Origin of the sequence: Jeotgalibacillus sp. S-D1 (assembly GCF_004358665.1) — a bacterium.
Lineage (GTDB): Bacteria > Bacillota > Bacilli > Bacillales > Jeotgalibacillaceae > Jeotgalibacillus.
In genome coordinates, this window is record NZ_SMZR01000002.1 from 461,372 (window position 1) to 519,042 (window position 57,671).

A 57,671-nucleotide genomic window follows, 5' to 3' on the forward strand; every position below is an offset into this window, starting at 1 on the left:
TTCGTCAGTTGAACATCGTGACATCCAGGCGTTTTTAAATGGACTGCCTCTGCACTCGGAATGGCAATACACCCTTGCGATGGCGTTCTACCTGTTTCAATTTAAACGTCAGCCGTCCTTTACCGCAAAATCGATTCGTAAACAATTCCGTGATGCCCGCCACACCGTTCCAAACAATATTCATCTGAGCATCCATACCTGCGTGAAAAAAGGGTACCTGAAAGAATCCGGTTTAGCTGAGCTTCAAAAGATCTACGAAATCACAGAATCGGGCGTCCACTACATTAAAAACGTCAACACAGAAGAAAAAAGCACCACCGAAACTTCCATTAACACCATCGGCATGAAAGCACGTTCGGATCGAAAAGAAGAGCTCCTGGCATTTACGCTTGAAGAGCTGCAGCTGGAGAATAACCCGAATCCGACTTTGTTAGAACGCCTGGAGGATCAAGCGCTCAGCATTCTTTATTTATACAAGAAGGAGCTCGATTTCTCCCATTTATCAGCACAAGATGTCTACATTATCCTGCACGAACAATTCTCATTCACCTACTCACCAAAAGCCGTCCAAATCGCCCTAAGTCGCTCCCGTCCAAAGGTAGAGAAGCTCAAATACGACGGCCAAATGCACTACCAGCTCACCAAGCTGGGTATGGACTACATGGAGAATTTGAAACGTAAGCAGTTGAACAATAAAGAATAAAGCATTCGAAGCCCGAAGCGATAATCGCTTCGGGCTTTTTTGTAGAGTGGACCTGCCAGCACAAGGACGGCACCGTGAGCCGCGCTTCTACACCTAATCAGGGAATTTCTACACTTCAACTAGAACTTTCTACATCTAAATCCGCAACTTCTACACTCCCAGCCCGACCTTCTACATTTCCCAAACATCTTTCTACATTTCCCGATTTATAAACCCAAAAAAACACACCGAGCAAGCTATTCATTTGCTTGCTCGGTGTGTTCTTTTCATATCTAATTAGCTTTTAGTAAGTTTTTGTTTTCTTAAATAAACTGAACCAATCAAAATTAAAACGATAATGACAACATTTAGCGTGACTGTAATCGCTTCGTTTTCCAATAAAGAGTTTATAAAAAAACTAGAAGCTACCAACACTAAACATAAAAACACAAAAAGACGCATATCCATCACCTCGGATGTTAAGAATTTGAAGATATGAACTTCTCCAGTAGAAACCTTTATTTCTACCTTCCGCACCAGAAGTTCTAAACTTCCTACCCTTCCCCCGCTCCACCAATCCGATGAAACGGACTAAGATAAACTCGATTATAAGTTTTTCCTGTATGTTTAAGGTTCATTGCTTTCAACAAACCATGGGTTGTCCTATTACAATCCAGACCTAAAAACGCCCTGGCATCTCTATTAGTTAGGGAGGGACTCATCAGCAGGAAATAATCATCCAGCGCTTTTTGATGCGCGTGGCGATCCCATCTGTTGCAGCGGGTGCACGCCCAGGAACGGTTGCCTCTTACCATACTGAAGGTTTTGCATTCCACACACCAAACTCCCTTCTGAATACTCCACTCCTCCAGTCCGTAACGTGAGACAACAGAGCGCCATTCGTCCTGTACGTTTAACGAAAGCAGCTTTGAACAAAGACTGGTAAGCTGCCTTTTCGTCAGCACTGTTTCTTTGTTTTGTAACAGCATCCGTCTAATCCTTGAAGTAATCTGGTCCGATTTACAGACCGTATCCCGTACCTCTTCATATTCATCCGTTACCGTAAAGTAGACATTTGAGCTGGTAAAGACCACCTGAGTATAGATAGGAAGTGTAATTCCCCACCCATCAAAAAGCAGCTGCAAGCCTTCTTTCTGACGTTCAACCTGTAGGGTGGGGTTGGTGAAATACTGTACTTCATCATCTTTCATCCTGCGCATTTGCTTGAACTTCTGTTCAAATTCAATTTCTCCAGTAATGTTTTTAGCTTCAATGATTAAAGCAAAATGAGGGGTTAAATGCAGCTGATCAATTTGAATCGTCTCTGTCCCATGAAAAACAGATAGTTTGAGGTCGCGAAAGGTGTGAAAATGGGGGGATAAAAAGGGAGATGTGATGGCGTCGAGGTATTGTTCACCATGGTAGCCTGCCTGCTGATTGGACAGATCCTTCGTTATTTTGCTCAAATCCGGCCATCTAGGATCAATCCTCTCCGCGAGTGCCATAAGCTGGCGCAATCTGATGGGTAAGGCGCGTTCTTTTTTGATCATCTATCAAACTCCTTTCCTGTTCGTGCTATTTATTTCGCTCCGGGTTTGTCTTTTTCCTTCTCCTCGGCAAACTTCTACACTTGAACTAATAAATTCTACAGTCCGAGCGTGACCTTCTACACTACAAACCAACCCTTCTACACTCCGCCCTCCACCTTCTACATTTCCCGTCTACACTTCTACATTTCCCACCCACGCCGCCACTCTGTTACTACCACTACCCTTTATTAAGACGCATTCCAATTTATTTGGTATTAGTTTGTCCTTTTCTAACCACTACTCCGCACAAGTTCTACACTTCAATTCAGAACTTCTACAGTCCAAGCACAACCTTCTACACCTCAAACCATCCCTTCTACATTTCCCGTCTAAGCTTCTACATTTCCCGCTCCCACCCCCGCTAGCCACGCTCTCAAGCAGAAAAACCCCGCCCGCAAGCCTAAGCTCACAGACAGGGTTTATAGATATGTCCATATAAAGACATAATAATTTTTTCACACCAAACGTGAAGGTGAGTTAATTACAGGTGATTAGTGATTGCCCCACATACATGCGCCAATGATGATCAATAGAATGAAAAGCACAACAATTAAAGCAAATCCGCCACCACAACCGCCGCCGTAGCCACCGTAGCCGCCATATCCGCCGTAACCCATACATAACACCTCCAATAAATAGTTTGAGTAGTTTTTACACTCTATATAGACTATGTAGGTCCAATTTGTTTGTATGGGTGAAGGTCCTGAATAGGTTAATTTTTTGGTGAGACCCGCTTTAATGAACAGAAAAAACCTGGTCTCCGATCACTCAAAAACCAGGTTTTATATGATTTAAGGCAGCAACTCGAGCACTGTGCCGTCGACCTGCTCCATATCGGCCGACGTTTCATGATACTCCCCCTCCACCCAGTCATCGATCTGGTCATGGTACCAGTCGGACTTGACGTGGCCGGATTGGCCGGGGCCAACGATATGATAGGCTTTTGCCAGGTCACTCAGGTCAGCAACAAAACGCCAGGCGGCTCCGTGGTCCGCGATTCCGTCCCTGCCATACGCAGCTGCCTGCACCGTAATTTGGCTGCCGCCGATCGGTACAGGATCTTCCCGGTTGAAGAGCCAACTTAACACCGGCGAGGCACCTGCCAGCGGATGCTCAAAGTACACCTGATGGTAATCGCCCCATTGCCACTCTTCACTCTTTTCGCCAAAGTCCTCCTCCAGCCGCTTGTGAACCCGCGCGAGTGAATCGGTTAACCATTTACCGGTTCCACCGTATTCCCTTACCCACGCTCCTTCCTCTCCTTTAAATGAAGCTCGGAGTATCTGATCTGTAATATGGTTTTGACCGCCAAATAATTCACGCACATCAGCAGGGATCTGCTTGTTAAATAATACCGCTGGCAGCTCCTTCATCCACAAATGAAACAAAAGCGGTGCTGGTTCATTCTTGTCATCGATCTGGTTCCATTCCTTCAGAATGGTTAGTTCATCGGCAAATTCTTCCCCGCCATCTCCTGCCTCCACCGCTGCGATCATGTCTGCTAAAAACTCCTGCGCATACAAATTCTTCTGATCCATTTGCAGCGCCATCATATCCTCCGGCGTGACTGCATCGTTTTGTGCGAGCACCTCTTCTATTCGCATATAACGGTACGGCTGGGCCCAGAAGTTGGTGATATGGTAAGGATAGTCACCCCCCGCAACTTCGTTATTCGCCGTTGCGATAAAACCGCTTTCAGGATTCACAACAGACGGCAATTCATCGTAAGGAATATACCCTGTCCAAGCATACTCCTCTGAATCACCCGGGACAGGGAGCTCTCCGTTTCCTGTCTCACGGATTGGAATTCGGCCGTTCGCCTTATAAGCAATGGTGCCATCCTTGGCAGCAAACACAAAGTTTTGGGCCGGCGCGTGAAAGTCCTCCAACGCTGTTTCAAATTCGTCCCAATTCACTGCCTTGTTCATATTCAGCACAGCCTGCAGCTCAAGTGTCGGTTCAAGCGCCGTCCATTGCATGGAAAATAACGTGTTTGAATCATCCTCCATCAAATCTGAAATGATCGGTCCGTGACGGGTAGTGGTGACCTGAAAATCAACCGTCTCTCCGTCTTTTACCTCAATCGGTTCATCACGAATGTCCCCCTGCAGCCATTGATCTTCGTATAAAAACTGGGTTTGATCATCCGGATTTTGCTGTTCAATATATAAATCCTGCACATCAGGCCCAACATTCGTAACGCCCCACGCAACATCATCGTTGTGACCCAGAATAATTCCCGGAACACCGGCAAATATGACACCGCTTACATTTTGTTCTGGTGATGTCAAATGCATTTGATACCAGATAGAAGGAGTGCTCAACCCGAGATGCGGATCATCCGCAAGCAGCGGCTCACCGCTTTCCGTCCGCTCCCCCGACACCACCCAGTTATTGCTGCCGTTAAACGGCGGCGGAATCAGCGCGTCTTCAAATGCGCCTGCCACCTGGACGCTGTGTTTTCGGTTCGCTTCTATAATCGCCGGCGCATCCTCCGGATAGTGAATAAACAGCTCGCGTGATTTTTCCTCAGGAAACTCCTGTACTGCCCAATGCCTGAACGCAAGCGTCGACCAATTCCCGCCCAGGTCATACGCCATATATTTACCAATGGTAAGCGAATCGATTTCACTCCACTGATCCGGTTGATAGCCAAGTACGGCAAATTCAAAAGGCAGCGTCCCGTCTTCCTTCGCTGCATCCATATACGCATTTACGCCTTCTGCATACCAGGCAAGTACCTGTTTGGCTTCCTCACCGTAACCATCGTATGACTCTTCCGCTGCATGACGCAGACTGAAGGTACGAAAAAATTTATCAGTTGATACAGCCCCTTCTCCAACCACAGCAGAAAGCGTACCGCTTGCCTGCCGTCTGGCCAGATCCATTTGAAAAAGCCTGTCCTGCGCTTGCACAAACCCCTGGGCACGATAAAGATCCGCGTCATTTTCTGCCTCAATATGCGGTACACCATTTTCATCCCTTATAACAGTAACACCCGCTTCAAGCACATTCACCGTAAGCTGTCCTTCAATTATGGGGAGCGACTTCCCAATGTACCAATTCAAAAAAAGCAACCCACCGGAAATAAGAACCACAAGCGCCCCAAACGCACCCAACAGCCACTTCTTCCACCAGCCGCGCTTCCGCTTTGGCCTCGCTTGCCGCTCTGGACGAATCTCTCTCACTCTGCATTCCCCCTTACCCTAAAAAATTCTCTAAACTTGTATAAAACCCTTTTTACAAGAAAAGAAATGAGAGAGTTGCGGGTGAAAAGAGGATGAAATATCCATGAGGAAGGTGGCTTGTGAGCCGGGAAATGTAGAAGGGTGGTTGGGAAATGTAGAAAGTGGGATGCGTAGTGTAGAAGGGCTGGTTTATGGTGTAGAATTTCTCGTTCGAGCTGTAGAATGTCCAAATTGAAATGTAGAACTCATTCGATGGGTTGAGTGAAATAGACAACCAATTACTACATCAAATGGATTCGGCTGTGTTGGTTTACTATCCATTAATATGTTAAGGTTTCATATATTGGAAAAAACAGTTTAGCAGAAGAAGATGAACAACAATTTTGACTAAAATCTATTGAAATGAAGTGATTCGTACAGTGAATAAGAAAACTCATTTTAAATTATCTATTCTTTGTTTTCTCCTGGGAATGCTTCTCTGGGTTCCAAATATAGTATTTGAGATATCCAGTCCCTGGTGGATGTTAACCTTCATTATAGGCCCTATAGGCGTAACGTTTGGAGTTTTAGTCAAAAACATTTGGCTTATTCTTCTTAACGCATTCGTAATGGCCAGTTTTTTCATTTTTATGGCGTTAGGTTATTATTTAGCTGACCCTGCTAACAAATTATTAGGATCATAAAAAGAATGAGCCGAAATCTACTATTGTGTAGACTTTTAGCTCACTCTTTTTCATATTTATATTTTAAACTGATTTTCATTTACATATAAATCTGGTGTCACCGATCATTTCATCTACAATCTCTGACGTCTGTTTGAAAGTCGTATCAAATAGATAAGGTTGATTTAAAGGCTCTGTTCCCAATTTATTTAATAGAAACAAAGAACGGTCGAGCGACTCAATATCCCCTCTCGTCTGTATCCGCTCCAATATTTTTTCTTTTTCCGCTGTTAATACTATATATCTTAACGTTATTTCTAAATCAGATAACTCGTTGCGAAACCACTCCAGTTCATCTTCCACAACGAAGTCAATGACAACATTGTAGTCATGCTGAATATAATTTCTTGTGATAAGAAGGATATTTTCCCACGATAGACGCACCCGGTCCTCCCATGAAGCTTCTGAGCCGTAATTGAATGTATGAAGGATGAAATCTCCTTCTATAAGAATACATTTTTCCACACGTCGAGCGAGTTCTTTTGACGTGGTGGACTTCCCTACCCCAACTGGACCTGATACAAGATATAGTAAATTTTTCTTGTTTTCTCCCGTCAATTTAGCATCCTCCCTTACCCCTGATTGTTTAGATAATTCTATCATATGCGTCATAAGCCCCTTATAGTCAATACTCTCTGAATCTAGTGATGGAACAGGTGGGAAATGTAGAAGTGTGGACGGGAAATGTAGAAGATGCAGCGCGAAGTGTAGAAGGGATGGTTTGTGGTGTAGAAGTTCACGCCCGGGCTGTAGAAGTTCTGGTTTGAAGTGTAGAACCTGTGCGGAGCAATGAGTAGAAAAAGACAAACCAGTAGTGGACATAATAAGTGCAACTGAAACTTATTTAAGGGAAGATACTTGCGTGTTCGATCCGGGAAATGTAGAAGTGTGGATGGGAAATGTAGAAGCTGCTCCGCGAAGTGTAGAAGGGATGGTTTGTGGTGTAGAAGGTCGCGCACGGGCTGTAGAAGTTCACGAATTAAATGTAGAACCTCAACTCCCCCCAGCCCCAAACGAGCGCACAAAAAAAACCTGCAACGAATAGTGGCAGGTTCTTTAAAAACTATTTAATTAATTCCTGTGCCAGCCAGTCTACCATTTCTGCCATCGTCAGCTCTTCTTCTGAACCTTTTTTGTGGGCTTGTTCCAAAAGGGCGGCCAAGTGATCGTTTTTGAATTCATGTGTTTCCACGTTCATCGCTCCGTTTGCATTTTATTGATAGTACTATACCTTTCTATCAAAACTTCAAACCGAGCCATAGGAACTGTTTTTCAGACGACAGAATACTGGTCCTTTATGGACAGACCACAAAGGATGTCCTGGAAGCAATGATGGATAATCGTTTTAAGGCGATCTGCTTTTATTTCTGGTGGTTGCGGTATATGAATCGATAAGCTGTTTTCTTTTAAATCTATAATTGTGTAGATACTGAAGGTTTTATTTTTGTGAAGGACAAGCTCGTAGGAATAAATGTGGGATTGTTCAATGAAAGGCTGTGCGTTGCAGCTGACCAGACTGGCACAGTGCTCCCTGAATAAGACAGTATGAAGATTTTTGAGGATCGAACGCTCATGCAGCAGCTGGATATTGCAAAGATGTTTGTATTCCAGATAATCATGTTCTAATTTTGGTAAATAAGTGGTGGCTATACCCTCTAAACGCACTGTGTACTCTATCATAAAAACCTCCAAAAACGACAATTTTAACTACTTTCTTATCATACTACAACACACTAGGAATTTTCTATCATTTTTTATAAAATTCTGTGTATTTTGTCATGTTTTTGTTGGTTTTTATGATCGTTTGTTTTTATATGTATTAGGGACGACCCCGGCCCCTATAATTAGCTGCTGAGTCGTTCCAAAGAAAAATCTTCATCGGGCATTTTGTTTGCCAGCCAATTTAGAAAATCAATTTCTTTTTGATCCAGACTTCGCTCCAGGTTTTCTTCAAATTCATGTTGTAGCTCTTGGAATTTCTCTACTGATGTACTCATCAAAATTCCTCCCTGTTGTTTGAAAATTATGAAAATTAGTGATTAGTCTTCATAATAAAGCATTTCTATGGTTTTGTCATATAGTTTTTCTGTCAAATCTTGTTGTTTTCCCAATATTACGGGCTTTAAAAGCATAAATTTTTTCTTACAGGTGTCTTTACAGTACTGCCCGAACTGAATTTTTTCATCCAAATTTAATTATCTGTAACTTCATCTTAACTGATTTGTCATCTGGCGTGTAGTTTTAATATTTAATTTTCGCAATAATTTCTCCTTTCTGTGTCTTTCTTAATAACTATGTGCGATTCGTCTATTTATGACAATTCACTTGAAAATGTTTCTAGCAGTGACAACTTTCTCTTTTTTCTTTACAATGGAAGAAGCAAGTGAATATGGGAGGTCCGTTTATGAAGTTTCAGTTGTTCCGGGGGTTAAAAGATCCTTATGTTTTTCTAGAGAATTGGAAAACCAATGAGTCTTTCCTACATATTAGGCAACATATTATGACAATTTTTATACTTAGTGCATTTATTTTCGGTGTATCTGGCTGGATTGGCTTAGAGACGCAGGATTGGTCCGGTCAATTCATTACTTCTTTTGGACTAACCTATGACTTACAGCGGTTTTATTTTTTCTTAGGCAGAATTGCTTTAGGGGTTTTATATGTCGCAATTCTTCTATATATACCTGCACTGCTTTTCTGGTTTTTAGCCCGCGATTATTCGTACCGTCGAATCGTCACCCTGCAGATCTTTCCCCTCTTTATTCTGCTGCTGGAACAGGTGTCTTTTATTGCCCTTATGGTTCTCCAGGGAATTGACTGGGTGTCTTCTCCTTTTTCATGGGGTGTAATCGCTCAAATGTACGTGAATCATGAATGGACGGTTTATTTTCTTGCCTCTTTTTCCATATTCAAGATATGGGTGATGTATTGGCAGTTTCTGTCTCTTCGTTACGTGACAGCATTAAAATGGTGGGCAGTTATTTTGATTGTGTTCATTATGAATCTATCATTTTGGGCAATCACAGCTGCGTTTGCCACACTACATTTCCACCAATTATTGTTTAGTTAAAGGAGGCAGACTACGTGAACAAACAACTTAAATGGATTATCGGTTTTATGCTTGTTTTCCTTTTTGTCAGCATGAACCTTTATCTGATTAAACACGATTTTACATCCATTGCCCGAACCTCACTCGTCCATGACCAGACAAAAGCAAAAACAGAAAATCTGCAGCAAACCTTAATAAAAAATGGCGTCGTTCACACGGCAACTGAACAGCATCTGTATTTTTCAGATCAGCTGGGCATGTTTTCAAAATTTTTAGTAGAAGAAGGCCAGGTGATTACAGCCGGCACTCCTTTATATGAATATACGGTAGTAGATTTAGAGGAACAAAGATTGCTGTTTGAGTCGGAAGCTGAGCAATTGGCAAGTGAAATCAGCGCAGTTGAATCCTATCTGACGGAACTTGAATCACTTGAGAGCCAGCTGACAACAGCTACCTCCAACGGAACAACCACTGATTCCCGTCCAACGAGCACCTTAGATGACGAGGAGCTGGCGGTTACGATTGAGCTTGAGGTTGGAATTGATGTTTCTGATTCGACGATTGACCAGACGCGGTCGATGCTGAACCAGAAAATTGGTGAACAGGAAACTGAAGTGGCACGCCTTGAAGCGCAGGAAGCCAAGTATGAAAGACTGATTGCCGGATTGGAAGAAAGCCCCACTGTTACAGTGGAAAGTGATGTTGACGGCAAAATTGCTCATTTGTCCCCAGGCACCGAAAATCCTTTGATCACGGTTTATGCGAATAATCTTACGTCCCGCTCCCTGCTGACGGATGAAGAGGCGCGTATTGTGCTGGGCGGTCTAAAAGCAAAGGTTACATCTCCGGTCGCTAACAGTACGGTTGATGGTGCAGTAGTGGCAAATCCGCAGCTTCCCGAAAAAGAGCCGAAACTTGGCGAAAAAAGTCAGTATCCAATCGACATTGACCTGGAGGATGCTGGCGAAGAATGGTTCATCGGGCAGCAGGTTGTAAATGAAATTGTGACTGATGAAGTCCTTGATGCCACCACCGTGCCAATTCTCAGCGTTGAGGATAAAAAAAGGGTTTATGCCATGTCCCCTGCCGGCTTTATTGAGCAGCGGCAGACCAATCTTGGCATGCGCTCAGAAGACCGTCAGGAAGTATACGAAAATCTTGAAGCGGACGAATGGATCGTAATGGATCCCAATCAGGTGGAGCGCTACTACTCTCCTTATATCACACCGATGACGATGGACCGCATCCACTTTGACAACTGGGACTACCTGGACAAACGCACGAACTGGAAGCATGTGCTGCTTGGCGCGATCCCGAAATAATGAAAAGCCTTCGCCCTTACGAACGTATTTTAGTTCGTAAGGGCTTTTTTGTGCAGAATCATTTTAATAAAACCACTTAGGTTAATTGGACCAGAAGGCGGGACTCCTGCGGGATGAAGCGTGACAGGTGAGACCCCGGAGAGCGTTAGCTCGAGGAGGGCTCACCGCACGCCCCGCGGAAAGCCTCGCCTGCAGCGGAAATTAACCGGTCCCCTTTTAGAGAGTTCCTTAATGCCCTGTGAACAAACACCAATCACCCAGCCTGGGCATACCATGTGAAAATAAGGCGCATCACCCAGGTGAAAGGCAGGTTATGTTGATGACAAACGTTGATTACTCCTCTCCGTCTGCTCAATTTGCATTTGATGTAAACAGCAGCCCCCTATTTATAAAGGACAGCAATAACATAATTAATGTTTTAGGAGTTAAACAGTTAAATACATTAGGAAATTCATCCCTGCTTGATATTTTTCTTAGTGCCTCCAATGTGGTCGAACCCCATTATCATCAAAATGCATCAGAGCTGGTATATTGCATTTCCGGCGCTGCGACTGTCTCGATGCTGAACCCTTTCACAAAACAATTCTTGAATTTCGCCATTACACCGGGCCAGGTGGCAAATGTACCGCAGGGCTGGTGGCATTATGAAATCGCTGCAGTCGATAACACGCATCTGCTGGCAATCTTTGATGCCCCTACTCCGGAAGTTGTTTTAGGATCTGACATATTAAAATTCACCCCTGCCAATGTAATGGCGCATACCTATTGTATGGATGAAAATCAATGGAAGCAGGTTGTTGCCCCAGTAGAGCCGTCAACGTATATCGGACCAACGAACACCTGCAGCAGAGAGGATCAGCCCGAGCAGCAAGCAAGTGAGCCCTACCAGCAATACCCATATGCACAGCCCTATCAGCAGAGGTATTGGGGGTATTAATGATAGATAAATCCCGGAGAGTGCTAGGCTCTTCCGGGATTTTTACGTTCTATTGTAATAGCCCAAACAAATCTGACGGCTGGCCTCCTGAGACGACCTTCTCCGTTCGACCTCTCCCCCCCATGCTTGTGCATTTTACATCTTCCATCTATTCGCTTTGTGTTCACATCATAAATCAGCACTGCAATTATTGTGGCTGGAGCACGTTGCTTCTTGTCGACCATTATCGATATAATTTTGTTAACAAATGAAAAGGAGGTGTGGTGATCTTGGAAGCCATAAGTAAGCGCTTTTTCTTGTACCTCTCCAACAACAAGTCTTTGGATCGAATGGCCAAACGGTGGGGATCAAAATTTGGGGCTGACAGGATTATAGGGGGAGAAGCCTTTTCACATGCGATTCCTTTGATTACTCAATTGAACCAGGAAGGATTCCAGGTTACAGTCGATCACCTTGGTGAATATGTCAATTCCGTCGATGTGGCACGGGAACATGTTCAAGAGTGTCTTCAAAGCATCAGTGCGATAGCTGGTCATCAGCTGGACTCTGAAATTTCAGTGAAGCTGACCTCCTTGGGATTGGATATCAGTCAGGACCTTGTTTTGGAACATATGGAATTGATTTTATCCAAGGCAAAGGAAAGCGGTATCACGGTAACGATTGATATGGAAGATTCCTCGAGATGCCATGCCATCCTTGAAATTTACAAAATACTTCGACAAAAGTACGAAAATATTGGGACAGTGATTCAATCCTATCTTTATCGGTCAGACAAGGATCTAGACGATCTCGACCAATTCGCTCCTTATCTCAGGCTTGTGAAGGGTGCATATAAAGAATCGGGTAAAGTCGCTTTCCCGGAAAAACATCTGGTGGATGAAAATCTGAAACATCTCATTAAAAAGCATCTCCTGAACGGCCATTATACAGCTGTAGCAAGCCATGATGAGGCGATGATCGATTACACCATCGATTTAGTGAAAGAACATAACATCCCGAATGACCGCTTTGAGTTTCAAATGCTTTATGGAATGAGAAATCAATTGCAGTCCGATCTTCTGAAAAAAGGCTATAAAGTCCGTATTTATCTGCCTTACGGGGAGGATTGGTACGGGTATTTCATGAGACGTCTCGCAGAAAGGCCTGCAAATGTCTCGTTTGCATTAAAAGGATTATTCAGCAAGTAAAGCAAGAAAAATACATCTTTGTTAAACAGGAAGGAATGAAGTAAAATGAGTAACGGAATTTTCAAGATCCCAACACCTAAAAATGAGCCTGGTAATACGTATGCTCCGGGTACAAAAGAAAAGGAATCATTAAAGGCAGAATTAAACCGCCAATCGAACACTGAAGTCGAGATCCCTGTCATTATTAATGGCAAAAATATAAAGACAGATAACGTGAAACAAGTGGTTATGCCGCACAATCATCAGCATGTTTTGGCAACCTCTTCTCAAGCCGGAGAAAAAGAGCTGCGTGATGCTGTAGAAGCGGCAATGGCTGCAAAGGAATCATGGGCAAATACGCCATGGGTACACCGTGCATCCATTTTCTTAAAAGCTGCTGATTTAATTTCCGGACCATACCGTGACGTAATCAATGCTGCTACGATGCTTGGTCAATCTAAAACAGCGATTCAAACTGAAATTGATGCTGCACAGGAATTAGCCGATTTCTTACGTTTTGGCGTGGATTATGCGAATCAAATCTACCAAATCCAACCGGATAGTGTGAAAAACATTTGGAATCGTTTAGAGTACCGTCCACTGGATGGTTTTGTCCTGGCGATCTCTCCATTTAACTTCACAGCAATTGGCGGCAACCTGCCATCTGCTCCTGCCATGATGGGGAACGTAGTCGTCTGGAAGCCGGCAACAACTGCCATCCTGTCAAACTACTACTTTATGCGTATTTTAGAAGAGGCAGGGTTGCCAAAAGGCGTTATCAACTTCGTACCTTCCCGTGGGTCACAGGTATCGGAAGTCGTCTTAACAGACCCTCGTATGTCCGGATTCCATTTTACCGGCTCAACAGATACGTTCCAAACCATTTGGAAAACGGTAGGAGAAAACATTACACGCTATAAATCATACCCTCGTCTGGTTGGGGAAACTGGGGGAAAAGACTTTGTATTTGCGCACGAAACTGCACAAGCAGACAAAGTAGTAGCCGGACTTGTTCGTGGTGCGTTTGAATACCAGGGTCAAAAATGTTCAGCAGCCTCCCGCGCATACATCCCTGCAAGCATGTGGGAAGAAGTGAAGGCTGGTGTAATCGAAGAAACGGCTAAGCTGAAAGTAGGCGACATTCAGGACTTCACAAACTTCATGGGTGCTGTGATTGATAAACCAGCTTTTGATTCAATCACAGAATACATCGAATATGCAAAAGCATCTGATGAAGCAGAAATCATTGCAGGCGGTACGTATGATGACTCAGTTGGCTACTTCATTCAGCCGACAATCATTGTGACAACGAATCCAAACTTTAAAACAATGGTAGAAGAAATTTTCGGACCGGTCTTAACGATTTATGTATATGAAAATGACCAATTAGAAGAAACATTGACTGCAGTAGATACAGCGTCTATGTATGCATTGACAGGCGCAATCTTTGCACAGGATCGCCAGGCCATTATGCACCTTGAACGCCGCTTATCTGGTGCAGCTGGAAACTTCTATATCAATGATAAACCAACAGGTGCGGTAATCAACCAGCAGCCATTTGGCGGTTCCCGCGGTTCTGGTACAAACGACAAAGCAGGTTCTATCTTTAACATGATTCGCTGGACAAGTCCTCGTATTATCAAAGAAAACTTTAATCCAACGACAGAGATTGCCTATCCATTTATGGACGAAGAATAAAATGCTTCTTATAAAAGCTCTCCCTATATGGGGGAGCTTTTAGTTTTTCATTCATGATTTAAACGCTATAATAGGGATCATAACTCTTTCGGAAAGGTAAGATTCCTATGGAAGCAAAAGATCTGATTCTCCAAGCGGACGATATCCATAAAGCAACGGAATTGATTAGTTCAAAATTAGGCAATCCAGTAATCATTGAAAACAAAAATTTTGAATTGATATCTTACAGTTCCTCTTTCGATAAATTCGATCAAACGCAGCAAAAGACGATCCTGACAAAAAAATGTCCGATCTTTATCATTAACCGACTGAAAAAAGAAGGCCTTGTGCACCGGCTCGAAAAACAATCGGATCCGATCCGGGTTCAAGCGATGGAAGAATTAGGGTTTCATCAACGTGTCGTCATTGCCGCAAAGTATCTTGGCTATACAATGGGCTATATCTGGGTCCAGGAATCCAGTCATCTTCTCCAACAGGAAGATTTAGCTTTCCTAGAAGAGATTTCTCCTCACCTCGGGAACCTGATCAATGATATCTACGCTAAAGCCAATGTCAAAAAAGGCAAAAAAGAGGAGGTATTGTGGCATCTCCTGCAGCACGAATATGGAAGCGAAAGCCAGCTGCGCCACGGTGCATCCCTGGTCAATCTGACATTGCCGGAACGGTTTACTGTAGCCGTATTTTCGATCATATCACCACAGTATAAACCTATGCTCGACCATCTGGAGAGACTGGTCCACGAATCCAGCTTCCAGGCAAATATTTATACGCTGACAACGGAATATCAGGTGATCTTCGTTCTTTACGGCAATGCAGATAAGCCCCTTTCTTCGCTGGAATTAGCCAGAAATTTAGTCGAAAAGGTGAAAGAACAAACAGGTGAAGATCAATTTTATAACTTCCTGATCGGTGTGGGTAAGGAATACACCTCGTTAAATCAAATGAGAAAGAGCTTTTTGGAAGCGTCAGAGGTCATTGAGACCGCAAACTTCATCAGTCCGCGCCCTGAATCGATGCCGCGGGAATTTGCTCAATTGGGGATTTACCGATACTTGCCTACCCTTTATGAAAAAAACACCTCAAAGGATTATTATAGTGATGACCTGTTGTCTTTGATCAAAAATGATGTCAAGAAACAGACCGATTTGCTCCGTACACTTGAAGTGTTTCTGGCGAATGACGGAAAGGGTAAACAAACCGCTAATGAATTGTTCATCCATCCGAACACCTTGAATTATCGAATCAAAAGAATACAAGAGCTTACTGCGATTGATTTCAACAACTTTAATATGAAAGTATACTTATATACTGAATTATTGCTGCTGAACAATGTTGAAGCCTATTATCAGCGTTATATAGATGCTTTAAAAGGAGTATTTTCTCAATAAGTGTTAGAAATAATTAGCAAAGAGGCTGGGATAAACTTGTCCCGGCCTCTTGCAGTTGGTTCACTGCGCTTCAGTCGGACGCTTTCCGCAGGGACTTCGCTTGAGCCTCCTTTGGCTTCGCCATAAGGAGTCTCAGAGCTTGCCGTCATATCCTGCTGGAGTCGCCGCCTTCCGCTCCGTTCACCTTATCGTTGCAATTAAAAGAGAGTTTTAATGCTGATAAATTTTCGTTTTAATAATATAACATTTTCACCTTTTTACACTTTGTACATTTTTCGTAAAATCGATCTCCTTTAAAGTGATGATCACAATTTCGCTGGAGCTCTTCTAAACTTTTTTCCAGTAAGGAAAGGTGCGTTTTCGTTCGCGTAATTTCCGATTCGATTTTTTGGACGTTCATTCGCATCGCCTCCCATTAAAATCATTGATATATGTTCCCCCCGGTTCTTTTAAACTCCTCTGCCTTTTCTCTCAACCCTTTTTCAATCGCTTCTTCCGTATCGAGATTATTTTCTTTTGCATAGTTACGGATATCCTGCGAGATTCTCATGCTGCAAAAATTCGGTCCGCACATGGAACAAAAATGGGCTGTTTTTGCACCTTCTGCAGGTAACGTTTCATCATGATATTCGATTGCCCGTTCAGGGTCTAAAGATAAATTAAACTGATCTCTCCAACGAAATTCAAAACGTGCTTTTGAAAGGGCATCATCCCTTTTTTGAGCTCCTGGATGACCTTTTGCCAAATCTGCAGCGTGGGCGGCAATCTTATATGTAATAACCCCTTCACGAACATCATCTTTATTCGGCAAACCTAAATGTTCTTTTGGTGTTACATAACAAAGCATAGCCGTGCCATACCAGCCAATCATTGCAGCTCCAATTGCAGATGTAATGTGATCATAACCTGGCGCTATATCTGTTGTAAGAGGTCCAAGTGTGTAGAATGGTGCTTCCTGACACACTTCCAGTTGTTTATCCATATTTTCTTTTATCAGGTGCATGGGAACATGCCCAGGTCCCTCGACCATCACTTGCACATCATGCTCCCAGGCGATCTTTGTCAGTTCACCAAGTGTTTCTAATTCTGCAAACTGTGCTTCATCATTCGCATCTGCAATAGATCCTGGACGTAAACCGTCTCCTAAAGAAAATGAAACATCATATGATTTCATTATTTCGCAGATCTCTTCAAAATGCGTATATAAAAAGCTTTCTTTATGGTGGTGTAAACACCATTGAGCCATGATCGATCCTCCACGGGAAACAATTCCTGTTAACCGTTTTGCTGTTAACGGAACATAACGCAAAAGAACACCTGCATGAATTGTGAAATAATCAACACCCTGCTCTGCCTGTTCAATCAACGTATCACGATAAATCTCCCATGTAAGGTCTTCAGCAACGCCATTTACTTTTTCAAGTGCTTGATAAATAGGGACTGTGCCAACTGGAACCGGCGCATTTCGAATAATCCATTCGCGTGTTTTATGAATGTTTTTACCGGTAGATAAATCCATAATATTATCAGCACCCCATCGTGTTGCCCATGTCATCTTTTCAACCTCTTCCTCAATGGAAGATGAAACAGCCGAGTTGCCAATATTTGCGTTAATTTTCACATGAAAATTACGTCCTATGATCATAGGCTCTGATTCGGGATGGTTTATGTTATTAGGAATAATCGCCCGGCCATTTGCGACTTCATCACGCACAAATTCAGGCTTCATATTTTCCCTTAAAGCGATAAATTCCATTTCAGGCGTAATGATTCCCTTCCGCGCATAATGAAGTTGCGTAACATTTTTCCCTTTTTTTGCACGCAGCGGTTTGCGTTTTAGAGCTGGAAAAACATTATGATGGGCACGAGGGTCATTTTTATCTTTGTATCCATTGTCCTCAGGTTTGATTTCTCTGGCTTTATACTCCTCAACATCTGCCCGTTCATGAACCCATGTACTTCGAATAGCAGGAAGACCGTTTGTAATATCAACTGAATGATTCAAATCCGTGTAAGGACCGCTTGTATCATATACCCTTACCGGAGGATTTTTCTCTTCTCCGAAACTGCCGGTTGTCGCACTTAATTCAATTTCCCTCATTGGTACGTTAATGTCAGGTCTCGAACCTTTCACATATACTTTTTTACTACCCGGGAAACTGGACATAATGGAAATGGTTTGTTCGTGTAATGAATTTTTTGACATCATTAATCTCTCCTTTTTTTAAAAAAATTATGGACGAGATTCAGAACACAACCAGTGGAAAAGCTTGCAAAACGATACAAAAAAGCCGGCCCACAAGTGGTGGACCGGCAGATTTTATATGCAGAAGTAGTGTTGTATTGAAGACTGTGCTAACTTCCCCACGCTGGTATGATCCAGATCAGGTCCCAAGAGTCAAGAAACTTCAACGCGTTTCATTCTCAGCCCAGCTTATTGGACTCCCCTAGTTATCGCTATTCAATTTCACTTAGAGTATATATGAGTGCAGGTGAAAATGATAGACCTATTCTGGAATTTCTTTTGAAAGTATTGGAAATGCAACTGCTAAAAGTCTCTCTTAACAGGTCCCCTTTCTTATTTTCTGACCCCTAACTATCAACGAATTTTAAAATGAAAACTTCAGAATATCCCCCCTCGACCTATCCCATTATCTATTGTATGTACCAATAATCCTCAACTAACTAGTAAAAGAGAGTAAAAGGTCAATATTCTCGAAATGCGAAAAAAAACTTTAATATTCTTTTAATTGTGTTATTATGATGGAGAAAGTTCTCGAATCGCGTACTTATCTTAATTAAATAAAGATAATTGGAGGAGATTTCATTGATTAAACCAAGATTACCGTCTCTATTGGAAGTTTGTTGTGTGTTAATGGCATTTTTAGCTGTCGTTTTCTCTTTTACAGCTGTTTTTGATCTGCCTATTCAACTCGCATTATTTGTAGGCTGGTTTATCGTCATTATACTCGGTTTGAAGATAGGTTTTACATATGATTCATTGCAAGAATCGATCATTAAGGGTATTTCAAACGGATTAGAAGCTGTCATTATTTTGATGGCTGTAGGTGCTCTGATTGGTACATGGATTGCTGGCGGCGTTGTTCCGACCATTATCTATTACGGTTTGGACTTCATTCATCCATCCATCTTTTTGCTGGCTACTTTAATTATTTGTGCGTTAACTTCCCTTTCTACAGGAACTTCTTGGGGAACGGTTGGAACAGCTGGGATTGCAATGATGGGAATTGGAGAAGGCCTTGGGTTTCCACTTCCATTAGTAGCAGGTGCAGTTTTGTCCGGTGCTTATTTCGGCGATAAATTGTCACCGCTTTCAGACAGTACGGTACTCGCCGCATCCATGTCGAAAGTCGATGTTATATCCCACGTAAAATCGATGCTGTATTTGGATATCCCGGCATTTTTAATTACTGCGGTTCTTTTTACCATTGCGGGATTCAATTATGGCAGCGGCAGCGTTGACTTAGGCAGGATCGATTCTATTATGGGTGAATTGGATGCTGCGTTTCACATTAGTCCTCTCATGCTGATGCCAATGCTGATTGTTATAGGCTTGTTAGTTTTAAAAAAACCCTCCATCCCCACTATTTCATTTGGAGCATTGGTGGGAGTCGTGTGGGCGGTTCTTTTCCAAGATACTAATTTCGTACCTGCACTTGAAACTGCTTACAGCGGATTTCGTTTGGAGTCGGGTTCCGAATTCATTACCAACCTGCTTAACCGTGGCGGAATCAGCGGAATGCTTGCTTCAATCGCAGTAATCATTCTTGGTTTAGGTATTGGAGGGATGTTAGAAAAAGTTGGTGTATTAACGGTAATCATGAATGCTTTTGTGGATAAAATCCAAAACGCAGGAAGCTTATCCGTATCAACGATTTTTGCCGGCTTATTCACTAACATTTTCGGGTGTGCCATGTACGTCTCTTTAATCCTCACTCCAAAGCTTATGGAGAGCAGCTATGACAAGCTCAACATCGATCGAAGAGTTTTATCGAGAAATACCGAGGTTGGCGGCACGATGACATCAGGTATGGTTCCGTGGTCTGATAACGGGATTTTTATGGCAGGCATACTGGGTGTTTCTACTTTATCCTATCTTCCATTTATGTGGATGAGCTTTGTATCGATCGCACTTGTTATTATTTACGGATACACCGGAAAATTCATTTGGTACACGACCCCTGATGGGAAAGCAACGGATTCAGAAGAAGAACTTAAACAAATGGCTAAATAGCAACAGAAATACATCATGCAGGGAAAGGATGGTTTATAGATGAAAAAAATTCTTCTTATCGGTACGGGCGGCACGATTGCCTCGATTGAGAGCGAGCGAGGTTTGAAACCTGGACTGAGTCCTGAAGACATGATTGGGACTTTGGAGAGCCGCTTCAACTGTCATGTGGATTGTACGGTATCGCTGGATTTAGACAGTACAAACATTTATCCAAACCATTGGATTGAACTGGCGACGATTATTTACAACCGTTACGAGGAATATGATGGCTTTGTTATTACTCATGGTACCGATACGATGGCCTATACTGCGGGAGCTTTGGATTCGATGTTATTACATTTGAACAAGCCTGTTGTGTTGACGGGTTCTCAAATTCCGCTTTCACTGGTGAATTCAGATGGAGAAAGAAACTTAATGGATGCTGTGCATTACGCCTCTGAAGGATTAGCCGGGGTCTATATTGTATTTGACAAGCGTGTAATTAAAGGAACAAGAGCTGTGAAATTAAGAACAAAAAGCAAACATGCTTTTGAAAGCGTTAACTATCCATATGTCGCTTATGTAGATAATTCTTATATCACTTATCATACGAAGCCTGAAGAAATAAGGAAAGACCGCGGGATCGAACTAGAAACCCGGTTATGTCCAGATGTTTTTGTTCTTAAACTTTATCCAGGGATAAATAAGGAGATTTTTCGATTTGTCTCCAGTAATTATAAAGGCATCATTATTGAGTGTTTTGGAAGCGGAGGTATTCCTTTTTACGAAGTGGATTTAACTCAGGAAATTAAAGCGCTGATCCAGTCAGGAGTAGTGGTGGTTCTGACAACTCAATGTTTAGAAGAAGGAATTGACATAGATTTATATGAGGTAGGACGCAAAATTGATCGAAATAATATAGTCATTTCAAATGATATGAATACAGAAGCACTGTTATCGAAGTTAATGATTTATCTTGGGAAATACAACTCAATGGAAGAGGTCGTTCACTATTTCAATCTGGATATCGAAAAAGAGAGCAGCGAATATCTATGTAATTTTGATGTCATGTTTTAAGGATCAACTACTATATTTCAGGAGGTTACATTATGTATAAAGTGAAAACCAGTCGAGTTGAGAAAGATTTCATCGGTGCTAAAGAGATTCCTATGGATGTATATTATGGCATTCAAACCTTACGTGCCTCTGAAAACTTCCCGATTACAGGCTATCGCATCCATGAATCTTTAATCACCTCCGTTTCCATGGTGAAAAAAGCAGCAGCAGAAGCGAATATTTCAACTGGCCGTCTTTCATCCCAGCTGGGAAATGCTATTATAAAAGCATCTACTGAGATCATTAATGGCAAGCACCATGATCAATTCATCGTGGATCCGATACAAGGAGGTGCAGGAACTTCCATAAACATGAATGCGAATGAAGTAATATGTAATCGGGCTTTAGAAATATTGGGACGGGAAAAAGGGGATTACTCCTATCTTAGTCCTAATACCCATGTGAACATGTCCCAATCTACCAATGATGCGTTTCCGACGACTATTCATCTTGCCATCCTTTCACAATTGGACGAGCTGCTGGCCACGATGCGTAAAATGAAAGATGCTTTCATGGAGAAAGCAGTAGAATTCGATTCTGTGATTAAAGTAGGCCGAACCCATCTTCAAGATGCAGTACCTATAAGATTAGGACAAGAATTCGGAAGTTATGAAAGAATGATTGGCAGAGACATTGAACGGATCAACAGCTCCTTTGCAAAGTTATATGAAATCAACTTAGGTGCAACGGCAGTCGGTACAGGGGTGAATGCGGATCCTAATTATGTCAGCGGAGTCGTGCGTAATATTAGTAAAATAAGTGGATATCCTTTAGTGTCTGCAGAAAATTTAGTTGATGCAACAGCTAATACAGATTTATATACTGAAATTTCGGGGCATCTGAAAACCTGCATGCTGAATATGTCCAAGGTGGCGAATGACCTTCGCCTCATGGCTTCCGGGCCTCGGGCAGGGATGAATGAAATCGATCTTCCGCCTCGCCAGCAGGGTTCATCAATCATGCCTGGTAAAGTAAATCCGGTGATGGCAGAAGTCATCAATCAAATTGCTTTTCAAGTGATTGGAAATGATCAAACCATCAGTCTTTCTTCTGAAGCAGGACAGTTACAATTAAATGTAATGGAACCAGTCCTCATCTTTAATTTACTTGAATCCATTAAAATTATGAAAAATGGTTTTGGAGTATTTACAGATCATTGCGTTAAAGGGATTAAGGCAAATGAATCCGTGATGATGAACAATGTAGAGAATAGCATTGGTGTAGTAACCGCCTTAAACCCTTATATTGGGTATGAAAGAGCCTCTGAAATCGCCAGAACAGCGCTTTATACAGGGCAGACGATCAGGAATGTGTGTTTAAAAGAAGGGATACTGACAGATGCAGAATTAAATCGAATCCTGGATCCATATAAAATGACTAGTCCTGGAGTATTAAGTGTGCTTTGATTGGCTTTTTTCTACCAGCCTTTTCGCTCGAACAAAAGCAATGAAATCATTCAGTTCGTCTTTAGTCAAACACTCATCATCCAAATGAATTTCCCATTTTTCATTTTGGTCGAATTGATCTAAATGAATCGTTTTAACATTCATAGGAGACTCGCTGTCCTCAATACGATTTAATAGGTAATCGATTGATGTATCCATGATATCGGCCAATTTAATAAGCGAGTCTAAAGAAGGTTGCCTGTAGCCCGATTCATAACCTGCATATGTACTTTTGGCAATCCCTAATTGATCTGCTGTTTCTTGAAGCGTCCACTTTCTCTCTTTTCGAAGCTGAGTGAGTCTAATTAATTTCATTTGGTAATCCTCCCATTAACTAGTATAGCTTAATTTTGGTTCACACCAAAATTTTTGCTGCTTGTTATGGTAAACTGGACAAAATTCACGTAATGCTTTTGACTCTTATTACTACAAAGGGGTAAAGATCATGAAAAAAATTCTTCTATTATCAACGGGCGGAACGATAGGATGTATACAAACTGATGAAGGGCTTATTCCAGGAATCCCTATAGAGGAATTGATCAGTTACTTGCCGTTAAATGAAGGCGATGTGGAACTAAGTACGGATACAATATTGAATATAGACAGTACAAATATGCAGCCGGAGCACTGGGGAGAAATAGCGAGAGCGGTTTATGATCATTACCATCATTATGACGGCTTTGTCATAACACATGGTACCGATACCTTATCTTATACTTCAGCTGCATTATCTTATTTTTTACCCAATTTACAAAAACCTGTTGTTTTAACCGGATCGATTCAGCCGATCGATGCTCAAAAAACGGACGGTGTCAGAAACTTATCAGATGCAGTTACGTATGCAGCTCAGGGAGCAGCTGGAGTATTTGTGGTGTTTGGCGGCAGAGTGATCCAAGGCACAAGAGCAGTCAAGATGAGAACAGAAAGTTATGACGCCTTCGAAAGCATCAATTACCCATATATTGCTTATATTGAAGGAAATCAAATACAGCAAAATATGGAGCTCCCTGACAAGGTGGCGGGAGAACTAAGATTGGAAACGGAATTATGTACGGATGTTCATTTATTTAAATTGTACCCCGGGGTCAAACCGGAAATTCTGGATTCCATCAAAGATCAATTTAAAGGCGTCATTATCGAAACCTTCGGAAGCGGAGGCCTTCCTTTTTTGGGGCGGGACATCTCCAAAACCGTCCAGAATTTAATCCAGGAAGGCAAAATCATCGTTATCACTACGCAGTGCCTGGAGGAAGGTGCTGACTTATCTCTTTATAAGGTAGGACGGCTGATCGATCAAAGCAAAGTCATTCTATCTAATGATATGAACACAGAAGCTTTGTTAACGAAGCTCATGTGGGCCATGGGAAAAACTTTGAATCTTTCTGAAGTAAAGAAACTCGTAGAAACGCCTATGTAACGTCTATCTTTGTCTGGGGCAGCGTCAGGATTGTACTGACGCTGCCACTTATTAATCGTGCATGATTTCTACCGCTGCTATAACCGGATAGTGATCGGAAGGATACCCTTCCTCCGCCCTGCTGCGGTCAATTTTTGTATCCTTCACCACAATATCCAGTGTGGTAAAAATATAATCAATTGGCGCTCCATCTAAACCGCCCTGAAATCCATGAAACGTTCTGCCAGGAGCTTCCTCCAGTTTTTCAAAGGCATCTTTTAATTTTATGGTTGAACCGTTTAGCGGTATTTGACCTCTGAGAAAACGGACTACCTCATTTTCCAGCTCACTGTTCAAGTCACCCATTAATATAATCGGCAGATTCGTCTTTTCCTGATGCTCTTTTATCTTTTCCCCTATTAAATGAATCCCATTTTCTCTGGCCTTCTGACTAATATGGTCCAAATGAGTGTTGTATACGATGAACTTTTTATCCCGATTTTCGTTCAGTTGAAATACCGCCCATGTGCAAATACGCGGATAGTCACTTTCCCAGCTGATGCTGCCCGGCACTTCCGGTGTCTCAGATAACCAGAACTGTCCATGATCCACTGCCTCGACCCGCTCTCTCTGATAAAAAAGCGCACAAAACTCGTCCTCATTCCCGCCGCGCCTGTCCCCGCCAAGCCAGCCATAGTCACCCAAATCCCGTTCCAGATCTTTAAGCATGTGACGCTTGCCCTCCTGGGTGCCGAAAACGGCCGGTTTATGGCTTTTTATTACTTCAGCCGCTTTTTGAGATCGAAAACGCCAGGCGTTCTCCCCATCCTGAGGAAGATCAACCCGCAGATTAAATGTAAGTATGTTCATTTCTCAGAACCATCCTTTACTTATGTCATCGTTTTCTGTCGCTTAAATTTTATCATAGGAAAACGTATTTATGATAATATGTTGAAAACGAATACATAAACATATATTAATCTGTTATCATCCCATGTCAAAGGAGATTATGATCCTACTATGCAGCGAAATGACTCTCTGGACTTTTTAAAATTCTTTGCCATCTTTTGTGTGGTCAGTATACATACCAGACCGTTTAGCAGCGATTCATCCTATGCTATTAATGGCGAATATATCGATTTATTGATCAATACGTTTTCACGGTTTGCCGTGCCCTTGTTTTTTCTTATCGCCGGCTATTTGATCGGGCAGAAAAAAACCTCCGACAAGCTAACGTTTGCTTACCAAAAGAAATATCTTGTAAAGCTCACGAAAATCCTGCTCGTCTGGACGGCTTTTTATTTTGTCTACGACATTTTTTTGACCATTTTCAAGTCTTATAGAGACAACAAGGATGCGGTGGAAGAGCTTTTTAATCAGCTAAGCAACATCTCTCCTTCCGCCGTTTTTTATGGGCTGGATATCGCAACAGGTTATCAGCTGTGGTATTTAGCCGCGCTGATCTGGGCTGCCCTGTTCCTGTTTCTTGCGATCAGGTTTAATAAAGTCGGGCTTCTGTTCCTTGCAGCTCTTGTCCTGCACACGATCGGCCTGTTCGGACAGTCGTACTCGGTTTTTCTGGAATCCCCTCTGCTGCTTGAAACAAGGGATCCCTTCTTTTTCAGCTTGTTATACGTCACACTCGGCTACTGGATCTCCCAGCAGCATGCCGGCAAGGAAGTAAGGGTCTCCATGCCTGTCATCATCACTTCCATTCTATTTTTCTCCTTCTTGCAAATCGGGGAAAATGTGATGCTCATCGAAACGTACGGGGCAGAGATCGGCGGCAATTACTTTATCTTTACCCTCCCTGCATCTGTCGCCATTTTGTTTCTCGCGTTAAAGCAGCCGGATCTAAACGTCCCACTTCTAAATAAAATCGGCGCAAACTCAGTAGGGATCTATGTCATTCACCCATTTTTTATCAGTCTCATCGACCAGATCATTTCTTTTCTTCATATGGAGGAGGTTCAAGAAACCCTGGCTTGGAACCTGTTGTATACGCCCTTTATATTTGTGATTTCTTATGCTGGGTATAGTTTATTGCAGAGGATGAAACCTAAATAAATTTTCTTTAATACGTAAAAACTCCGGATAGGGAAGTCTATCCGGAGTTTTAATAATTGAGTAAGCTAAGCACTCGTTAACTTGAGCCATTGTTCACGATTTTTTCTAACTCATCAATTCTTTTTTCAAGCTCTTTTACATTATTCCTATTATTCGACACAGTCGTAAAAGCAATTATACCGAAATTGAATCCCATAATCCCAAAAATAAACCCCATTATTGCGAAAACATCCATATAATCCCCCCTAGTTTATATCCATTACCGCTAAATATAGTGTTTACCCAGTATCCAATTTCACATTTAGGAATATTTCAGTCAATCCCCTCATGGCTTGTTGTCCCAATAAAGTCATTGTTATCTTTATCAAAACTAAGAAAACGAAAACTTTCTCTCTTTAATAAATTTTATATGACTCTATTCTTATGCACAATCTTACTCTAGTAAACTTGCATACTATATTAATATCTTTTGAGAACATCTCAAGGGAAAACCAAACGAAGGTAAGGAGATTGTATATGTGTCAGTTTGAAGAGAATCATTTTGGACAAATGAAAGCTTGTGAATGTAATTGCAAAAGAAAAGAAGAGAAACCGTGTCCATGCAGACGAGAGAGTAGTCAATGTCAGTGTGGTGGTAAGGATGCAGGCTATCATGATCTTTGGGGCTGTAAAGACATTAGTTCATGCTGCAAAAAATCCTGTAATCCATGCGCGGGCGGTTGCAGTTCTTGCAGTGCATGCTGCCAAGCTCCATGTGAAGCAGTACGTGTTAATATCAGGGTCTTCAATGAGAGCACATTATTTTACACCATAACACAGGGGGACAAATTCCTAGAGAAGGCCGTTTCTTTTAGTGCGTTTGGAATTGATTTTCTAAGCACCTTTCCTTTTACTTCCGCGAGAACGATTTCCGGGGTAATCAGAGCGGATGGAACGATTTATTCCGGAGAAGGTTTCAGAGTATCTCACCAGAAAGGAACTGCTTCCTACACCATTACCTTTGATCGGCCATTTGGAGTAGTGGACCAAAATAAAGCTCCTGTTATTATTATAATTGATGAACCAGTCAACGTTGGGTTCGGTCTTCCTGGAAGTTCCTTTGGTGAAACTGTAGTTGAATTTATTTCAGGAAGGATCGACAGAGCAGGAAATATCCAGTCTGGAACCAGATTACCAAACGGTCAATATGCTTTCAACGTAATATCTGACCCAAATAATCCAGGATTATTTCGAGTTCAGCTTAAGCCTGAATTAAAACCCAAAAATGTCAGTACCGGCCCCTATAGCGGCAGCAGCATCACAGTACTAGAGCTTCCTCAATCCGGGTGCTGCTATTGTCAGCCAGGTTTCGGAGAACTAGTGACTGGAAAGGGCGCAGCCTTTGTTTCAGATGATAATGAGGGCTTCGATTACGTAACCTATGAAGAAACTACGCTAAGAAGAAGATATACGCCTTTGCCGGTTAGTTTCAAGGTCCTGATCAGTAGAGAAGAATAATCTGCAAAATTGCTGCTGATAATATGTCCATTACTTTTATAATATAGAAGAAGATGAACGTCTTCTTTTTTCTGTATTATATCAAAATTCTTACCAAAAACCGTGTCGTGAAGGTCACAATGGGCTCTGTTAAAGTTTAATATAAACATTATAAAAAAGAACTTCCGATTTTTAGGAAGTTCTTTTTTTGATTTATTATCTTACTCAACAAATGCATCCGTTAGTTATACACAATGACTTACATTTTAATTTGGAAAAAATGATGTGCCTATAAGTCAAGGTTTCTTACCTTTTCGTTCTAAAAGTATAGGTGCTATGTTTAGGAGGATAGAAAAAATTGTCAAAAGCCATAATGCCCTTTCCATAATGGGTACTACATCCAATAAAGCTCCCCAATCTTCCACTTCTACCCAATCCGACACTAGACTGTATTCTGCACAAAGTGTTAAGGCTGTAAATGATAAACCCAGCGCCATGGCAAGCTTATAATCCTTTCCTGCCATATACATATAAAGATTTATACTAGTTGCTACTATTGCAATAACCCCAAACATTACCCACATAACTTTACCTCCAACTACTTTTAATTAGTACCAATACTCATGCGTTTTATTTTAACATTAATTTCCTTTTATGTAACAGAGAAAAAAGCATCCCTTCATAAAGGAATGCTTCCCGTTAATTAAACATTTATTACCTTGTTCATTCTAAAAATAAATTTAAAACGAAAGGGTATATGTATTGATAAGTGAGAATAAAAAAAGCAATTAAACCTACTACGGATATTAAAAACACCCTACCTTTTTTAATCCTTAACTGTACAAAAGCAGATACCAACACAAGAATTATAAAAATTCCAATCATTGAACCCCAAACCAAATTATAAATTTGGTCTTGTCCGGGGTCTGGTGCAGCAATGCTAAGCATTGGACTTATACCGACTAGAGCTACCAATATGAATATCAATCCGTGTACCAAATATACTGCTACCTTAAACAATAAAACTACCTACTCTCTCCAGTCTCGAAAGTTAGTAAAACAATCCTTATTCCCTTAAGTGGACCGTTTGTTGAACAAAAACTAAACAATTTTCTGCTTGTATTTTACCTTAAGAATACTTTATCCTTTTTGCACTAACCTGTCGAATAGCACAAGAAGCGACTGCTCTTATTGAACATTCTCTCCCGTTAGTTAAAAAGGTTAGAGTTAAAAAAATTTTCTGCTAGCATATTCATCTTGCCTGGCTTCTCGACAACAGTCCAATGACCGCAATTTTTAATTTCAGTTAATTTTGCATGAGGTATGTATTTTATTATTAATTCATTAATTTTTGCTGGTGTTAAAATATCATGACTTCCCTGTGCGACTAATATTGGTATTGTTGATAATTTATGGACTTTGTTTTCTAAGTTATAGTTCTTTTTTATATCATCTGCTATTAATTTATTCACAATGCTATTTATGCTTGACTTCTCTTTCCTATTTAAACTATCGCTTGAAAATACATAGTATGGGTCCAGAATATTTAAAATATCTTCATAAGTTCCAGAACCTTTTTTCACTTTTTTATCTAACTTAAAGAGTTTTATTTTATCCTTTAGGGAGATTTTTTTAAAAAGTTCTTTCTCAAAAATTTTATATCCTTTTTCCGTAACTCCTATGGCAGCAGTTAGAAGGATTTTATTAACTCTTTCCGGGTATGTTGTTGCATAAAGTAAAGCTAGCATTGAACCCCATGACTCGCCGAATAAGTTCATTTTTTCCAACTTCAATTCTTTGCGTAATAATTCTAATGTCTTTACTTCATCTTTCATTGAATATTTATTATTTTTAGCGTGTTCTGATTTACCGCATCCCCTTTGATCATATAAAACCAATTTGAATTTTTGGGCTAATGGTAAAACGTGAGGAAGAAAAAATTGATGCTCACTTCCAGGACCCCCATGAAGGAAGACAATAGCTTCTCCGTCACCAATAATATTTATATGCAGTTTTAGACCATCTATATTAACAGAAATTAGTGACTTTAATTCATTGTCCATGTTTACCTCCAAATACTAACCTGCTTCGTTTGTTCAATAAGGACTTCAACAAAAAAGGGGGTTAATCCTTCCTGAATCAACGCACCCGTTAGTAAAATAATTATTCTTTAGATTTGAAGTATATAATCTCTGGGTCGCCCTCATCTAAGTTTTCAACTCTCCCACTTTGAATGAAACCATTTGAATCAAATACTCTCTGCATACTAATGTTAGAACGATTAGTGGAAGAAAAGACTTTGGTAGTAGGAGACTTACTCATCATATAATCCAATAGTAAACTTGCAAATCCCTTTCGTCTGTTAGATGGTGAAATTATAACGAGTGATATAAAAGCGCAATCAAAGAAATTTGTTTCGTAGATTAAGAAACCTACTATATCCTTATCATTTTTGGCAATTATACAATTTCCAAGCTCAATAGATGTCTTAAAATAGTTTAATCTGCTCGTATTGCCAGTGATTTCACTATCTATGCCCACTATTTTGTCTAAATCATCAAGTTTAGCATTACGAACAGTCTTCATCATTCTTTCCCCTTTTTATTTCATTCTGGAACTAGTCCTGCTAATTATTTTGCTTGAGTTGCTGAACTTAGGAAGCTCTTATTGAACAATCGCTCCCGTTAGTTTGAGTGATAATCTTCACAATTTTTTCACCTTAACACAATCTAATCCCTTTATATGTAGGGGCAAATCAAAAAGACGCCTTCTTACTAAAGAAAAGCGACTTTTTCTTAAATAAAAAAAGCTGATATTAACTGGTATTATTCAATTAAGAATCCTCAAATGTTAGTAAGCAAGGAGTATAATCCTTCTTGTCCATTATAGTAGTGTATCCCGCTTCATGCCGGTGGGCTACGACTTTTTGGCGATCATTGGATGAGAAACTTGATTCATTAGTTATTCCTCGTCGGCAGAGGGGCCGTAGATGCCCGGCACCGGAATATCGAGAAGCCGCAAATAAACCCCGAGTTGCGCTCGGTGATGAACCATGTGGCTTAATCCGAAGGTGCGGAACGCGGTCGCCCGCGGCTCTCGGAGGATGATACGGTCGCCGTGGCGCAGAATCCATTCCTCGCCGAGCGCTTTCTCTTCGCATTCGGTGAGCAGCTTTTCCAACTTGCTGACGTTTATATCGAACTCCTCCAGCACGTCAGCGCGTTTTTCCAAAGGCTCCCGCCTCAGCGGCACGGTTGAAAGATCGAACTCCGGGTACTGCAAAATCGCGACTTGCCAGTTTAGCAGGTTGACCAGGTGCGTGGCCAGCCCGCCAAGTGTCATCGATTTCTCATGCGGTTTCCACAACATTTGGTCTTCGGGCAATCGTTCCAGAATGCGGCGAGTAGTAGACAGTTCATGCGATGCGTCGCCGACGATCAGTTTTTTGACCATAAATTCCATTCCTCCCTTAATGGTAATAGCAATTAACTTATTCTTTTTTAATATTCTTTATCAGGATGAACTTTTCCTTTAAATATAATTATTCATCTTTTAATTTGAATTTGTTACATCTGCTCAACTTCGTATCGAAAGCCACCTTCCATAAGTTCCGCATCTCCAAAGCCATTCTAACGGTCCATATTTAAAATATTTAAGCCAATACGAAGAAGCTATCACTTGCAATATCACTACAAGGAGACATGTAATCGTTGCAGTCGTGTATGGAATTACCTTATTAACTGGAATAAACATTGCAATGATAATCAGGATAATGGTTTGACCAATATAATTTGTAAACGCCATTCGTCCGAATGCATTTAATGGTGATAACATTCTCCCGAAAAGGGGTTCGAGCAAAACAAGAAAACTGACGTAACAAACAGAGAAAACCGGAGCAAATGCTAAGGACAATTCTGTAAATTCATAAAAGGCAACATTCGAATCGATTTGTGCTTCCGATAACTCATATCCTTCCATACGTTTTACCGATCCATTGTCAGGTGCTTGTTGCCAAAGAAAAACGGCTAGTATACTAGTTGCAACAAATGAAATAACAGCAACCATAGTCCACGTTTTTCTATTTTTTATACAATATTCAAATACACGATATTGCCCAAACGCCAGACCCAATAGTATAAAGGGGAAAATAGCCAAGAATTTATTCCCTATAAAACTCGCTATAATTATCCCTGCTATACCTACCATTAGGTTAATTTGTTTTGGAGCCTTATCAAGAAAAAAAACAGGAAGCCCCATAATTGCATAGATTAGCAAGGTTTCTTCAGGATATATTAGATGATGTAATACTCCTACTACAAATAAAACCAACATACGACGAATAAAAAGGGCAGATGAATGGTCACTTTTTTCTTTCGCCCGGGATAAGAAAATCCAAAATCCTAATCCGAGCAAAAAGGAAAATATAGCGTAAAAGCGTCCTTCAACAAACAAATACAAGAAACGCTGAACCAAAATATCTTGTTGCGTTCCTGATAAATTAACGTTTGTTCTCCAAAGAGCAAGCACATTAACAAAAGGAAGCCCAATCAAGGCAAACCCTCTAATTAAATCAATCACATTCATTCGTTCCTTATTTATTGTTGGGTTCATTATTAATCTTCCCTTTCTTAATCCACATAGGGTTCCAATATCATTATTCAAAAAAGTTTCTTACCTCGCTCGCCGTTCGCGCATCCAAACAAGCGCGACCATGGCGACGTTGACGGCGACGAGGATGAGCAGGGACGCATCTCCCGTTTCAGTGGAACGGTCCAGGGCGTATACCTTGCCACCCGCCATGAGCGTGTTGACGGTGCCCATCATGACGTTGTTGGCGACGTGGAACGCGATTGACGCCTCGATGCCGCGGCTGATGATCGTCATTAGCCCTGTCGAGACACCGATCACGAATAAGTATCCAAATAACCAAGGGTCGAACGCACCGTGCATCACCGCGAAGTGAAGGCTGGAGACCCCGATCCCGAGGAATAAGGCCGGGCGGACTGAACGCACCCACGACGCAGCGGCCGGCATTACGGCGCTTCGATACATCAGTTCTTCACCAGCGGACTGTAAAGGAGTGGTCAAGAAGGTGATCACCAGCATGGCAATCGTTGTGCCAGTGAAACCAAAGGTCGACCATCCCGGGGCCTCAGGTGCGACCAACGCTATCACAACGATCCCGACGCCCACCAGCACTGCCGCCACGATCAGGTACTGTACTAAGCGTCGTGTGTCGAATGTTCGTGGTGAGCTGATCAGGCTGCGCCACGGCACTTTGGCGATCCAGACGAGGAGCAAGATCGACAGTACACCTGTAGCGGCTATGCTCACGTTGGCGGCGAGAAACTTCAACGGTGTTAAGGTGGGTGACATAGGATCTGCGCTGCCCTCAATGAGACCAACGACCTGGTAGAGCAAGACCTGCAGGACCACCATCAAAAGCGACGGCACAACGATGACTGCGAGTGGCTTCCACCAGCTCATACGGAGGTGCGCACCAAACGGTTTGGTGCTGTCGACGTTCTTAAATGATCCACCTTCAGCTGCAGCATTTTCCATTTTAAATCTTTTTTCTTTTGACATAGTATCCATCCTCCGATTTATTAATTTCCAGCGTTTAATTTATTTTCCCAGTGCTGCCAATTGGAAGTTTAAGTTCTATTTCTCAGTATAGTCCGCCTCTATTTCTCTTAAAGAAACAGAAGTTTACTTTCTGATAAACTTTCTGAAAAGTTGTTAATATCCTGGTAAGGTTTATGTGCTACGATATTTACCGAGGTGGATAAAAATGGAGAATTCAGAAATTTTAATAGTGGATGATGAAAAATCAATCGTAAAATTAATCGAAACCGTTCTTAGAAAAGAAGGATTTACTCATATACATGCAGCTTATACTGCAGAAGAAGCGCTTGAGTGCGTTTCCCGTAACCCCATTGAGATCATAGTGCTTGATGTCATGCTTCCTGGACAGAGCGGTTTCACTATTTGCCCGAAAATCAGAGAAATCTCCAATGCTTATATTCTCTTTTTGACAGCACGCGTCTCCGACCTTGATGTACTGACAGGGTTTGCGATCGGCGGGGACGATTATATTACCAAGCCCTTCAACCCGCTTGAAATCGCGGCGAGGATTAAGGCAAGGCTCAGGCGTCAGGCTCCTTCTCCTTCCTTAAAAGAGACTGGCAGAAAGCATGATTTCGGGCATTTTATCCTGGATGAAGAAGCAGGGGAATTGATCGTCGAGGGCAAAGCCGTGCAGACGCCTGCCCAGGTATTTCTCCTGCTGCAGTATCTGTGCGAGCATCCGAATACCGTCATTTCTAAGACGAAGATGCTTGATGCTGTATGGGGCTTTGACAGCTTTGTGGATGACAATACCGTTACTGTACACATTCGAAGAATTCGGGAAAGAATCGAGAAAGATCCGAGCCAGCCTGAACTGCTTGTGACCGTGCGTGGGCTGGGCTACAAGCTGATCAAGGAGAAAAAGGGTTGAAGTCACTCCGTCGGAGGCTGGCTCTTCACTTCTCACTTCAGTTCATTTCCATCATTGTGTTAGTCGGGATTATTTCTTTGGTGCTAATATTTGTGCTTCTGACGCATTTAAACAGAGAAGCAATGAAGCAAAACTTCCCAGCCGGCGCCCTTGAAAACATTGCAATTGATACGAAGATCGAGGAAAATAAGGCAACCATCAGCGATGCGTGGAAACAACAGCTCAAAGAACGGAATCTCTGGGTGCAGGTTGTTGATATGGAAGGAGACGTCATCGGGTCAGAAAATACACCTGAACTCCTGCCTGACTCATACTCAGTCAGCGAGATTCTCCAGATTGAAAAAACGAACCATTATGAAGGTTTCTATGTCTACTCCCAAGTCGACACCACCTTTAAAGAGCCATATTTTTATATGCTCGGATATGACAACAATGAGCGGGAAAGCCTCCAGCACTGGTTTTCATTGTATTCAAGCAACGGCAGGATCTCCGGTGAAAATCTTATGAAGCTGGAAAGGGAATTGGAGAAAGTGGAAGGCACCATCCATGTAGTAAACCAGGAAGGGAAAGTTATTCAGTCGACTGGGTCTGAAATGATGAAAGAATACTACAAACCGTTGGATGTACTTGTCAGAACAAAGTCACCAGGAAAATTCGAAACCAGCACAACGATATACATTGATCCGAAATCTGGTCTTACTTGGATTCTGCATACACCCAAGCAAGGTGAAGAGCCAGTGGCCTTCTCCATTCTTTCCGAAATGATAAGGCTCATCATAATCCTCGCAGTTGTCCTGCTCACATTAACGTTAGGCATTTCCTTCTGGCAGGGCTTAAGGTACAGCCAGCCCCTCCTTCTCTTCACGAGCTGGCTTGAAAGGATGGGCTACGAAAAGTACGGGGAAGTACTGACAGAAAAAGAGCGCAAAAAAGTCTTTAAGAAAAATGGGAAGGTGCGCCTGAGGTACAAGCTTTACAAAGAAGTAATCGGTGCTTTTTACGATATGGCCGAAAAGCTTTCTGCTGCTGACAAGGAAAGAGATCAGCTGGAAAGTACGCGTGAAGAGTGGATGACCGGCATTTCCCATGATCTAAGGACACCCCTTTCCACTATCCAGGGCTATGCCTATTTGCTTGAAAGCGGACAGTACCGCTGGACAGAAGAAGAGCTTCAGGACATGGGGAGGTTTATCACGGAAAAAGGAGATTATATGACGGCCCTCATTGAGGACTTCTCCCTTGCCTTCCAGCTCAAAAACCAGTCGCTCCCCCATCAGCTGAAGCCTGCGGATCTGAATAAACTTGTGCGTGGCATTATGCTTAAATTTATCAATGACCTCACTCTTGAGGATGTTTCCTTCAACTATGAAGGCACAGATTCAGCTGTTTTCATACAAGCAGATATACGCTGGTTTGAGCGAATGCTCGATAACCTTATCTATAACTGCATCAAGCATAACCCAAAGGGCACATGCGTCACCGCTTCAGTCAGCAGACAGGGGGAATCAGCCATTGTCAATATCTCTGACAACGGTGCGGGAATGGACCAAGAAACGGTCCAGCATCTTTTTGAACGCTACTACCGCGGCACAAACACAGACGAGCAGACAGAAGGCGCAGGTCTGGGCATGAGCATCGCCCGCGCCATCGCCGAGCTCCATGGCGGCAGCATTCATGTGTCTTCTGTTAAAAACCGGGGTACTATCTTCCGGCTTGAATTTCCTTTGGAAAAGGATTTGGAGAACGAAGGCCAGTTGGAAGGGTAGACCTAGGCAACTGAAAAACACGGTTGGATTTTACATCCGACCGTGTTTTTTGTTATTGACCTGGTAGAACTTGATCGTGTCCATTAAACCTGTTCGTCCCCTACTGCCCCTTTAGTTTAACAAGGGATACAGATTCCATATATGTATAAAACATTTAAAATTTTACCAATTTTTTTATGTTATAGTTATTGAAGAAATGATCTACTGTGAACCCTGTACATTAATTGTCGTTTTACCATCCAAACAAAAATGGAGTGTGAGATGAAATGAATTGGTACAAGAAATCGAACTGGATTTTCAATTATTCTAAATGGAGAATCGCATTTAGAAGTTTATGCGTAACTATTGGTGGGTTAATTGGGGTGACGATTTTAAATCCCGGCTATATGCCCCCAGTCTATGGAGTGTTGACTGTATTCGTGTTTTTTCTGGTCTTAAACGTTGTTCTTGTGATGTTTAACCTGATCCATGATAAAGACGAAAGCATTCCAAAAAAAAGCATTTTCTAAAAGGATTAATAACTTTACACAGAAATATCTCTCATGTTCAAACCTTTCACAATCATTTATTTTAAATTAATTCTGAATTACTAAATCTGCTTGTTCCATTGGTGAAACTATTTTCATATAATGATCTTCTGCCTTCCAGTATCTCTTTTCAAACTTTCCAATGTTGTTCCGTGTACCAATACTTTCACGATTAAATCTTTTTTCTCTTGAACACTCCAAATAGATCATAAAATCGTAGAAATGTCTCCACTCTTTTCTTTGTAAAAATACTCCCTCAATTATTATTAGACAAGTATCAGGTACTATGACTTTCTGTGATTTTTGTGTATCAGAACTATAATCATAAGTTAGAAGGTCGAGTTCATTAATTTTTTTTAGTCTTTTGAATAAATTCTCTTTTAGCCATTCAACATCCCATTGCAAACTATAATACTCATACCACTCTTCATTACCAGTGTTATAACGCCTTTTTCTCTCTACAATGTAATCGTCTATGTGCAAAATACAAATCAAAATACTTTTGTCATGAATATATTGTTTAATGTTTCTTACAAATGTTGTTTTACCAGAACGGCTTAATCCATCTATTCCAAGTACAACCTTTTGACCTCTTTCAACTTTCGTGATTTTTTTCAAAAAATTTAGTATGTTAGCTTCCAAGCCATTCCCTCCCTTTTCTCCTATTTCTGTTTCAATTAAAAACCCCCTTTTTTCAATATTTCACCTAAATACAGGCATTACCAATAACTCAACCGCTTTTATAAAATTGATTGTTCTTTTCACAGTCAGCGTCATAGTCCAAGTTGAGTAACTGCTTCACCAAATGTTACTTATTAAGCGAATTATCAATCTTGGTATAAACATTAAGATGTTCCAAACGACCTCACCAATTAGTTCAATTAGGGTATCTTTAAAACCGTCTCTATTTCTTTTTTTATTTTTCATCTTCTAGCTCCCTATTAATTAATCTTTCTGAATTATTCTGATTTGGAATAATTAATTTAAATTCTTTAGGAACTACCTGTTTCTTCTTATGCTATCCTGCCCCGTGAGAGGTAATCCTTTAATCGATTTGATAATCATAGTTGTCGGAAATCTCCTTGCCTTGTATAAAGAGTAATATCGATCTGAAACCTCTTCACTTACTGCATCTAAATTGGCTGAAACATCACTTTCAATGACGGACTCAATTGTAAATCCTGCTCTTATTAACTCGTTTATATAAGTTGCCATCTTTCTTTTTGGAATTACAACTGGAGCCTCTTCTCCCTTAAAGTTCGGGTATTTTGTTACCCCTTCATTCTGATATGCACCTTCAAGATAGATTTGCCCATTTTGGCTTTTCAAATGAGCATATAAAGGATGATCCCAACTAAATATGAAGGAACCACCTGGCTTCAAATATGAATGGATAAGTTCAAACGTAGCTGAAAGTTTTGTAGTCCAGCCAATAGCGTAAATCGAGTAAACTACGTCAAAATATTGCTGAGGTATTCCAATATCATCCTCCATTGGCGAGCAGAATAAATTGGCTTCTAGACCCTTGAGCGTTTCTTTTGCTGTTTTTAATTGAGCCTCTGATAAATCAATACCCCATAGTTCGCTGGCACCCTTACCCGCCATGTATTTTAATGAATGACCGCTTCCACAACCAATATCAAGAACTTTTTTATTTATAATTCCATCAAATAGTCGTAACTCATCTTCAGTTTGTGCAAAAGGACCATAACTAGGTAATGCATCCTTCCCGTTAAAATGATGCGCTACTTTATCCCAGCTTTTTTTGTTTTGGTTAAGAATATCAGTGGACATTCTAATTCCCCCATCTATAAGGTCATGACCGTTTTTCAATAAGTAAAAGAGAGTTTAAAATCCTTTATTGATAGTCAATACTTGCACCCGTTTGTTTAAGTACATTTATTCAAGAATATCCATGTTCTAACTTTCCGAAAACCAACGGAGTGCTTTTTGTTCCATCTCACTTACGAAATTCTTTTTTGCCGGACTGTATTCCCTTGTAGTTTCGTACCGTTGAGCTAAGTCTTCTTTGAAACGACTGTACTTATCTACTTCTTTAGGATGAGTCCTCAGATAGTCTCGAAAAATTAAATGCCGTTCAATCTCAGGGTTATCAAATTGATAAAAATGAATATGATGAGTTCTACTATCCCCGCCTTTTCTAAATAACCTTCTACCTGTAATCCCCCATTCCCCAGCTACGTCATATCCGAAAAATCTCATTCGATTATTGAAGATATCAACCTTCTCTAAGTCTTTAACAATACACATCATATCGATTACAGTTTTGCCTTCATTCCAGGAACTGAAGTACTCCCAAAATGCTCACACTTTATTATGTTCTCGCAAAATATTGTTTTAAGAAACTCCGCCTCAGTCTGAAACATTCGAACCCAACCATTATTATAATCTGTAAGTCGAATTTTCATTTTGTTGTATTTCACCTCTATAATTCCTGTTTATACTAAAGTACATAAGAATTCTTATTGCACTATCATGCTCCTTTAGTTTAACATTAATTTCCTTTTTACTGACAAAGAAAAAAGCATCCCTTATTGAAGAAATGCTACCGATTATTTAATAAGCTATCTGTATTTTCAGCAATTCTTTTTAATTCTTCAGCACGAGAGATTATAAATTTTTCCATATATTTTTCCAAAAATAACTTGTCAGCTATCATGCCAAAAATGCTAAAGGGGGATCCATATTCAAAAGTGTCTATCATTAGAGTTTCTCCAGTCTCTTCAACAAATTGATGTGTATGAGTGAAGGAACTGAACGCTCCTTTTTGCATTATATCTATAAACTCGTTGGGTTCTCGTTAGCTCAACATACACATTTTTAGATTTTTCTTTTTTCAAAAATACTTTTAACAAACTCTTCCTTGAAATCAGTGTATTCATTTACTCCTTTTGATGAGTTTTTTAGATATTCCATCTTTATATCTAAATACTTTTTTCTGGCGGTTTCATTTGAATTTAGATAATCTCTAAAGAAAACCAGATTTACCCATAGTTCTTTCTGATATTCAACCAAGTGAATAAAATGTGTCTTTTCTTCGTATGTATCATCAGTAAACTTTGCCAATACAATTTCTCCAGGTCTCTCTACTTTCAATCTCAAGAAACCTATTTTACTGAAATCTTTAAGGAAGGATTCATCAACCTTACTCAAGTCATCAACACCTACTAATATATCTATTACTGGTTTTGCTGACATACCCTTAATTGCTGTACTGCCAATATGCTGAATGCGATTTTCTTCGAAGTTTGTGTATTCCGCTATTTCTTTTTTCACTCTAATAAATTCTTCGCGCCATTCAGGTGTGTAATCCACTAATCTTACTTCATCCCTTTTAAGTCCTAATTTCAAAATTATCCCTCCAGAAGAATAACGATAGTTTACTTAACCCCTATTAAACAAACCTGCCCTGCCCCGTTAGGCGAAAGAAGCAGCTACTCTAATTGAGCTATAATTGTTACGGTTATCTCTTCTTTATAGTAAAAACCACTATAAGGTTTACTAAGGTACCAACGACCAGTGAAACAGAAAAGTAAATACTTATAATTGCTATACCGAAACCTCCACTAATCACATCCAAAGATGCAAGTATTAAAGGAACTATAAAGACTAAAATTGCTAATAAAATAAGTATAACAATTGGTAGAAATCTTTTTGAATAAGGAACTTTCATTGTCCAATAAACAGAAGCTATTATTAGTAACAGTGGCAATAAAAATTCAACGACCATCCATACTCCTCTTTTCAACCATATTTTCCCGTATATTGCTGAATTCCTTAGACTCTACTGCTCCTTTATTTTCAAGTTGTACACAAGTGTTACACATTACTCTTCAACTAAGCTTTCCCGTTAACTGAACCATGGTAGCTATCGCACCAGTTAGTTTAATATGGGCGTAAATCACGCCTCACGCTGTTCTGTTGTTGTATTTTTTAATTATGGTTACTAAAATGGCAATAAAAAAAGCAATAATACTATTTATTAATAAAAAGTATGCTACTTGTAACCCGTAAAAGATTGCGAAAGGATCATGAATAACCAAAAGTGCTGCTGCACCACCAATCCCCCCAAATGAAGCTGCTAATAATAAGATTGTAAAAGCAGCAAAGTAAAGATTTCTCTTTTTTTTGTAGGAAATAACTGCAATAATATTTGCAGCCGCAATAAAAAAAACCATAAGAAATATTAAAAAACCACTCATTTAACTACCCCCTAAGAACGTTTTTCCATCAAATTAAAACCCATCTATCTCTTATGTAATGCATAATTTTTCAATGCCCCTTTATTTTAACATTAATTCCCTTTTCGTTGACAAAGAAAAAAGCATCCCTTTTTGAAGGAATGCGCCCATTTGCTAAAGATTAAATCTCTATTTTTTTATTATTGTTGATAGTAATAATGACAAGTGAAAGTAAATATTAGAAGCAACAAAGCCGTATGCTGAAATTATAATGACATCTAATTGATAGGTATTTTGAATGAAAATAATAAGAAAAATAACGCCAACAAGGACACCAACTAATGAATAAAAACCTAATCCAACAAAGTATTTTGCCCATTTTGACTTTCTTGTAACACCAGCAATTAACCTATCAATAAAGATTGAAAGAGGTAAACCAACCAGAAAATAAATTGGACCAGCATAAATAACGACAAAAATAAACGTCTCTATAAAACCAAAATAATAAACATTAGGTTCCCTTTGAGAACTCGGCACATAAGAAATCCAAGAGTAACTGGTCGCAAATATAATCACTGATATTGCTATTGCTAAAAGCCTTTTCATCGTTCCACATCCCTTTAAAAATAAAACATGATTCATTATGCTGTTAAACGATACTGCTTGTTTAGCTTAACATTAATTCCCTTTTCGTTGACAAAGAAAAATGCATTCCTTATTGAAGGAATGCATCTGTTAGTGCCACAATGTACTGCAGTTATATATTAAGAATGGAATGATTGAGTTCAATCCTCATTCTAAAATGGTTCATTATTCTTATTTGTTCTTCAGTTAGCTGTTCTTTATCCCAATACATGTGCATTAAACTGTATTCAAATATTTCTTTTAATTTAATAAATAGAGGAAGTTTATCTGCCATATCTGAGGAGAGTTCATTCTCCTCTTGATAACCTTCAATGATTGCTTTCGTAATACTTCGTCCATATTCTCCGATGTTACCTCCACCTACAAACGAATATTCCAACGCACTGTATATGGGAACTGCTAAGTCAAATATATAAAAATGCTTCTCACAATCTTGAAAATCAATCATGGTCAAATTCAAGCCTTTATCAACGAGAATATTTTCTAAACATAAATCACCGTGTAACAACCCATAATTTGATTTATGTTTAGGGATTGTTTTTATAGTGGATAAAACCTCTTCAGCAATATCTCTAATAACAGATTCCTCTTCCGGTATATATTTAAGAAAGGCATATTCCTCGTTATCATGCCAATCATTGATCGATCTACTTTCATGTACTTCTTCAAACTTTTTGGACAAACGATGCAATTTACCAATTTTCCGACCTACTTCTTTTAATACCTCTGCATCCCACTGATTCCTTGATAGGTGTTCACCAGGTGCCGATTTATAAAGAACAGCTAAGATTTCATTTTGTTCCAGCGTTATCTTTTCTACAACATTACCATTTATAGAAGCAATTGTCGGCGAGACACCAAATCCTTCTTTAAATAAGAAATCCGTATAATGAACTTCTTCTAATTGCTCATCAAAGCTTTTGTAGTTTGTAATCCTTGCAAAGTAAACACCTTCTTCAGCAGTGCATCGAAACATCTCATCTGTTACAGATTCAACTTTAATTAACTCCACTGGATATATTCTGTTAAGCAGTTCACGTATCTTATGTATGTTCATATATGTTAGATATTTCTTGTATATAAATAATAGCGGTAAAATGTATAGAACAACGAGCCCTATTGCAATTGCCAGTAACATTATAATAAACATATCCATTAGATCACCTCGTTTTTAAAAATCCCATCTGACGCTCACTCTGGACTATGCGTTGTATAAATTCGCCTCTTTATTTTAACATTAAATTCCTTTTCATTCGTAAAGAAATAAGCATACATTATTCGTTAGATCTTGAAAGAGGTAATAGCGGTGAACCAAAAGGCGTTTTTGTTTGGAACAATTATTAATGTAAAAGTTTGCAACCACTGTCCATTTCAAACGTAAGTAATGTATGGACTTAGGAATAGGGAGGTGTAAGGATGAAGCAGCTTTATATTAAGCAGAAAGTATTCAGTCTTAATGGGAGCTTTACTGTAAAGGATCAGGAGGAGAAGGATGTCTATTATGTGGAGGGTAGTTTTATGCAACTTCCAAAGACTTTCTCCATTATGAATACGGCTAGAAATGAAGTAGCACTCATTACGAAAAAGACGTTCAGCTTTTTACCAAAGTTTTTTGTTGAAGTAGATGGTCGAGAGGTATTAACCATACAGAAGGAATTTTCTTTTTTAAAAGCACAATATTCTATTGATGCGGCAGGCATTACAGTAAACGGCAATTGGTGGGATATGGATTTTCAAGTTTTACAGCATGGTAAAATCGCAGGCCAGGTGAGCAAAGAATGGTTAAGCTGGGGGGATAGCTATAAGATTCAAATAGCAGATGAAGAGATGGAAACCCTCATGATTGCACTCGTTGTGGCAATCGATTGTGTGAAAGCTGATCAGGCAGCAGCTTCCTCAGCCCCATAGACGAAAGTTATTGTGTGCAAAGAGAATGTCCCTATTCTAAGGACATTCTTTTTGGTGTGCAGAATCCTTTTTACTAAAGAAACAAAAGTTGGGTGCACAAATAATTGGTCAAAGAAAGGTGGATAGTTTTACCTTTGGTTACATGAGGACAGTTAAGATTACCCCCATTGGCAACTATAAATTTACTATTGCCTCAGTGCAACATTGTTCCGGATATATAGGTTGTTTTCTTCGCCGAAACAAAGGTTGCAGCTTACAAAAAGGTTTCTATAGACCCACACAGGGTTCACTTGGTAGGATAAATAGCGTTACTCTTTTTGGATTATAGATTGATAATGGTGGTGTACAAAATGGATACTCGTTTTAAACAGGCCAGATTCGCAACCTGGATTGGCATTATTTTAAATATACTTTTAACCATACTGAAGGGTGTTGTCGGGTGGATTTCCGGCAGTCGGGCACTAATCGCAGATGCCGCACACTCAGCTTCTGATGTGGCAGGATCCTTTGCTGTTTTGATGGGGCTTCGGACGGCGCAAAAGCCGCCGGATGAAGAGCATCCGTATGGCCATGGAAAAGCAGAAAATATCGCAAGCTTTATTGTTGCGATTCTATTAATTGTTGTAGGGATTGAAATTGCCATTTCTTCCTCCCAGGTGTTTTTCGGTGAACCCCCTGTCTCCCCTGGCAATATTGCGTTAGTAGCGATCGCTATTTCCCTTGTTGCAAAGGAATTAATGTTTCAATATAAGTTCAGGCTGGCAAAAAGAATTGACTCCTCCGCTCTATTAGCAGAAGCCTGGCATCACCGTTCAGATGCTCTTTCCTCTGTCGCTGCCTTCATCGGTGTAGCAGGAGCGATTATCGGTGACAGCTTCAATTATCCGATCCTGGTCTATTTAGACCCTATCGCTGGTATTGCCGTTTCCCTGCTGGTCATTAAAGTAGGCTATTCCCTGGCGAAGGAGTCCAGCTTAATTATGATGGAGCAGGTGCTTGAAACAGATAAAACAAGCCCTTTTATAAAAACCGCTTCAGCCATTACAGGGGTGGAAAGAGTCGACGAGCTGCTGGCACGGACACACGGCCATTATATTGTCATTGATATTAAAGTAGGCGTTGATCCTCAATTAACAGTGGAAGAGGGCCATTTGATTTCAAAAGAGGTCAAAAAAACGCTGCTCGAGAAGCATCGGGAGATCAAGAAAGTGTTTGTGCATGTTAATCCGTATAATGCCGATGAGTGATGGACCAAGTAACTAAATCCATTTTGGTAGTCAATTGGAAAAAAGGGTACTTCAGGGCAAAATGAGCCGTTGGAGTATCCTTTTCGTATTTCCTCCTAAGCTTCTTCATCCCCCAATCCAGACATGAGGTTAAAGAAACCTTACTTTGGAGCCAGATATATACACCGTTGATTTTTTTCCTAATACGCAAAACTCCGGATAGACACTGCTACCCGGAGTTTTTTATTTTATCATTCGCAAGCCCAGCCGTCTTTATCACGATCCATACTTGGCTGATAATCAGCATGATCGGAAGAAACTCCACCTGGGTGGACAGTTCTTAAGTCTGTACAATTCTGGAATTTACGCCCTGCACCTGTGTCAGCAGACGCCGTAGATGATTCAGAAACAGAACTTGTTGCAGCAACTGCAGCAGCTTCTTTAGCTGTAGTCAATTCAGTTTCTAATGACTCCACATTCTCTTCAAGGGTCGCCACTTTTTCTTCTAAGTTTTCAATCAATGAATCTTTTCCTTTATTTTTATCCATAAGTGAATCGTATTCCTTTTTATTTGAATCCAGTTTCTCTTGCAAAGGTGCCAGCTTACCCTTTGCCTCTTCCAGCTCCAATTCATAATCCGCTTCTATCTTTTGAGAATCTTCTACTTGAGACATTAAATCACTATTTACATTTTCTAATTTTACTGCCTTTTCTTCTAATTCAATTATTGATTTCTCATCCGAATTCGTAACAGAGATCGCTAACAAAACGATTGATAATCCAAGGAGAATACCTGCGCTAATGCCGTGTTGTAAATGGTACGGTTTCTTTTTCATGATTAATCTGGCAAAATAAATAACCCCAATTGTCAAAAATCCAATTAAAGCTAAAGTGAATAGTATGTCCACCGGTCTGCTCCTTAATATTACATGTATTTTCCACAGGTATGTGCTACTGAAGACATGTCCAAAAATAGTTAATGACTGAAATTTTTGTTTTACATCCCCCTAATTTAACCTTAATTAATACTTTGAATTCCATTATAATACATTAAGAGTAAAATTGTAACAAATTTTTACTAATATGTAATATTAATAATTAATTAACAAAAACATTTTTCGACCACATAAAAAGCCTTAAGAAATGCTTCTAAAAAGCATTTCTTAAGGCTTTTAAGGTGAACTACTTACCTAAATCAAATGGACATCTATAGTATCGGAAACCTTCCAGTTTATTTTTTAAAATTCATTAACCCCTCACTGTATTTCCTCCCAAGCTTCTCCACTCCCCAATGCAAAAGAAACGACGGCGCCCAGGGGCTGCAGGTATATTTTCTGTTCCACTTATTCACCCGCATGATTCGTTCGAAGACTGTGAGATGCAGCTTATTTAAAAACACCGTAAGACAGTAGATGGAATACAATTTGAAACGGATGAAATAATGAATGGACTTTTTCCTTTGGGATTTATTTGTTTCATAATACTGTTTGAAATCCTCAAAGCTTTTTGGCGGCATGACTTTTTTCAGGTAGCCGAGGCTTAAAAAGCGCAGGCTGCTTGCTGCTCCGCCTACCTTCTCAATACCAAACGCTTCCCGCGGCACCCCTTTTTCTTCTGCAATTCTTCTCGGGATAGGTCTGTCATATTCCTCTCTGATTGACCATGGGGCCATTTGGTCTGAATTTGAAATTTGGTGGACATCCCGATGATTAAGTACACCAATGAAAGGAATGGGTATCTGCTGGTAGCCGACACGTAATCGAAATTCGGTCTTTGCCGTATCCGGAAAAAAGGAGCGTATGATGTCTTCTCCAGCCGTTTGACAGTTTCGATCCCATATTTTATCTCCGTGAACCCCGCTTAACAGAAGTTTACCCTCCAGCTCTTTTTCTGCGGCAGCGAAAAAGATGGAGGTCCCTAACTCCCCTCCTGCTACAAATTCTTCTGAGCAGTTCGTCTTCAAATAATCAAGTTCATGCTTTTCATGAATTGTTTCGTATCCGAGTGCCAAAACGGCTTCTTTGCCGCTGTCGGATCTGTTTTTTCTTTTGGATTCAAACACCACAGCCTCGGTGCAGCCTATTTCTCTCCCTAAAGCGGCGCAGGCAACCGAATCATAGCCATTTGAGCTGAATACGATTGGTGAATAGCGAACGTTTCGCTCTGAGCTTGCCGCATTTTGCGCAAGTGACTTTAAAACTTCCGAAAGATAGCCTTTGTAATCGTGATAATCAGAAAATGATGGGGGCAGAGGCTTGGAAACCTTGGTTATATCAAGATTCTGATTAATGCTGAGATTCAAAAAGTAGTGGATATGAACAGTATTGCTGTCACTCAAGGGAATGTGATCACGATATTTTTTTATCCCATCAGAAATACTTAGGAAGTCATTTTCATAATCTAGATAATTGATGCTTAATGAAGATCCAGATGCTTCCAGAACAAATGCAAGAGAGTTGGAAAACCACAGAGTGTCCTCTTTTTTTTGGAATACAGGCATTCTGTTGTATGAGAAGGCGTGCAAACAACAAGCGTATCACCGGTTATCGCTGCCCCGCTCCCCATAACCGTCTCAGCATGATCAAAATCTCCCTGATCAAATTCACCATTCCAGGTGCCCTCTATAAAAAAGCGGGCGTTTGCTTCCACCCATTTTCCATGTGAAACCTCAATCAGCGGTTGATCCTTCTCCATTTTTAAACACCAGGAAAGCTTAGGGAGGTCTTCATGCATGTGAAAATTAAATTTCATCATAACCCGCTCCTTACAAGCTGATTAAACAAGCTACTGTTATCTTATTGCGTAATGTATCAGACATGTATCCGGCAAGAAATTCACTCCGGATTTTTTTAAAAGATGCGGGAAGTGATGCAAATTCCGGTTAATTTCCACCTGCCAGTTCGTTTTTCGGGCAAAATATAGTATAATAAAAGGTACGTTTTTTTGATTATTAAAGGTGGTAGGTATGCGATGAGTTTTCAGTCTCAATCATTTACGAACGGGATGGAACAGCTGGAGAACAAGCTTTTTCAACAGTTTGTGCCGTCCAATCAACAAGACGAACGCCTGATTCAAAAAGGGCTTTTTTTATATAGACAGGGTACGGTGTACGATGGAGGCTATGATCAGTCGATGAATATGCTGCGTGCAAAGGTGCGCGATGTGTATCAGGTCAATGTCCGCATCTCACTTGATCCTTCAAAATCAAGCAGCTGCAGCTGTCCTGACGAGCAATGGTGCCGTCACCGAATGGCTGTGTTTTTTAAGTTTTATCAGCAGACCTCAAGTGTGAGCCAATGGATATCAAAATGGCGAAACCAGAAGCCTTCGATGATGCAGGTCAACAAAACGCCTGAATCATGGAAAGCAACGGTTGAGCAGTCGATTTCACATCTGCAATACAGCCATATTTCTGAACAGCCATTTTTGTTTGACCATTATATTAAGAACGCACAATTAACGATTCAAAAGCATACGCCAATGGAAAAAGAGTGGAAGCCGCTGTATGAGCTTCATACAATGTTTTGGTTATTTGTTTATTTATCACAGGGTGTGAAATCCTACGATGAAGCACTCCTTGGAAATGAAGACGTGATTGATCATTTAGCGCATATTTTAGAAAGCATGGAAGATGCGATGTCTGATCTCGCGGTATATGCACGTCCCTTTGCCTTTGACCCGTTCCTGGAAGATCTTCGAACCGGGTCTCATCTTTTGCTTGGGGAGCTTTCTTCTTCCACTTCTTATGCTGCTTACTCCCTGCTGTGGTTTCAGCTATTCACCTCGAAGGCATGGCGGGAACGGGAGCTTGAACGCATTACAGCGGTTGAGGAAGAAACCGATGAAATCCTGTTTGCCCGTACAGGTCTTGCCCTGCTGTTAATGAAGAGCGACCTGTGGAAGGAGCAATTCCGTCTATCCCCTCCATCTGTTGTACCGCACGCTGTACGGTGGATGGAATGGATGCTGTGGGATGACCGAATGGAAGCAGCCGTAACGATTTTAAAGGAGCTTCCAAAAAAGGTTCCGGGCTATTTGGCCTTGTTTATAACGGATTCAGAGAAACGATCCTTTTCAACCTGGCTAATCCGCAAGCTTGAGTCAGGAAAGCTTCGCATGCAATCGCCCGACTCGACGATCGCTGTGTATGAAGCTTTGCTGCCTTATAGTGCAAGACATTTGGGATCACTGCTTTTAGACGCAGGAAAGTATAAAGAATGGGTTGAGCTCGTTCACTGGATTGAGTTCTCGCCTGAAGAGCTCGAGCTTGCAGGCTTTAAACAGCTGATTGATAAACGGCCGGAGTTTGCCGTGCCTTTGCTTCATCAGTGGATTGAGTCCCTGATTGCTGGAAGGCAGCGCGAGACCTATCGCAAAGCGGTCAGCTATTTAAAGAAGCTGAAAAAGATTTACCAGCAAAGCAACCAGTCGCAAAAATGGGAGCATTACTTCCAGGCGACTTTAAACCAGCATAAACGGCTGCGCGCGTTTCACGAAGAATGCAAAAGGGGGAAACTGATTCATGTGGAAGAGTGACAATCAACTGATTGACGTAACACCATTGACTGACGGTCATTTTTCCCTTCGCGTCATCAGTGAGGATGGCGAGCCGCTTTTGCCCAACACCTGGCAGAAGCAGCTTTTATTGTGGCATAAAGAAAGCTATCACGGCACCATGACAAAGCAGCATCCACAGGCGCCTGACCGAAGCGTTATCCTGGACAGCTGGGCCATTTTAACCCTGTTTGCGCAGCCGAGCTTTCACGGGCGCATCGAATGGGACTTTTCGCCCTCTGCACAATTCTACTATGATGCCGCTCCTCTCTTATTTGAATGGATAACAGAAGGCAAATGGCTGGATGAATGGCATCATAAGGATTCAGCCAATGGTGACCAGTTCACCATGACGCTGAGCGATGATTTCTGGACAGAGTGGCTCGATATGACCAATGCAGAATCCGATTCACTGGATGGAGAAGCCATAGGTCAGGTAAATGAATGGTATCAGCAGGCAATCACCTACTTTTTTGAACATCATCACCGAAGCCAGGGGCTGGCAAAAAGAATTTTTAATGAAAACCATGCCCTAACGGCAGAGGATTTAGCGACTTACTTTGATGAAGAAAAATGGGCCGACTGGGTGCAGGAAAAAGACCTGACCCATCCTTACCGGTTCGGGATCCGCTTTGAAGAGCCGATGTCTGAGGACGGCTTATGGACGATGCAGCCATTTTTACGCGATCAGCGCCGGGCAGACTGGATCTATGATTTGAAGCTTTCCCTTCCGCTGGAACGCTCGCTTCCCGACAGGTGGAAAAAGGAAAAGGATCAAATTGAACGCGAGCTGTCCAGATGGGTGCGCCTGATTCCGTATTTAAAAGATGAAGGCATCTGGCAGACAGAAATGGCAGAAGAACGCGCCTGGCTGTTTTTAACAGAAGGAAGCCAGAAGCTGTTGGCACTGGATGTTGAAATCCTGCTGCCTTCATGGTGGAAGTCAATTCAGCAATCCAATATTACACTAAAGGCGGCCGTTAAAGGCGACCGCAGCTACCGTCCATCCTTTGTTGGGCTTGATGCGCTGGTCGATTACGACTGGAAGGTATCGATTAACGGCAGTGACATGAGCGATGAAGAGTTTGAAGCGCTAGTCAGTGAAAAAAGACGCTTTATACAAATCAACGGCGACTGGGTGGCGCTGGACCCTGCTTTAATTGCCCGCATTCAGCAGGCTATGTCCGCTGCAAAAAAACAGGGCATCCGCATGCGCGATTTGCTGGAGCAGGAACTTGATCATGCAGAAGGCATTGACGATCTCCATGATGAAGCCGATGATTTACACATTCAATATGAACTGAACCGTTCCATGAAATCCATGCTGAATTCATTAAGCGATGTCGGTCAAATCCCGCTCGTTGAACCTCCTTCAGGTCTTGAAGGAACACTCCGTCCCTATCAGCAGCAGGGCTACAGCTGGCTGACATTTTTGCGCTCCAACCGTTTTGGAGCCTGTTTAGCGGATGATATGGGTCTTGGCAAAACAATTCAGCTGATCAGCTATATGCTCCATGTGAAGGATAAGGAAAAGCTTGAGGCACCATTTTTAATCGTGTGTCCAACCTCTGTTCTTGGAAACTGGCAGCGTGAAATCGAGCGCTTCGCCCCTTCCCTTTCACTGCATCTGCACTACGGACCAAGCAGAGCAAAGGGTAAAAGCTTCAGCCGTGCAATTGAAAAAAAGGACGTCGTTCTTACCTCCTATGGGCTCTGCCATGCTGACCAGGAGGAGCTCTCGTCCATTCAATGGGCTTCTGTTGCGCTTGATGAGGCTCAAAATATTAAAAATCCGCACACCAAGCAATCACGTGCGATCCGCCAGCTGCAAGGACAGCACCATATTGCCTTAACCGGTACACCAATGGAAAACAGGCTGTCTGAGCTATGGGCAATATTTGATTTTATCAATCACGGCTACCTTGGTTCCCTTTCAACGTTCCGCCAGCATTATGTAGTGCCGATTGAACGGGACAGCTCAGAAGCCTTAACGAAAAAGCTGCAGGGTCGGATACGTCCTTTTCTTCTCAGACGGACCAAAAACGATCCTGCAGTCGGCTTAAACCTGCCTGCAAAAATCGAGCAGAAGGAATTCTGCCCACTAACAACTGAGCAGGCTTCCCTTTATGAGCAGCTGGTGAAAGAAACACTCGAAAAAATACCAACCCTAAGCGGCATTGAACGCAAAGGAATGGTGCTGCAGATGTTAAATCGCCTCAAGCAGCTATGCGACCACCCGGCTCTTTTCCTCCGGGAAATCGATCCGGAGCTTGAGATGATTGTGGACCGTTCCGAAAAAATGCTAAAGCTTATGGATTTGGCAGAGCAGATCATGGAAGCGAAAGAAGCAACCATCATCTTTACCCAGTACATTTCAATGGGGAATATGATCAAGCAGGTGCTTGAAAAGCAATACGGCGTAAAGGTTCCATTTTTAAATGGCTCCACACCGAAAAATCGCCGTGATGAAATGGTCGAACAATTTCAAAATGGACAATTTCCAATCTTTATCTTATCGCTTAAAGCGGGCGGCACCGGTTTAACGCTTACCGCAGCCAATCACGTTATTCACTATGACCGCTGGTGGAATCCTGCGGTTGAAAACCAGGCAACAGACCGCGCTTACCGAATTGGCCAAACGCGTTTTGTGCATGTTCATAAATTTATCAGCTCAGGTACGATTGAAGAAAAAATCGACCTTATGCTAGAGAAAAAACAATCGCTAAATGAAGAAATTATAAAAGGCGACCAGTGGATCACCGAGCTTTCCAATCAGGAGCTTGAAGATTTATTAGTGCTGTCACCTTAAAAAGAGCCCCGGTCAGGGAATGACTGGGGCTTTAAGTATGTGGAGCAGAGCCTGGCAGCCGGGGAGGATGACCAGATTCAGCGGAATGGATGGTCTTGCGGAGTGGGTACTGCGCCATTGTTATTAAGAGGAATGAGTGGAATGGAACGGTATATTATTGAATGGTTTCTACATGAAGAGTTTCTGCGACTGCGGAAAAAGATGAAGATGATTCTGGGGAGCGTTTCGGTTCCAGAAAGCGGACGGATTCAGCCACAACTTCCGTCATGTACTGCCGCTTCCCTTCTTTTTCAAATGATCTTGTCTGAATTCTGCCAGTGACACCAACTAGCGAGCCCTTTGTGCAATACTGGGAAGTCGTTTCTGCCGTCCTGTTCCAGATCGTGCAACGTACAAAATCAGCTTCCTGCTCACCCAGTTGATTTTTAAACGGACGGTTGACCGCTACAGTCACAGACAGAACATGCTTTCCATTGCCGATTTCCCGAAGATCCGGATCCCGTGTCAGCCGCCCAACCAGCGTAACTTGATTGATCATGATGTGCCTCCTTTCTTTAAGGTAAGCTCATCATACCTGATGGTTTCAGCTCTGTAAAAGCGGCACTTTCGCGTTTTGATGGCTATCAGCGGAGGTGAAATGCTGTTTTTGTTAGCTATTAATTATATTTTTCAAAATATGCTTTGTCGAAAAATAGGTAAGATCCGTATTTTCAATTGTTTCTCCCCTTCTCACAAATTTGAATATGTTATAATAAGTAAACAACCCAACCGAAGGGGGCTTTAGGATGAAAACGTTTAAGCTGGTAAAGCTTCAAATTGTCGAAAATGATTCCATACGTGACTTTAACCTGGTTGACGGTCTGATTATCAATAAAGAGGATGAAAAACAAACATGGATTCTGGAGGCTTTTTTACCAGCCGAAAAAATTGATTTCTTCAAACGAATCCAGCAGAACCGTGAAGATCTGGAGGTTCGTGCGGTCATTTCAAGTGAACGCAATGATCCAGCATCCCTATTCGCCCATGTCCATGACGTTCGTCAAATCGGCGACAAAATGAGCGTCCTGTTCACCGGCCACCTCCGCAACCAGCGAAACGAATACGCAGAAGAACTTCTCGACCACCTGGTTTCAGGTTCCGACTTAGAGGGCACGGACCTCGTTCATGCCTTCAAGGAGCAAATGAAAGCCAAGCCGCGGCTGAAGAAGGTATAAAGGATATATCAGAGCCTAACCGTAAAACCGTTAGGCTCTTTTTTAGTACATTAAAAAATAATTTGCAAGGGGTGAAATGACAGTGGTTGAGTTAACGAACAAAACAAAAGCCTTCTTGTTTGCATATAACCTTTTCGCTAAAGATGAAATCCAGCAGATTCAGCTGCAGCACCGCCTGAATTTAACCGAAGCATTTGGTATTAAAGAAGGAATGAGTGTACTGGAAATCGGCTGTGGACAAGGTGATACAACGGCAGCATTAGCGGATGCAGCAGGACAAACCGGCAAGGTAATCGCTCTAGATAGTGCCAGTCGTCATTATGGGGCACCAAAGACATTAGGACAAGCAACAGACAAGATAAAAAGTTCTGTATTGGGCGACCGTATTACCTTCCATTTTGAAATGGATGTCGAATTATTTGAATCAAGTGAACAATTTGATGTTGCTGTGCTTTCTCATAGCTCATGGTATTTTCAAAGACCTGAAGATTTACTCCTTTCTTTTAAGAAATTACGCAAAATAGCAAAAAGCATTTGCATCGCAGAGTGGGATATTGATTTTACTCATCTTTCACAGCGGTCTCATTTTTGTGCAGCGTCCATTTTGGCATTGCACTCAAATTTCGTGAAAAATGATGGAAACATTCAAAACCTGTTTCACAAAAACCAGATTCGCCAACTACTTAATCAGGCAGGTTTTCAAATCGAAACAGAAGGGATCGTTGATGCTACCTATTTACAGGATGCACAGTGGGAAATGAGTTATGCCAATAGCATTCGAAAAGAATTCGCCAACGTCCCGCCGATGATTCAAACCCTCGCAACCACCTATTATGAACTGATGAATGGATCAAATGAAAATGAGCGGTCATTAAACAGTTTTATTTTACGTGCAAAGTAGTTTAAATCGCATACAAAAAAGAGGTCCCCTTATCAAGATGTGGGACCTCTTTTGTTTATATAGCTTAGTCTTTTTAAATATCTTTTTTACCCTTAATATATCGAGACCAATTAAGTTTTAGTGGCGGTACTTAGATGGACGGGGTGGTGGACGGGAAATGTAGAAGGTCGGCTGGGAAATGTAGAACGCGCGGCGCGAAGTGTAGAAGGTCCGGTTTGAAGGGTAGAACTTCTCGCCCGGGCTGTAGAATATTCTAGATAAGGTGTAGAACTTGTGCGCAGCACGTAGGAAAAGACAAACCAGCTTCCAAGCAAGTTGATCCAGCTGAAACTTGTTTAAGTGGTGAGACCCAGATGGCGGGGTTTTTGGGAAATGTAGAAGGTCGACCGGGAAATGTAGAACTCCCGGAGTGAAGTGTAGAAGTTCCAGTTTGAAAGGTAGAAGCTCACGCTCGGGCTGTAGAATGTCCGATTTAAAATGTAGAACTCCAAGCCCGCACAAGCACCAACACCAATTTTTACAATTCCTTAATAATCCATTAATACTGTATAAATAATCAGCCGTTATGATAAAGGTACAACATTTAGGAAATGGATCATCAGTACAACAACAGGAGGGCAAGCATATGCGTATAAAATTTAAATGGCACCAATTTTGGTATTTCAACTACAATTTTTTACTCGAAGGCACTCAAAAAAACTGGACACGATCGTTCCTAATGAAAAAATCGAATTATCACGGCGTTAAACTGATGCATTTAATTTAATTTAATTATAATAAGCCCTGGCTGCACATGAGCCAGGGCTTTTGTATGTAAGAGAGGATGGCTCCCCCCTCGAGTTTTTATTACTCGTCTTTTTTGTCTTTGTCTTCACGATCAACGTTATCTTCAACGGCATCTTCTTTGTTATCGCCATTCATGTCATTCATGTCGTTGTTGTCGTCATTCGTGTTGTTTTCGCCATTGTCATACGTATCAATGTTCCCGTTGTTATCCATTTCGTTACGGTCACGGTCGATGTCATTTTCTGTATCGTTTACAGCATCGTCCATCATTGATTCGTTGTTGTCGTTTGCATTGTCGTCATTCATGTTACAGCCAACCATTAGGGCAGCAGCAAGCATAGAACCAGTTGCAATTTTCACAAATTTATTCATTTGATTCCACTCCTTTCGAATTTTGATGACCTGATACCGGTCTTCAGGTAGTTTCTCCAGAGAAAGGAGGATTATGTACTTTTATTTGGAGATAATAAAAAACGAAAGCAGGGCAAGAAGCCATTGCTTTCGTTTTTACGGGTTTATTTAAGGGCAAACATAATTTCTGCTTCGCAGACTGTTTGACCGTCTACTGTAGCGGTTGCTTTTCCTTTGCCAACCGGGCCTTTAATGCGAACAATTTCCACTTCGAGACGAAGCTGATCGCCTGGCTTGACTTGACGTTTGAAACGGCAATTATCAATGCCGGTAAAAAAGGCAAGCTTGCCTTTATGCTCTTCCTGCATCAGCATGGCGACTCCGCCTGTTTGCGCTAATGCTTCTACAATTAAAACGCCTGGCATTACCGGATAGTCCGGGAAATGGCCATTGAAAAACTCTTCGTTTGCCGTTACATTTTTAATGCCAACAGCGCGCTTGCCTTCTTCAATTTCCACAATTTTGTCAATAAGTAAAAATGGATAACGATGTGGAATGATTTCTTTAATTTGCTGTAAATCCAACATGCCGTCTTCCCCCTGTTAAGTCTATTCTGTATCTTGTTTTACAATATCAATAATATGGGTCCATGTTTCTTTTTTCAAGGCATCCTGCGGTTTTCCATCGCCAATTATGCCATAGCCGACCATGAGGCCGATTGTTAAGCTGCCCGCTGCTAAAGCAAGCACAATGATCACGCGTAAAAGAATCGGGAATAGGCGCACCTGCACCCATCTTGGTCTACTGCTACCTTTTTCTTCCGGACCCTGTACTGGGGCTGCTTTTTGCTCTTTCTTTGACGAGCTGTTTTCATTCATCTTTAAAACTCCTTTAACGCATTCCGTTTACAAGACCGGACATTTGGTCTGAAATGGAGATTGCTCTTGAGTGAAATTGATAATTGCGCTGCACTTCCATCATATCAGTAAAGGCTTTTGACAGATCTACATTGGATTGCTCAAGTGAGCCCTGCTCCAGACCGATTTGATTGCGAAGAGCTCCCTCAGCCTGCACCAGCACATCACCGCGCTCTGCACCTAATTCATCCAGATTATCCGGAAGTCCCAGGTACACACTGGATACACGCTCCATCAACTGAGGACGCTGAATGGTCACAATCCCGAGCTCCGCCTGCTGCTCGTTGCCATTCGCACTTACCAAAAGAGTGCCATTTTGAGTTAAGCGTATATTGTCAACCGGACCCTCAAATGTAATGGCTTCATCATTTTGATTTAACAGGGCATTTCCCTGACCGTCAACAAGCATTACTTCATTATCATTGACCGGAGAGAAATAAAAAGCGCCGGCACGGGTAAAGTTCTGCTTTTGGATGCCTTCATCGCCCTGTACCAGTACTTTAAAGTATTGATTTTGTGCTGTAAATCCAAAATCCAATGGCCGATCGGTCCGCTTTAGGCTTCCCTGCTGTCCATCAAGCTGAATTTGGGCTATTTTGGCCCCGTTTCCAAGCCGGATGCCAGGCGGGGATTGCCGAATGGCATTGTCCCCCCGCTGGTTTTGAAACTCCTGCGTCAGCAGCGATGAAAAGGAAGCAGTGCTTTGTTTGTAGCCGTCAGTATTTGAATTCGCTATATTATGTGAAATGACGTCCAGCTGCTTTTGGAGCTGTCCCATCGTATTAGTGGCTGTAACTAAATTTCGAATCAATGTGATGCTCCTCACTTTCTGCTCTCTGCAGGATTATCCGTTCACGCGTCCAACTTCATTTACCGTTTTCTCCATGCTTCGATCGTAGGACTGGAGCACCTTTTGGTTGGCTTCAAATGCACGGTATGAGGACATTAAATCTGTCATCGTGCGGGCGCTGTCCACATTTGAGCGCTCAAGGGCACCCTGCTGGATCACAAATGGCTGGTCAGCCTGTCCAAATGCATCCGCCAGCTCTGCATCCTCGGGTGCTTTGAACAAGCCGTTCCCTTCATGCACCAGCGATTGTGGATCGTCTGAATAGGAGATGCCCAATCGTGCAGTTTCCCGGTCTCCAGTTATAATCCGGCCATCTTCTTCAAGCTTGAACTGGTCACTTTCCAATTCGATGCGGCTGCCCGTTGCATTCAGCACATAATGGCCGTCAGCTGTTGTTAAAAATCCTTGGGCGTCAAGTGTAAAATTGCCATTTCGGGTGAATCTCACTTCGCCGTCCGTCCCTTGAACAGTGAAAAAAACAGCGCCTTGTTTACCTGTTTCTTCGTTGACCGGCATGGTCCCCTGAACAATTGCCATGTCCGTTGCGAGACCGGTTTCCCGGACGTCACCCTGAGTGAAGAGGGGGAGGGTTTCCTGCATATATACACCTGTGTTCAAAGCGCCGACGATTGGCGTGTTACCCATACCCTGTTTGTGTTTGAACGGGGTCTTTGCATCGCCAAGACTGGATAGCAGCATGTCGGGAAATGCTCTCATTGATGACTGGTCCGCCTTGAAACCAGGTGTATTCATATTGGACATATTGTTTGTCAACAGCTCGGTTTGACGCTGCTGAGCGATCATGCCGGTTGCTGCCGTATAAAACCCTCTGAACATTCCGTCACCTCTTTATCAGGAAATCATTTCTTCTTTCAACCTATTATACCTGTATTCTTTCAGGATGTGCATGGCTATTCGGGATGGTTTTCGTTTATCCGACATTTGACGGACATACGAAAGCCACCCGGCCGGCCAAAATGCTGCTTATCCTAATTTACGGTAAGGAATTTTGTCGATGTGCTCAAGCATTACACCTGTTCC

Annotated in this window: 58 protein-coding genes, 3 pseudogenes and 1 riboswitch (2 of these 62 running past the window's edge); of the genes and pseudogenes, 24 read left to right on the plus strand and 37 right to left on the minus strand. The window is 41.5% G+C overall.

The window, feature by feature from the left end:
• Positions 1–703, plus strand: the 3' portion of a protein-coding gene (locus E2R51_RS09270; RefSeq protein ID WP_133376768.1) for a hypothetical protein. 251 nt of this gene lie to the left of the window's left edge; the window shows 703 of its 954 coding nt (coding positions 252–954); its start codon lies beyond the left edge, outside the window; the stop codon is at positions 701–703.
• Positions 704–1,236: 533 nt separating this feature from the next.
• On the opposite strand, the gene E2R51_RS09275 is transcribed toward E2R51_RS09270, so the two are convergent.
• The 4 genes from E2R51_RS09275 to E2R51_RS09295 all read right to left on the minus strand — a co-directional run bounded on the left by E2R51_RS09275 (position 1,237) and on the right by E2R51_RS09295 (position 6,784).
• Positions 1,237–2,232, minus strand: coding sequence for a nuclease-related domain-containing protein (locus tag E2R51_RS09275; RefSeq protein ID WP_133376769.1), 996 nt, complete (start codon positions 2,230–2,232; stop codon positions 1,237–1,239).
• A 530-nt stretch (positions 2,233–2,762) separates the two neighbouring features.
• A complete protein-coding gene (locus E2R51_RS09280; protein ID WP_133376770.1) occupies positions 2,763–2,888 on the minus strand; it encodes a YjcZ family sporulation protein in 126 nt (41 codons plus the stop codon).
• A gap of 174 nt (positions 2,889–3,062) precedes the next feature.
• Positions 3,063–5,459: a penicillin acylase family protein gene (locus tag E2R51_RS09285; RefSeq protein WP_240733027.1), complete on the minus strand. Its 2,397-nt coding sequence runs from the start codon at positions 5,457–5,459 to the stop codon at positions 3,063–3,065.
• A 758-nt stretch (positions 5,460–6,217) separates the two neighbouring features.
• Positions 6,218–6,784 (minus strand): P-loop nucleotide/nucleoside kinase family protein, encoded by a 567-nt coding sequence (locus E2R51_RS09295; RefSeq protein WP_133376772.1) that lies wholly within the window; start codon positions 6,782–6,784, stop codon positions 6,218–6,220.
• A 259-nt stretch (positions 6,785–7,043) separates the two neighbouring features.
• Here E2R51_RS09295 and E2R51_RS09300 point away from each other — a divergent pair, with 259 nt between their 5' ends.
• On the plus strand, positions 7,044–7,226 hold the full coding sequence (locus E2R51_RS09300) for a hypothetical protein (protein ID WP_133376773.1): 183 nt from the start codon (positions 7,044–7,046) through the stop codon (positions 7,224–7,226).
• Positions 7,227–7,244: 18 nt separating this feature from the next.
• On the opposite strand, the gene E2R51_RS20070 is transcribed toward E2R51_RS09300, so the two are convergent.
• From E2R51_RS20070 to E2R51_RS19800, 3 genes are all read right to left on the minus strand, one after another.
• A complete protein-coding gene (locus tag E2R51_RS20070; RefSeq protein WP_255509744.1) occupies positions 7,245–7,373 on the minus strand; it encodes a YwzD family small protein in 129 nt (42 codons plus the stop codon).
• Positions 7,374–7,453: 80 nt separating this feature from the next.
• Positions 7,454–7,861, minus strand: a complete 408-nt coding sequence (locus E2R51_RS09305; protein WP_133376774.1) for a hypothetical protein — start codon at positions 7,859–7,861, stop codon at positions 7,454–7,456.
• 164 nt (positions 7,862–8,025) lie between these two features.
• Positions 8,026–8,178, minus strand: a complete 153-nt coding sequence (locus E2R51_RS19800) for a hypothetical protein (protein WP_165967189.1) — start codon at positions 8,176–8,178, stop codon at positions 8,026–8,028.
• 407 nt (positions 8,179–8,585) lie between these two features.
• Between E2R51_RS19800 and E2R51_RS09310 the strand changes: the two genes are divergently transcribed.
• The 6 genes from E2R51_RS09310 to E2R51_RS09335 all read left to right on the plus strand — a co-directional run bounded on the left by E2R51_RS09310 (position 8,586) and on the right by E2R51_RS09335 (position 15,741).
• Positions 8,586–9,251: a hypothetical protein gene (locus tag E2R51_RS09310; protein ID WP_133376775.1), complete on the plus strand. Its 666-nt coding sequence runs from the start codon at positions 8,586–8,588 to the stop codon at positions 9,249–9,251.
• A 14-nt stretch (positions 9,252–9,265) separates the two neighbouring features.
• On the plus strand, positions 9,266–10,552 hold the full coding sequence (locus tag E2R51_RS09315) for an efflux RND transporter periplasmic adaptor subunit (RefSeq protein WP_133376776.1): 1,287 nt from the start codon (positions 9,266–9,268) through the stop codon (positions 10,550–10,552).
• A gap of 316 nt (positions 10,553–10,868) precedes the next feature.
• Positions 10,869–11,489 carry a cupin domain-containing protein gene (locus E2R51_RS09320; RefSeq protein WP_133377076.1) on the plus strand — a complete coding sequence of 207 codons (621 nt, stop codon included), beginning with the start codon at positions 10,869–10,871 and terminating at the stop codon, positions 11,487–11,489.
• Between the two features lie 269 nt (positions 11,490–11,758).
• Positions 11,759–12,676, plus strand: a complete 918-nt coding sequence (locus E2R51_RS09325) for a proline dehydrogenase family protein (RefSeq protein WP_133376777.1) — start codon at positions 11,759–11,761, stop codon at positions 12,674–12,676.
• A 45-nt stretch (positions 12,677–12,721) separates the two neighbouring features.
• The gene (pruA, locus tag E2R51_RS09330; protein WP_133376778.1) at positions 12,722–14,353 is read left to right on the plus strand and encodes an L-glutamate gamma-semialdehyde dehydrogenase; all 1,632 of its coding nucleotides are present in this window, start codon (positions 12,722–12,724) and stop codon (positions 14,351–14,353) included.
• A 107-nt stretch (positions 14,354–14,460) separates the two neighbouring features.
• Positions 14,461–15,741, plus strand: coding sequence for a PucR family transcriptional regulator (locus E2R51_RS09335; protein WP_133376779.1), 1,281 nt, complete (start codon positions 14,461–14,463; stop codon positions 15,739–15,741).
• Between the two features lie 421 nt (positions 15,742–16,162).
• Here the strand turns inward: E2R51_RS09335 and thiC are convergent, their stop codons facing one another.
• The gene (gene thiC, locus E2R51_RS09345) at positions 16,163–17,947 is read right to left on the minus strand and encodes a phosphomethylpyrimidine synthase ThiC (protein WP_133377077.1); all 1,785 of its coding nucleotides are present in this window, start codon (positions 17,945–17,947) and stop codon (positions 16,163–16,165) included.
• A gap of 138 nt (positions 17,948–18,085) precedes the next feature.
• Positions 18,086–18,200, minus strand: a riboswitch (TPP riboswitch).
• A gap of 368 nt (positions 18,201–18,568) precedes the next feature.
• Here thiC and nhaC point away from each other — a divergent pair.
• Genes nhaC through aspA form a run of 3 tightly spaced genes read left to right on the plus strand, consistent with a single transcriptional unit; the run spans position 18,569 to position 22,497 of the window.
• Positions 18,569–19,996: a Na+/H+ antiporter NhaC gene (gene nhaC, locus E2R51_RS09350; protein ID WP_133376781.1), complete on the plus strand. Its 1,428-nt coding sequence runs from the start codon at positions 18,569–18,571 to the stop codon at positions 19,994–19,996.
• Positions 19,997–20,035: 39 nt separating this feature from the next.
• The gene (locus E2R51_RS09355; RefSeq protein ID WP_133376782.1) at positions 20,036–21,052 is read left to right on the plus strand and encodes an asparaginase; all 1,017 of its coding nucleotides are present in this window, start codon (positions 20,036–20,038) and stop codon (positions 21,050–21,052) included.
• Between the two features lie 32 nt (positions 21,053–21,084).
• Positions 21,085–22,497 carry an aspartate ammonia-lyase gene (gene aspA, locus E2R51_RS09360; protein ID WP_133376783.1) on the plus strand — a complete coding sequence of 471 codons (1,413 nt, stop codon included), beginning with the start codon at positions 21,085–21,087 and terminating at the stop codon, positions 22,495–22,497.
• Here the strand turns inward: aspA and E2R51_RS09365 are convergent.
• The gene (locus tag E2R51_RS09365) at positions 22,483–22,851 is read right to left on the minus strand and encodes a helix-turn-helix domain-containing protein (RefSeq protein WP_133376784.1); all 369 of its coding nucleotides are present in this window, start codon (positions 22,849–22,851) and stop codon (positions 22,483–22,485) included. The two genes, aspA and E2R51_RS09365, sit on opposite strands and share 15 nt — an antisense overlap.
• 130 nt (positions 22,852–22,981) lie before the next feature.
• On the opposite strand from E2R51_RS09365, the gene E2R51_RS09370 reads away from it, so the two are divergent.
• Positions 22,982–23,953 (plus strand): asparaginase, encoded by a 972-nt coding sequence (locus E2R51_RS09370; protein ID WP_133376785.1) that lies wholly within the window; start codon positions 22,982–22,984, stop codon positions 23,951–23,953.
• A 51-nt stretch (positions 23,954–24,004) separates the two neighbouring features.
• Here E2R51_RS09370 and E2R51_RS09375 read toward each other — a convergent pair whose 3' ends face one another.
• Positions 24,005–24,802, minus strand: coding sequence for an endonuclease/exonuclease/phosphatase family protein (locus tag E2R51_RS09375; protein WP_133376786.1), 798 nt, complete (start codon positions 24,800–24,802; stop codon positions 24,005–24,007).
• 150 nt (positions 24,803–24,952) lie between these two features.
• On the opposite strand from E2R51_RS09375, the gene E2R51_RS09380 reads away from it, so the two are divergent.
• Positions 24,953–25,999, plus strand: coding sequence for an acyltransferase (locus E2R51_RS09380; protein ID WP_133376787.1), 1,047 nt, complete (start codon positions 24,953–24,955; stop codon positions 25,997–25,999).
• Positions 26,000–26,075: 76 nt separating this feature from the next.
• On the opposite strand, the gene E2R51_RS19805 is transcribed toward E2R51_RS09380, so the two are convergent.
• Complete coding sequence (locus E2R51_RS19805) at positions 26,076–26,234, minus strand: hypothetical protein (RefSeq protein WP_165967190.1); 159 nt, start codon at positions 26,232–26,234, stop codon at positions 26,076–26,078.
• 17 nt (positions 26,235–26,251) lie between these two features.
• Positions 26,252–26,404 (minus strand): annotated as a pseudogene (locus E2R51_RS19980) (GNAT family protein); the annotation flags it as partial.
• A 154-nt stretch (positions 26,405–26,558) separates the two neighbouring features.
• Here E2R51_RS19980 and E2R51_RS09390 point away from each other — a divergent pair.
• Positions 26,559–26,813, plus strand: a complete 255-nt coding sequence (locus E2R51_RS09390) for a hypothetical protein (RefSeq protein WP_133376788.1) — start codon at positions 26,559–26,561, stop codon at positions 26,811–26,813.
• Positions 26,814–27,019: 206 nt separating this feature from the next.
• Positions 27,020–27,496 (plus strand): hypothetical protein, encoded by a 477-nt coding sequence (locus E2R51_RS09395; protein WP_133376789.1) that lies wholly within the window; start codon positions 27,020–27,022, stop codon positions 27,494–27,496.
• Positions 27,497–27,771: 275 nt separating this feature from the next.
• On the opposite strand, the gene E2R51_RS09400 is transcribed toward E2R51_RS09395, so the two are convergent.
• From E2R51_RS09400 to E2R51_RS09425, 6 genes are all read right to left on the minus strand, one after another.
• On the minus strand, positions 27,772–28,059 hold the full coding sequence (locus E2R51_RS09400; RefSeq protein WP_133376790.1) for a hypothetical protein: 288 nt from the start codon (positions 28,057–28,059) through the stop codon (positions 27,772–27,774).
• Between the two features lie 624 nt (positions 28,060–28,683).
• Entirely contained in the window at positions 28,684–29,538 is an 855-nt protein-coding gene (locus tag E2R51_RS09405; RefSeq protein ID WP_133376791.1) for an alpha/beta fold hydrolase, read from the minus strand.
• A 100-nt stretch (positions 29,539–29,638) separates the two neighbouring features.
• A complete protein-coding gene (locus tag E2R51_RS09410) occupies positions 29,639–30,061 on the minus strand; it encodes a GNAT family N-acetyltransferase (RefSeq protein ID WP_133377078.1) in 423 nt (140 codons plus the stop codon).
• Positions 30,062–30,436: 375 nt separating this feature from the next.
• Positions 30,437–30,928: a DinB family protein gene (locus E2R51_RS09415; protein WP_133376792.1), complete on the minus strand. Its 492-nt coding sequence runs from the start codon at positions 30,926–30,928 to the stop codon at positions 30,437–30,439.
• A gap of 123 nt (positions 30,929–31,051) precedes the next feature.
• Positions 31,052–32,086 (minus strand): DUF418 domain-containing protein, encoded by a 1,035-nt coding sequence (locus E2R51_RS09420; RefSeq protein ID WP_133376793.1) that lies wholly within the window; start codon positions 32,084–32,086, stop codon positions 31,052–31,054.
• Between the two features lie 60 nt (positions 32,087–32,146).
• On the minus strand, positions 32,147–33,061 hold the full coding sequence (locus E2R51_RS09425; protein ID WP_205703317.1) for a CPBP family intramembrane glutamic endopeptidase: 915 nt from the start codon (positions 33,059–33,061) through the stop codon (positions 32,147–32,149).
• Positions 33,062–33,266: 205 nt separating this feature from the next.
• Between E2R51_RS09425 and E2R51_RS09430 the strand changes: the two genes are divergently transcribed.
• The 3 genes from E2R51_RS09430 (at position 33,267) to E2R51_RS09440 (ending at position 36,249) form a co-directional block, all read left to right on the plus strand.
• Positions 33,267–33,974 (plus strand): response regulator transcription factor, encoded by a 708-nt coding sequence (locus E2R51_RS09430; protein ID WP_133376794.1) that lies wholly within the window; start codon positions 33,267–33,269, stop codon positions 33,972–33,974.
• A complete protein-coding gene (locus E2R51_RS09435) occupies positions 33,971–35,740 on the plus strand; it encodes a sensor histidine kinase (protein WP_133376795.1) in 1,770 nt (589 codons plus the stop codon). Before E2R51_RS09430 ends, E2R51_RS09435 begins: the two co-directional genes overlap by 4 nt.
• 266 nt (positions 35,741–36,006) lie before the next feature.
• Positions 36,007–36,249, plus strand: coding sequence for a hypothetical protein (locus E2R51_RS09440; protein WP_133376796.1), 243 nt, complete (start codon positions 36,007–36,009; stop codon positions 36,247–36,249).
• 66 nt (positions 36,250–36,315) lie between these two features.
• Here the strand turns inward: E2R51_RS09440 and E2R51_RS09445 are convergent, their stop codons facing one another.
• The 9 genes and pseudogenes from E2R51_RS09445 to E2R51_RS09485 form a co-directional block, all read right to left on the minus strand.
• A complete protein-coding gene (locus E2R51_RS09445; RefSeq protein WP_133376797.1) occupies positions 36,316–36,909 on the minus strand; it encodes a kinase in 594 nt (197 codons plus the stop codon).
• A gap of 357 nt (positions 36,910–37,266) precedes the next feature.
• Complete coding sequence (locus tag E2R51_RS09450; protein ID WP_133376798.1) at positions 37,267–38,061, minus strand: class I SAM-dependent methyltransferase; 795 nt, start codon at positions 38,059–38,061, stop codon at positions 37,267–37,269.
• A 126-nt stretch (positions 38,062–38,187) separates the two neighbouring features.
• Positions 38,188–38,696 (minus strand): annotated as a pseudogene (locus E2R51_RS09455) (GrpB family protein).
• Positions 38,697–38,833: 137 nt separating this feature from the next.
• A pseudogene (locus tag E2R51_RS20635) lies at positions 38,834–39,082 on the minus strand (SRPBCC family protein); the annotation flags it as partial.
• A 26-nt stretch (positions 39,083–39,108) separates the two neighbouring features.
• A complete protein-coding gene (locus tag E2R51_RS09465) occupies positions 39,109–39,639 on the minus strand; it encodes a GrpB family protein (RefSeq protein ID WP_133376799.1) in 531 nt (176 codons plus the stop codon).
• 112 nt (positions 39,640–39,751) lie between these two features.
• The gene (locus E2R51_RS09470; RefSeq protein ID WP_133376800.1) at positions 39,752–40,018 is read right to left on the minus strand and encodes a hypothetical protein; all 267 of its coding nucleotides are present in this window, start codon (positions 40,016–40,018) and stop codon (positions 39,752–39,754) included.
• Between the two features lie 178 nt (positions 40,019–40,196).
• Positions 40,197–40,490 carry a 3-isopropylmalate dehydrogenase gene (locus E2R51_RS09475; RefSeq protein WP_133376801.1) on the minus strand — a complete coding sequence of 98 codons (294 nt, stop codon included), beginning with the start codon at positions 40,488–40,490 and terminating at the stop codon, positions 40,197–40,199.
• 168 nt (positions 40,491–40,658) lie between these two features.
• The gene (locus tag E2R51_RS09480) at positions 40,659–41,075 is read right to left on the minus strand and encodes a hypothetical protein (RefSeq protein WP_133376802.1); all 417 of its coding nucleotides are present in this window, start codon (positions 41,073–41,075) and stop codon (positions 40,659–40,661) included.
• A gap of 151 nt (positions 41,076–41,226) precedes the next feature.
• Entirely contained in the window at positions 41,227–42,195 is a 969-nt protein-coding gene (locus tag E2R51_RS09485) for a phosphotransferase enzyme family protein (RefSeq protein WP_483299931.1), read from the minus strand.
• Positions 42,196–42,530: 335 nt separating this feature from the next.
• Between E2R51_RS09485 and E2R51_RS09490 the strand changes: the two genes are divergently transcribed.
• Complete coding sequence (locus E2R51_RS09490) at positions 42,531–43,022, plus strand: LURP-one-related/scramblase family protein (protein ID WP_133376803.1); 492 nt, start codon at positions 42,531–42,533, stop codon at positions 43,020–43,022.
• A gap of 350 nt (positions 43,023–43,372) precedes the next feature.
• Positions 43,373–44,269 carry a cation diffusion facilitator family transporter gene (locus E2R51_RS09495; RefSeq protein ID WP_133376804.1) on the plus strand — a complete coding sequence of 299 codons (897 nt, stop codon included), beginning with the start codon at positions 43,373–43,375 and terminating at the stop codon, positions 44,267–44,269.
• Between the two features lie 230 nt (positions 44,270–44,499).
• Here the strand turns inward: E2R51_RS09495 and E2R51_RS09500 are convergent, their stop codons facing one another.
• The 3 genes from E2R51_RS09500 to E2R51_RS09510 form a co-directional block, all read right to left on the minus strand.
• On the minus strand, positions 44,500–45,156 hold the full coding sequence (locus tag E2R51_RS09500; protein WP_133376805.1) for an excalibur calcium-binding domain-containing protein: 657 nt from the start codon (positions 45,154–45,156) through the stop codon (positions 44,500–44,502).
• A 323-nt stretch (positions 45,157–45,479) separates the two neighbouring features.
• Positions 45,480–46,586: a hypothetical protein gene (locus E2R51_RS09505; protein WP_133376806.1), complete on the minus strand. Its 1,107-nt coding sequence runs from the start codon at positions 46,584–46,586 to the stop codon at positions 45,480–45,482.
• Positions 46,587–46,663: 77 nt separating this feature from the next.
• Positions 46,664–47,002: a hypothetical protein gene (locus E2R51_RS09510; protein ID WP_133376807.1), complete on the minus strand. Its 339-nt coding sequence runs from the start codon at positions 47,000–47,002 to the stop codon at positions 46,664–46,666.
• Between the two features lie 216 nt (positions 47,003–47,218).
• Here E2R51_RS09510 and E2R51_RS09515 point away from each other — a divergent pair, with 216 nt between their 5' ends.
• Both E2R51_RS09515 and E2R51_RS09520 read left to right on the plus strand, forming a co-directional pair.
• On the plus strand, positions 47,219–48,784 hold the full coding sequence (locus tag E2R51_RS09515; RefSeq protein WP_133376808.1) for an SWIM zinc finger family protein: 1,566 nt from the start codon (positions 47,219–47,221) through the stop codon (positions 48,782–48,784).
• Complete coding sequence (locus E2R51_RS09520; protein ID WP_133376809.1) at positions 48,771–51,611, plus strand: DEAD/DEAH box helicase; 2,841 nt, start codon at positions 48,771–48,773, stop codon at positions 51,609–51,611. The genes E2R51_RS09515 and E2R51_RS09520 overlap by 14 nt, the downstream gene beginning before the upstream one ends.
• Before the next feature lie 154 nt (positions 51,612–51,765).
• Here E2R51_RS09520 and E2R51_RS09525 read toward each other — a convergent pair whose 3' ends face one another.
• Positions 51,766–52,149 carry a single-stranded DNA-binding protein gene (locus E2R51_RS09525; RefSeq protein ID WP_133376810.1) on the minus strand — a complete coding sequence of 128 codons (384 nt, stop codon included), beginning with the start codon at positions 52,147–52,149 and terminating at the stop codon, positions 51,766–51,768.
• A gap of 247 nt (positions 52,150–52,396) precedes the next feature.
• On the opposite strand from E2R51_RS09525, the gene E2R51_RS09530 reads away from it, so the two are divergent.
• Positions 52,397–52,825 (plus strand): YwpF family protein, encoded by a 429-nt coding sequence (locus tag E2R51_RS09530; RefSeq protein WP_133376811.1) that lies wholly within the window; start codon positions 52,397–52,399, stop codon positions 52,823–52,825.
• A 76-nt stretch (positions 52,826–52,901) separates the two neighbouring features.
• Positions 52,902–53,726, plus strand: a complete 825-nt coding sequence (locus E2R51_RS09535; RefSeq protein ID WP_133376812.1) for a class I SAM-dependent methyltransferase — start codon at positions 52,902–52,904, stop codon at positions 53,724–53,726.
• An 846-nt stretch (positions 53,727–54,572) separates the two neighbouring features.
• Here E2R51_RS09535 and E2R51_RS09540 read toward each other — a convergent pair.
• The 6 genes from E2R51_RS09540 to mreB all read right to left on the minus strand — a co-directional run.
• Positions 54,573–54,884 (minus strand): hypothetical protein, encoded by a 312-nt coding sequence (locus E2R51_RS09540; RefSeq protein ID WP_133376813.1) that lies wholly within the window; start codon positions 54,882–54,884, stop codon positions 54,573–54,575.
• 143 nt (positions 54,885–55,027) lie between these two features.
• On the minus strand, positions 55,028–55,450 hold the full coding sequence (gene fabZ / locus E2R51_RS09545) for a 3-hydroxyacyl-ACP dehydratase FabZ (protein WP_133376814.1): 423 nt from the start codon (positions 55,448–55,450) through the stop codon (positions 55,028–55,030).
• Positions 55,451–55,471: 21 nt separating this feature from the next.
• A complete protein-coding gene (locus tag E2R51_RS09550) occupies positions 55,472–55,741 on the minus strand; it encodes a DNA-directed RNA polymerase subunit beta (RefSeq protein WP_133376815.1) in 270 nt (89 codons plus the stop codon).
• Positions 55,742–55,754: 13 nt separating this feature from the next.
• A complete protein-coding gene (locus E2R51_RS09555) occupies positions 55,755–56,591 on the minus strand; it encodes a flagellar hook-basal body protein (RefSeq protein WP_133376816.1) in 837 nt (278 codons plus the stop codon).
• A 33-nt stretch (positions 56,592–56,624) separates the two neighbouring features.
• Positions 56,625–57,467, minus strand: coding sequence for a flagellar hook-basal body protein (locus tag E2R51_RS09560; protein WP_133376817.1), 843 nt, complete (start codon positions 57,465–57,467; stop codon positions 56,625–56,627).
• A gap of 147 nt (positions 57,468–57,614) precedes the next feature.
• Positions 57,615–57,671, minus strand: partial view of a rod shape-determining protein gene (mreB, locus tag E2R51_RS09565; protein WP_133376818.1) — the end only. Its footprint extends 945 nt past the window's final position; 57 of the gene's 1,002 nt are visible here — the last part of the coding sequence; its start codon lies off the right edge, out of view — the gene reads right to left on this strand; it ends in the stop codon at positions 57,615–57,617.

Coding starts and splice junctions, on each gene's coding strand:
- E2R51_RS09335 (WP_133376779.1), top strand. CDS start 14,461: ATGGAAGCAAAAGATCTGATTCTCCAAGCGGACGATATCCATAAAGCA.
- E2R51_RS09560 (WP_133376817.1), bottom strand. CDS start 57,467: ATGTTCAGAGGGTTTTATACGGCAGCAACCGGCATGATCGCTCAGCAG.
- E2R51_RS09475 (WP_133376801.1), bottom strand. CDS start 40,490: ATGAGTGGTTTTTTAATATTTCTTATGGTTTTTTTTATTGCGGCTGCA.
- E2R51_RS09420 (WP_133376793.1), bottom strand. CDS start 32,086: ATGAACCCAACAATAAATAAGGAACGAATGAATGTGATTGATTTAATT.
- E2R51_RS09495 (WP_133376804.1), top strand. CDS start 43,373: ATGGATACTCGTTTTAAACAGGCCAGATTCGCAACCTGGATTGGCATT.
- E2R51_RS09515 (WP_133376808.1), top strand. CDS start 47,219: ATGAGTTTTCAGTCTCAATCATTTACGAACGGGATGGAACAGCTGGAG.
- E2R51_RS09295 (WP_133376772.1), bottom strand. CDS start 6,784: ATGATAGAATTATCTAAACAATCAGGGGTAAGGGAGGATGCTAAATTG.
- E2R51_RS09490 (WP_133376803.1), top strand. CDS start 42,531: ATGAAGCAGCTTTATATTAAGCAGAAAGTATTCAGTCTTAATGGGAGC.
- E2R51_RS09430 (WP_133376794.1), top strand. CDS start 33,267: ATGGAGAATTCAGAAATTTTAATAGTGGATGATGAAAAATCAATCGTA.
- E2R51_RS19800 (WP_165967189.1), bottom strand. CDS start 8,178: ATGAGTACATCAGTAGAGAAATTCCAAGAGCTACAACATGAATTTGAA.
- E2R51_RS09425 (WP_205703317.1), bottom strand. CDS start 33,061: ATGTCAAAAGAAAAAAGATTTAAAATGGAAAATGCTGCAGCTGAAGGT.
- E2R51_RS09305 (WP_133376774.1), bottom strand. CDS start 7,861: ATGATAGAGTACACAGTGCGTTTAGAGGGTATAGCCACCACTTATTTA.
- E2R51_RS09365 (WP_133376784.1), bottom strand. CDS start 22,851: ATGAAATTAATTAGACTCACTCAGCTTCGAAAAGAGAGAAAGTGGACG.
- E2R51_RS09510 (WP_133376807.1), bottom strand. CDS start 47,002: ATGATGAAATTTAATTTTCACATGCATGAAGACCTCCCTAAGCTTTCC.
- E2R51_RS09470 (WP_133376800.1), bottom strand. CDS start 40,018: ATGGTCGTTGAATTTTTATTGCCACTGTTACTAATAATAGCTTCTGTT.
- thiC (WP_133377077.1), bottom strand. CDS start 17,947: ATGTCAAAAAATTCATTACACGAACAAACCATTTCCATTATGTCCAGT.
- E2R51_RS09275 (WP_133376769.1), bottom strand. CDS start 2,232: ATGATCAAAAAAGAACGCGCCTTACCCATCAGATTGCGCCAGCTTATG.
- E2R51_RS09525 (WP_133376810.1), bottom strand. CDS start 52,149: ATGATCAATCAAGTTACGCTGGTTGGGCGGCTGACACGGGATCCGGAT.
- pruA (WP_133376778.1), top strand. CDS start 12,722: ATGAGTAACGGAATTTTCAAGATCCCAACACCTAAAAATGAGCCTGGT.
- E2R51_RS09540 (WP_133376813.1), bottom strand. CDS start 54,884: ATGAATAAATTTGTGAAAATTGCAACTGGTTCTATGCTTGCTGCTGCC.
- E2R51_RS09480 (WP_133376802.1), bottom strand. CDS start 41,075: ATGAAAAGGCTTTTAGCAATAGCAATATCAGTGATTATATTTGCGACC.
- E2R51_RS09410 (WP_133377078.1), bottom strand. CDS start 30,061: ATGAAGACTGTTCGTAATGCTAAACTTGATGATTTAGACAAAATAGTG.
- E2R51_RS09535 (WP_133376812.1), top strand. CDS start 52,902: ATGACAGTGGTTGAGTTAACGAACAAAACAAAAGCCTTCTTGTTTGCA.
- E2R51_RS09450 (WP_133376798.1), bottom strand. CDS start 38,061: ATGTCCACTGATATTCTTAACCAAAACAAAAAAAGCTGGGATAAAGTA.
- E2R51_RS19805 (WP_165967190.1), bottom strand. CDS start 26,234: ATGGATGTTTTCGCAATAATGGGGTTTATTTTTGGGATTATGGGATTC.
- E2R51_RS09440 (WP_133376796.1), top strand. CDS start 36,007: ATGAATTGGTACAAGAAATCGAACTGGATTTTCAATTATTCTAAATGG.
- E2R51_RS09355 (WP_133376782.1), top strand. CDS start 20,036: ATGAAAAAAATTCTTCTTATCGGTACGGGCGGCACGATTGCCTCGATT.
- E2R51_RS09310 (WP_133376775.1), top strand. CDS start 8,586: ATGAAGTTTCAGTTGTTCCGGGGGTTAAAAGATCCTTATGTTTTTCTA.
- E2R51_RS09400 (WP_133376790.1), bottom strand. CDS start 28,059: ATGTGGGTAATGTTTGGGGTTATTGCAATAGTAGCAACTAGTATAAAT.
- E2R51_RS09520 (WP_133376809.1), top strand. CDS start 48,771: ATGTGGAAGAGTGACAATCAACTGATTGACGTAACACCATTGACTGAC.
- E2R51_RS09380 (WP_133376787.1), top strand. CDS start 24,953: ATGCAGCGAAATGACTCTCTGGACTTTTTAAAATTCTTTGCCATCTTT.
- E2R51_RS09280 (WP_133376770.1), bottom strand. CDS start 2,888: ATGGGTTACGGCGGATATGGCGGCTACGGTGGCTACGGCGGCGGTTGT.
- aspA (WP_133376783.1), top strand. CDS start 21,085: ATGTATAAAGTGAAAACCAGTCGAGTTGAGAAAGATTTCATCGGTGCT.
- E2R51_RS09375 (WP_133376786.1), bottom strand. CDS start 24,802: ATGAACATACTTACATTTAATCTGCGGGTTGATCTTCCTCAGGATGGG.
- E2R51_RS09415 (WP_133376792.1), bottom strand. CDS start 30,928: ATGGTCAAAAAACTGATCGTCGGCGACGCATCGCATGAACTGTCTACT.
- fabZ (WP_133376814.1), bottom strand. CDS start 55,450: ATGTTGGATTTACAGCAAATTAAAGAAATCATTCCACATCGTTATCCA.
- E2R51_RS09530 (WP_133376811.1), top strand. CDS start 52,397: ATGAAAACGTTTAAGCTGGTAAAGCTTCAAATTGTCGAAAATGATTCC.
- E2R51_RS09370 (WP_133376785.1), top strand. CDS start 22,982: ATGAAAAAAATTCTTCTATTATCAACGGGCGGAACGATAGGATGTATA.
- E2R51_RS09405 (WP_133376791.1), bottom strand. CDS start 29,538: ATGGACAATGAATTAAAGTCACTAATTTCTGTTAATATAGATGGTCTA.
- E2R51_RS09550 (WP_133376815.1), bottom strand. CDS start 55,741: ATGAATGAAAACAGCTCGTCAAAGAAAGAGCAAAAAGCAGCCCCAGTA.